General features: G+C 69.1%; 50 protein-coding genes and 1 pseudogene (2 of these 51 cut by a window edge). 23 read left to right on the top strand and 28 right to left on the bottom strand.

The genetic code is table 11. The features are described from left to right. Together ACFOES_RS19845 and lpdA are read left to right on the top strand one after the other, a co-directional pair. Window positions 1-259 carry the 3' portion of a hypothetical protein gene (locus ACFOES_RS19845; RefSeq protein ID WP_377835236.1) on the top strand. It extends 170 nt beyond the left edge of the window, so only the last 259 of its 429 coding nucleotides appear in the window; its start codon lies off the left edge, out of view; the stop codon is at window positions 257-259. Between the two features lie 58 nt (window positions 260-317). After that, on the top strand, window positions 318-1,706 hold the full coding sequence (gene lpdA / locus ACFOES_RS19840) for a dihydrolipoyl dehydrogenase (RefSeq protein WP_377835234.1): 1,389 nt from the start codon (window positions 318-320) through the stop codon (window positions 1,704-1,706). Between the two features lie 184 nt (window positions 1,707-1,890). Here lpdA and ACFOES_RS19835 read toward each other — a convergent pair whose 3' ends face one another. Genes ACFOES_RS19835 through ACFOES_RS19800 form a run of 8 tightly spaced genes read right to left on the bottom strand, consistent with a single transcriptional unit; the run spans window position 1,891 to window position 9,366 of the window. After that, window positions 1,891-2,571 (bottom strand): DUF1523 family protein, encoded by a 681-nt coding sequence (locus tag ACFOES_RS19835; protein WP_377835232.1) that lies wholly within the window; start codon window positions 2,569-2,571, stop codon window positions 1,891-1,893. Window positions 2,572-2,580: 9 nt separating this feature from the next. After that, on the bottom strand, window positions 2,581-2,856 hold the full coding sequence (locus ACFOES_RS19830; RefSeq protein ID WP_377835230.1) for a hypothetical protein: 276 nt from the start codon (window positions 2,854-2,856) through the stop codon (window positions 2,581-2,583). Continuing rightward, window positions 2,853-4,214: a DUF6638 family protein gene (locus ACFOES_RS19825; RefSeq protein ID WP_377835228.1), complete on the bottom strand. Its 1,362-nt coding sequence runs from the start codon at window positions 4,212-4,214 to the stop codon at window positions 2,853-2,855. Before ACFOES_RS19825 ends, ACFOES_RS19830 begins: the two co-directional genes overlap by 4 nt. Then, complete coding sequence (locus tag ACFOES_RS19820; RefSeq protein ID WP_377835226.1) at window positions 4,211-4,819, bottom strand: hypothetical protein; 609 nt, start codon at window positions 4,817-4,819, stop codon at window positions 4,211-4,213. Before ACFOES_RS19820 ends, ACFOES_RS19825 begins: the two co-directional genes overlap by 4 nt. Then, a complete protein-coding gene (locus ACFOES_RS19815) occupies window positions 4,819-5,166 on the bottom strand; it encodes a hypothetical protein (RefSeq protein ID WP_377835224.1) in 348 nt (115 codons plus the stop codon). Before ACFOES_RS19815 ends, ACFOES_RS19820 begins: the two co-directional genes overlap by 1 nt. Then, window positions 5,163-7,103, bottom strand: a complete 1,941-nt coding sequence (locus ACFOES_RS19810) for an AAA family ATPase (RefSeq protein ID WP_377835222.1) — start codon at window positions 7,101-7,103, stop codon at window positions 5,163-5,165. Before ACFOES_RS19810 ends, ACFOES_RS19815 begins: the two co-directional genes overlap by 4 nt. A gap of 43 nt (window positions 7,104-7,146) precedes the next feature. Next, entirely contained in the window at window positions 7,147-8,289 is a 1,143-nt protein-coding gene (locus ACFOES_RS19805; RefSeq protein WP_377835221.1) for a hypothetical protein, read from the bottom strand. Beyond that, entirely contained in the window at window positions 8,290-9,366 is a 1,077-nt protein-coding gene (locus tag ACFOES_RS19800; protein WP_377835219.1) for a hypothetical protein, read from the bottom strand. A gap of 219 nt (window positions 9,367-9,585) precedes the next feature. On the opposite strand from ACFOES_RS19800, the gene ACFOES_RS19795 reads away from it, so the two are divergent. From ACFOES_RS19795 to ACFOES_RS19775, 5 genes are all read left to right on the top strand, one after another. Continuing rightward, window positions 9,586-11,103, top strand: a complete 1,518-nt coding sequence (locus tag ACFOES_RS19795; protein WP_377835217.1) for a 4-hydroxyphenylacetate 3-hydroxylase family protein — start codon at window positions 9,586-9,588, stop codon at window positions 11,101-11,103. A 4-nt stretch (window positions 11,104-11,107) separates the two neighbouring features. Beyond that, window positions 11,108-12,244 (top strand): aromatic ring-hydroxylating oxygenase subunit alpha, encoded by a 1,137-nt coding sequence (locus ACFOES_RS19790; protein WP_377835215.1) that lies wholly within the window; start codon window positions 11,108-11,110, stop codon window positions 12,242-12,244. Window positions 12,245-12,342: 98 nt separating this feature from the next. Next, on the top strand, window positions 12,343-13,491 hold the full coding sequence (locus ACFOES_RS19785) for a flavin reductase (RefSeq protein WP_377835213.1): 1,149 nt from the start codon (window positions 12,343-12,345) through the stop codon (window positions 13,489-13,491). A 7-nt stretch (window positions 13,492-13,498) separates the two neighbouring features. Further along, window positions 13,499-13,912 carry a RidA family protein gene (locus ACFOES_RS19780; RefSeq protein ID WP_377835211.1) on the top strand — a complete coding sequence of 138 codons (414 nt, stop codon included), beginning with the start codon at window positions 13,499-13,501 and terminating at the stop codon, window positions 13,910-13,912. A 153-nt stretch (window positions 13,913-14,065) separates the two neighbouring features. Then, window positions 14,066-14,740, top strand: a complete 675-nt coding sequence (locus ACFOES_RS19775; protein ID WP_377835209.1) for a DUF1028 domain-containing protein — start codon at window positions 14,066-14,068, stop codon at window positions 14,738-14,740. A gap of 72 nt (window positions 14,741-14,812) precedes the next feature. Here ACFOES_RS19775 and ACFOES_RS19770 read toward each other — a convergent pair whose 3' ends face one another. Continuing rightward, a complete protein-coding gene (locus tag ACFOES_RS19770; RefSeq protein ID WP_377835207.1) occupies window positions 14,813-15,016 on the bottom strand; it encodes a YgaP family membrane protein in 204 nt (67 codons plus the stop codon). A 117-nt stretch (window positions 15,017-15,133) separates the two neighbouring features. Continuing rightward, window positions 15,134-16,288: an acetylornithine deacetylase gene (argE, locus tag ACFOES_RS19765; protein WP_377835206.1), complete on the bottom strand. Its 1,155-nt coding sequence runs from the start codon at window positions 16,286-16,288 to the stop codon at window positions 15,134-15,136. Window positions 16,289-16,648: 360 nt separating this feature from the next. Here argE and ACFOES_RS19760 point away from each other — a divergent pair, with 360 nt between their 5' ends. From ACFOES_RS19760 to cueR, 3 genes are all read left to right on the top strand, one after another. Continuing rightward, window positions 16,649-17,578, top strand: coding sequence for a LysR family transcriptional regulator (locus ACFOES_RS19760; protein ID WP_377835204.1), 930 nt, complete (start codon window positions 16,649-16,651; stop codon window positions 17,576-17,578). Window positions 17,579-17,681: 103 nt separating this feature from the next. Continuing rightward, on the top strand, window positions 17,682-20,135 hold the full coding sequence (locus ACFOES_RS19755) for a heavy metal translocating P-type ATPase (protein ID WP_377835202.1): 2,454 nt from the start codon (window positions 17,682-17,684) through the stop codon (window positions 20,133-20,135). Between the two features lie 13 nt (window positions 20,136-20,148). Further along, on the top strand, window positions 20,149-20,550 hold the full coding sequence (gene cueR / locus ACFOES_RS19750) for a Cu(I)-responsive transcriptional regulator (RefSeq protein ID WP_377835200.1): 402 nt from the start codon (window positions 20,149-20,151) through the stop codon (window positions 20,548-20,550). 139 nt (window positions 20,551-20,689) lie between these two features. Here cueR and selD read toward each other — a convergent pair whose 3' ends face one another. Continuing rightward, window positions 20,690-22,879, bottom strand: a complete 2,190-nt coding sequence (gene selD / locus ACFOES_RS19745; protein WP_377835198.1) for a selenide, water dikinase SelD — start codon at window positions 22,877-22,879, stop codon at window positions 20,690-20,692. Window positions 22,880-23,214: 335 nt separating this feature from the next. Beyond that, window positions 23,215-24,267, bottom strand: coding sequence for a tRNA 2-selenouridine(34) synthase MnmH (mnmH, locus tag ACFOES_RS19740; RefSeq protein ID WP_377835196.1), 1,053 nt, complete (start codon window positions 24,265-24,267; stop codon window positions 23,215-23,217). A 175-nt stretch (window positions 24,268-24,442) separates the two neighbouring features. Here mnmH and ACFOES_RS19735 point away from each other — a divergent pair, with 175 nt between their 5' ends. From ACFOES_RS19735 to ACFOES_RS19715, 5 genes are read left to right on the top strand one after another with little or no spacing between them, the layout of a single operon-like run. After that, window positions 24,443-25,693: a polysaccharide pyruvyl transferase family protein gene (locus ACFOES_RS19735; RefSeq protein ID WP_377835194.1), complete on the top strand. Its 1,251-nt coding sequence runs from the start codon at window positions 24,443-24,445 to the stop codon at window positions 25,691-25,693. Further along, window positions 25,690-26,859, top strand: coding sequence for an AGE family epimerase/isomerase (locus ACFOES_RS19730; protein ID WP_377835193.1), 1,170 nt, complete (start codon window positions 25,690-25,692; stop codon window positions 26,857-26,859). Before ACFOES_RS19735 ends, ACFOES_RS19730 begins: the two co-directional genes overlap by 4 nt. Beyond that, window positions 26,856-28,298: a D-glycero-beta-D-manno-heptose 1-phosphate adenylyltransferase gene (gene rfaE2, locus ACFOES_RS19725; RefSeq protein WP_377835191.1), complete on the top strand. Its 1,443-nt coding sequence runs from the start codon at window positions 26,856-26,858 to the stop codon at window positions 28,296-28,298. The genes ACFOES_RS19730 and rfaE2 overlap by 4 nt, the downstream gene beginning before the upstream one ends. Before the next feature lies 1 nt (window position 28,299). Then, on the top strand, window positions 28,300-29,403 hold the full coding sequence (locus ACFOES_RS19720) for a glycosyltransferase family 9 protein (RefSeq protein WP_377835189.1): 1,104 nt from the start codon (window positions 28,300-28,302) through the stop codon (window positions 29,401-29,403). Next, window positions 29,400-29,912 (top strand): D-glycero-alpha-D-manno-heptose-1,7-bisphosphate 7-phosphatase, encoded by a 513-nt coding sequence (locus ACFOES_RS19715; RefSeq protein ID WP_377835187.1) that lies wholly within the window; start codon window positions 29,400-29,402, stop codon window positions 29,910-29,912. The genes ACFOES_RS19720 and ACFOES_RS19715 overlap by 4 nt, the downstream gene beginning before the upstream one ends. Here ACFOES_RS19715 and rfaD read toward each other — a convergent pair whose 3' ends face one another. Together rfaD and ACFOES_RS19705 are read right to left on the bottom strand one after the other, a co-directional pair. Beyond that, window positions 29,913-30,908, bottom strand: a complete 996-nt coding sequence (gene rfaD, locus ACFOES_RS19710; RefSeq protein ID WP_377835185.1) for an ADP-glyceromanno-heptose 6-epimerase — start codon at window positions 30,906-30,908, stop codon at window positions 29,913-29,915. A gap of 107 nt (window positions 30,909-31,015) precedes the next feature. Continuing rightward, a complete protein-coding gene (locus ACFOES_RS19705) occupies window positions 31,016-31,564 on the bottom strand; it encodes a Crp/Fnr family transcriptional regulator (protein ID WP_377835183.1) in 549 nt (182 codons plus the stop codon). A gap of 54 nt (window positions 31,565-31,618) precedes the next feature. Here ACFOES_RS19705 and ACFOES_RS19700 point away from each other — a divergent pair, with 54 nt between their 5' ends. Next, window positions 31,619-32,245 (top strand): hypothetical protein, encoded by a 627-nt coding sequence (locus ACFOES_RS19700; RefSeq protein WP_377835182.1) that lies wholly within the window; start codon window positions 31,619-31,621, stop codon window positions 32,243-32,245. Between the two features lie 7 nt (window positions 32,246-32,252). After that, complete coding sequence (locus ACFOES_RS19695) at window positions 32,253-33,176, top strand: MBL fold metallo-hydrolase (RefSeq protein WP_377835180.1); 924 nt, start codon at window positions 32,253-32,255, stop codon at window positions 33,174-33,176. 302 nt (window positions 33,177-33,478) lie between these two features. On the opposite strand, the gene rlmN is transcribed toward ACFOES_RS19695, so the two are convergent. The 3 genes from rlmN to ACFOES_RS19680 all read right to left on the bottom strand — a co-directional run bounded on the left by rlmN (window position 33,479) and on the right by ACFOES_RS19680 (window position 35,756). Continuing rightward, complete coding sequence (gene rlmN / locus ACFOES_RS19690) at window positions 33,479-34,657, bottom strand: 23S rRNA (adenine(2503)-C(2))-methyltransferase RlmN (protein ID WP_377835178.1); 1,179 nt, start codon at window positions 34,655-34,657, stop codon at window positions 33,479-33,481. 404 nt (window positions 34,658-35,061) lie between these two features. Then, window positions 35,062-35,598 (bottom strand): invasion associated locus B family protein, encoded by a 537-nt coding sequence (locus ACFOES_RS19685; protein WP_377835176.1) that lies wholly within the window; start codon window positions 35,596-35,598, stop codon window positions 35,062-35,064. Further along, window positions 35,595-35,756 (bottom strand): hypothetical protein, encoded by a 162-nt coding sequence (locus ACFOES_RS19680; protein WP_377835174.1) that lies wholly within the window; start codon window positions 35,754-35,756, stop codon window positions 35,595-35,597. Before ACFOES_RS19680 ends, ACFOES_RS19685 begins: the two co-directional genes overlap by 4 nt. Before the next feature lie 18 nt (window positions 35,757-35,774). Here ACFOES_RS19680 and ACFOES_RS19675 point away from each other — a divergent pair, with 18 nt between their 5' ends. Further along, window positions 35,775-36,770, top strand: coding sequence for an asparaginase (locus tag ACFOES_RS19675; RefSeq protein ID WP_377835173.1), 996 nt, complete (start codon window positions 35,775-35,777; stop codon window positions 36,768-36,770). Between the two features lie 17 nt (window positions 36,771-36,787). Here ACFOES_RS19675 and serB read toward each other — a convergent pair whose 3' ends face one another. After that, window positions 36,788-37,669, bottom strand: coding sequence for a phosphoserine phosphatase SerB (gene serB, locus ACFOES_RS19670; RefSeq protein ID WP_377835171.1), 882 nt, complete (start codon window positions 37,667-37,669; stop codon window positions 36,788-36,790). Window positions 37,670-37,846: 177 nt separating this feature from the next. On the opposite strand from serB, the gene ACFOES_RS19665 reads away from it, so the two are divergent. From ACFOES_RS19665 to ACFOES_RS19655, 3 genes are all read left to right on the top strand, one after another. Continuing rightward, window positions 37,847-39,004: a phosphoserine transaminase gene (locus ACFOES_RS19665; protein WP_377835169.1), complete on the top strand. Its 1,158-nt coding sequence runs from the start codon at window positions 37,847-37,849 to the stop codon at window positions 39,002-39,004. A 109-nt stretch (window positions 39,005-39,113) separates the two neighbouring features. Continuing rightward, on the top strand, window positions 39,114-40,709 hold the full coding sequence (gene serA, locus ACFOES_RS19660) for a phosphoglycerate dehydrogenase (RefSeq protein ID WP_377835167.1): 1,596 nt from the start codon (window positions 39,114-39,116) through the stop codon (window positions 40,707-40,709). A gap of 106 nt (window positions 40,710-40,815) precedes the next feature. Further along, complete coding sequence (locus ACFOES_RS19655; protein WP_377835165.1) at window positions 40,816-41,550, top strand: metallophosphoesterase family protein; 735 nt, start codon at window positions 40,816-40,818, stop codon at window positions 41,548-41,550. 58 nt (window positions 41,551-41,608) lie between these two features. On the opposite strand, the gene ACFOES_RS19650 is transcribed toward ACFOES_RS19655, so the two are convergent. The 7 genes and pseudogenes from ACFOES_RS19650 to ACFOES_RS19620 all read right to left on the bottom strand — a co-directional run bounded on the left by ACFOES_RS19650 (window position 41,609) and on the right by ACFOES_RS19620 (window position 48,822). Further along, window positions 41,609-42,025 carry a Na+/H+ antiporter subunit G gene (locus ACFOES_RS19650; RefSeq protein ID WP_377835163.1) on the bottom strand — a complete coding sequence of 139 codons (417 nt, stop codon included), beginning with the start codon at window positions 42,023-42,025 and terminating at the stop codon, window positions 41,609-41,611. A 10-nt stretch (window positions 42,026-42,035) separates the two neighbouring features. After that, the gene (locus tag ACFOES_RS19645) at window positions 42,036-42,305 is read right to left on the bottom strand and encodes a K+/H+ antiporter subunit F (protein WP_377835161.1); all 270 of its coding nucleotides are present in this window, start codon (window positions 42,303-42,305) and stop codon (window positions 42,036-42,038) included. After that, window positions 42,302-42,793 (bottom strand): Na+/H+ antiporter subunit E, encoded by a 492-nt coding sequence (locus ACFOES_RS19640; protein WP_377835159.1) that lies wholly within the window; start codon window positions 42,791-42,793, stop codon window positions 42,302-42,304. The genes ACFOES_RS19645 and ACFOES_RS19640 overlap by 4 nt, the downstream gene beginning before the upstream one ends. Before the next feature lie 10 nt (window positions 42,794-42,803). Then, window positions 42,804-44,320, bottom strand: a pseudogene (locus tag ACFOES_RS19635) (monovalent cation/H+ antiporter subunit D). After that, window positions 44,317-44,685 carry a Na+/H+ antiporter subunit C gene (locus tag ACFOES_RS19630; RefSeq protein ID WP_377835157.1) on the bottom strand — a complete coding sequence of 123 codons (369 nt, stop codon included), beginning with the start codon at window positions 44,683-44,685 and terminating at the stop codon, window positions 44,317-44,319. Before ACFOES_RS19630 ends, ACFOES_RS19635 begins: the two are co-directional and overlap by 4 nt. Then, window positions 44,685-47,561, bottom strand: coding sequence for a monovalent cation/H+ antiporter subunit A (locus ACFOES_RS19625; RefSeq protein WP_377835155.1), 2,877 nt, complete (start codon window positions 47,559-47,561; stop codon window positions 44,685-44,687). The genes ACFOES_RS19630 and ACFOES_RS19625 overlap by 1 nt, the downstream gene beginning before the upstream one ends. A 337-nt stretch (window positions 47,562-47,898) precedes the next feature. Continuing rightward, complete coding sequence (locus ACFOES_RS19620) at window positions 47,899-48,822, bottom strand: DMT family transporter (protein WP_377835153.1); 924 nt, start codon at window positions 48,820-48,822, stop codon at window positions 47,899-47,901. A 143-nt stretch (window positions 48,823-48,965) separates the two neighbouring features. On the opposite strand from ACFOES_RS19620, the gene ade reads away from it, so the two are divergent. Further along, the gene (ade, locus tag ACFOES_RS19615; protein ID WP_377835151.1) at window positions 48,966-50,666 is read left to right on the top strand and encodes an adenine deaminase; all 1,701 of its coding nucleotides are present in this window, start codon (window positions 48,966-48,968) and stop codon (window positions 50,664-50,666) included. A 147-nt stretch (window positions 50,667-50,813) separates the two neighbouring features. Here ade and ACFOES_RS19610 read toward each other — a convergent pair whose 3' ends face one another. Both ACFOES_RS19610 and ACFOES_RS19605 read right to left on the bottom strand, forming a co-directional pair. Next, window positions 50,814-51,833, bottom strand: a complete 1,020-nt coding sequence (locus tag ACFOES_RS19610) for a hypothetical protein (RefSeq protein ID WP_377835150.1) — start codon at window positions 51,831-51,833, stop codon at window positions 50,814-50,816. Between the two features lie 223 nt (window positions 51,834-52,056). Further along, entirely contained in the window at window positions 52,057-53,682 is a 1,626-nt protein-coding gene (locus ACFOES_RS19605; RefSeq protein ID WP_377835148.1) for an AMP-binding protein, read from the bottom strand. A 164-nt stretch (window positions 53,683-53,846) separates the two neighbouring features. Between ACFOES_RS19605 and ACFOES_RS19600 the strand changes: the two genes are divergently transcribed. Beyond that, window positions 53,847-54,500 (top strand): sulfotransferase family 2 domain-containing protein, encoded by a 654-nt coding sequence (locus ACFOES_RS19600; protein WP_377835146.1) that lies wholly within the window; start codon window positions 53,847-53,849, stop codon window positions 54,498-54,500. A 202-nt stretch (window positions 54,501-54,702) separates the two neighbouring features. Here ACFOES_RS19600 and ACFOES_RS19595 read toward each other — a convergent pair whose 3' ends face one another. Next, window positions 54,703-56,209: the 3' portion of a 3-hydroxyacyl-CoA dehydrogenase NAD-binding domain-containing protein gene (locus ACFOES_RS19595; protein ID WP_377835144.1), read on the bottom strand. 692 nt of this gene lie beyond the right edge of the window; the window shows 1,507 of its 2,199 coding nt (coding positions 693-2,199); its start codon lies off the right edge, out of view — the gene reads right to left on this strand; it ends in the stop codon at window positions 54,703-54,705.

Raw genomic sequence — 56,209 nt, 5'->3', positions numbered from 1 at the left:
CCGGCTGGCCGCCAAGCGCCGCTTCCGCCTGCCCGAGTTCGAGGGCGCGCTGGCCCGCACCGTGGTGATGGGCGTGATCTTCCTCTCGGCGGTCTATCACCTGTCGGGGATGATCCGCCTCTTCGCCCCGGTCCGGGTGGCGCTGGACGCGCTGCTGCCGGCCTGGGCCGACACCTTGCTCGCGCTTGCGCCCGGCCTGCTGCTGCTGGTGCTGGCCGAGCTGATCCTGCGCCGCCCGCCGGGCGAGGCGCTGCAATGACCGCAATTTCCCGCGCCCGGCCGCGGCGCGCTGAACCCGAATTCCAAAGGAGGCCATGATGGCAAGCTATGATGTGATCGTGATCGGCGGCGGCCCGGGGGGCTATGTCTGCGCCATCCGCTGCGCCCAGCTCGGGCTCAAGACCGCCTGTGTCGAGGCGCGCGAGACCCTGGGCGGCACCTGCCTGAATGTCGGCTGCATCCCGTCCAAGGCGCTGCTGCATGCCAGCCACATGCTGCACGAGGCCGAGCACAACTTCGCTACCATGGGCCTCAAGGGCAAGTCGCCCTCCGTCGACTGGGCGCAGATGCAGGCCTACAAGGACGACACCGTCGCCCAGAACACCAAGGGCATCGAGTTCCTGTTCAAGAAGAACAAGATCGACTGGCTCAAGGGCTGGGGCTCGATCCCCGCGGCCGGCAAGGTCAAGGTCGGCGACGAGGTCCACGAGGCGAAGAACATCGTCATCGCCACCGGGTCCGAGCCCGCCTCGCTGCCCGGCGTCGAGATCGACGAGAAGGTCGTCGTCACCTCGACCGGCGCGCTCAGCCTGCCGAAGGTGCCGAAAACGATGGTGGTGATCGGCGGCGGCGTGATCGGGCTCGAACTGGGCTCGGTCTATGCCCGGCTCGGCAGCTCGGTCACCGTGGTCGAGTTCCTCGACGCGCTGATCCCCGGTGCCGATGCCGAGGTCGCCCGCACCTTCCAGCGCACGCTCAAGAAGCAGGGGCTGAACATCGTCACCGGCGCCGCAGTCCAGGGCACCAGCGTGTCGCGCAACAAGGCCAAGGTGAGCTACAAGCTGCGCAAGGATGACAGCGAGCACGTGCTCGACGCCGATTGCGTCCTGCTCGCCACTGGCCGCAAGCCCTATACCGACGGGCTCGGCCTCGACGCGCTGGGCGTCAAGACCACCCAGCGCGGCCAGATCGAGGTCGATGCCCGCTGGCGGACCACGGTCGACGGCATCTACGCCATCGGCGACGCGGTGCCCGGCCCGATGCTGGCCCACAAGGCCGAGGACGAGGGCATGGCGGTGGCCGAGGTGATCGCCGGCCAGCACGGCCACGTCAATTACGGCGTCATCCCCGGTGTGATCTACACCGCGCCGGAAGTCGCCAGCGTCGGCGAGACCGAGGACAGCCTCAAGGCCGCCGGCCGCGCCTACAAGGTCGGCAAGTTCAGCTTCATGGGCAACGCCCGCGCCAAGGCCATGTTCGCCGGCGAGGGCTTCGTCAAGATCCTCGCCGACAAGGAGACCGACCGGGTGCTGGGCGCCCATATCATCGGCCCCGGCGCCGGCGAGATGATCCACGAGATCTGCGTCGCGATGGAATTCGGCGCCGCCGCCGAGGACATCGCCCGCACCTGCCACGCCCACCCGACCTGCTCGGAAGCCGTGCGCGAAGCCGCGCTGGCCTGCGGCGACGGCCCGATCCACGCCTGAGCCGGGGAATAGGAAAACAATGCAGGGGGCGCGCTGATCGCGCCCCTTTTTCCATTGCCCGCCCAGAGGTCCGGAAGCCCCTCTTTTCTTCTTTGCGAAAATACTCTCGGGGAGCGCGAGGGGCAGACAGCCCCTCGCTCCCGCCCCGGGGCCAGGCGATGCCGCGGGGACGGATCGCGCCGGCCTATTTCCGCGGCTTGCCGCGCCAGGTGTCGAGCCAGGCCTTGAACCGGCCCCAGATCCCCCTGGCGTCCCGCCGCGCCATGTCGGCGCGGCTGTCGACCCGGTCCCAGGCCTCCTCGACATCGACGATCAGCGGCTCGATGGTGCGCTCGCGGAACTGGGCCCACATCCGCCACAGCAGGAACAGCAGCCCGGCGAGCACCAGCAGCACCAGGATATTGACCCAGGGGACGATCCGCACATCGGGCGAGGCCACCTGCTTCACCGCGATCGCGTTGGGAAAGATCGTCAGGAAGGGGATGCGCCAGCCATAGCGCGTCACCACCACCCATTTGGGCGCCTCCGCGCTCGACTTCAGCGCCGAGGCCTCGGCCTGCAGGTTCGAGCTGTCGTATTTGAAATAGGGCGGCCAGACCCAGCCGGTATCCTCGTTGCGGTAGACCACGACCTTGCCGTTCGGGCGCACCGCCTCGATGAAGCGGATGTCTCGGGTTGTGGTGCCTTCGTTGGTGCCGACATCGGGCGAGGCATAGAACAGCCGGTTGATCGAGCCCAGCGTGGTGATCCGGTTGTAGGTGTTGGTGATGCGCACCACGTCATGCGAGAGCAGCGTGTATTGCAGGAACACGCCGACGACCAGCACGACCAGGGCGATCAGCCCCCATTTGATATAGCGTCCCATCAGCCGCCCCTATTGCGTGTTTACGACATAGGCGATCACCGCCACCACCACGATCGGCACGACATAGACCAGCAGGATCAGCTTGCGCCGCAGGCTGTGCTCGTAGTCGCGCATCCCCGCCTCGATATAGGCCTCGCGCTCGTCCTCGCCCGCCCCTTCCGGCGGGTCCTCGTCCCAGCGATTCTCGAGCTTCTCGCGTCTCAGCGACCGGGAATAGACCGAGATCAGCCAATAGAAAACCGTCATCGCCAGGAAGCCGACGACGATCAGGCGCAGAAAGGTCATGGCGCGTTCCTCCGCACCGCGCCCCAGGGCCCGACCAGGGTGACCAGGTCGCGGCTGGCGCGCGGGGCCGGGCGCTCGGCCTCGTCCATGCCGGGTTCGGGGCCAAACAGCGCCGCCCGCGCCCCGGCCTTGTCGACCTGGTATTCGCGGCTCAGGAAATCGACGACATAGCCGCGCTTGGCCTCGGACCAGCCGGAATAGAGCCGGTAGAACAGGGCCTTGTGGCAGATGAACAGTTGCCGGACATCCATCGGCGCCAGCTCGGCCAGAGCCATGTTGACCAGGTCGCGGTCGGCATGGTTGCGGGCGCGCAGGGTGTAGAAATAGGCCGGGTGGGCCGAGGTGATGCGCGGCCAGTCGCCGCCACCCTCGACCCAGCGCAACAGTGCCGCCAGCCCCTTGAATTCCTCGGGCAGGGCGGGGCCGAGCTGGCGGGCCAGCTGGTGCAGGTCGCGCCTTGTCATCGCGCCGAGGTCGACCTGAAGTTTCTCGGCCGCCTCGACCAGAACGAAATCCATCTTCTGGCGCAGGATTGCCGCCGCGTCGGCGCCGCGCGCCCGGACGATCGGCTCGACCAGCCCGTTGCGGTCGAGCCAGTCGGCGATGGCGTTGCGTTCGCTCAGCCCCAGCACCGGCGCCACCGGTAGCTCCCCCAGCGCCGCCTTGTCGCCGACGGCGATGACGCCCGGCACTTGCGTGTCGCGGAAGATGTAGAGCCCGCCGAAATGCGAGGTCCAGAAATTGCCCTGCTCGAAGGACATGTGGGCCAGGCTGACCGGCGACCGGGTCACGTCGCCGGTCTTCTTGGCCAGCCCGATCATCTGCGCGATCAGCACGTCGTCGCGCCAGCCGTCCGGCTCGGTCCGGAACCGCTCGATCCTCTCGGCCAGCCGGGCCGCGTCCTTGACCGTGCCGCCCAGCGTGTCGGCCTCGACCGTCACCCGGCGGATGTCGAACAGCCGCGCCGGGGTCGAGACCTCGTAGACCGAGTTTTGCAGCTCGCCCGCCACCGCGTCGCGGGCGGTGAGGGCGAAGAGCTGGGCCTCGTTCTCCTCGATGAACCTGCGCAGGATGGTGCGGGCGGTCGAGAACTTGACGTTGAGCAGCGGCGCCGATTTCTGCGCCGTGGTCAGCAGGATGAACTGGCGGTTGCAGCCGTTCGGGTTGAGGTAGAGATCGTCGCCCAGCTCGTCGCCGATCTCGGGCGAATAGCCGGAGATGTCGATATGGAAATCGGGCAGGGCGGTGCGCTTGCCGGTCAACATTTCCAGCGCCCGGTTGTAGCGCTCGACCAGCGCCGGGGCCGAGACCTCGACCAGATTGCCGAACATCAGCCCGCTTTCGATCAGGCGTTTCATCTCTGCCGCCCCATCTTGGTTCTTAAGTAGTCTTCGAGCGGCGCTAGTTTCTTATTGAAATCAATTCGATACTCATCCTCTTCGTCCATAGTATCGTAGAGTATGTCTCTCTTGCTCGCGAGTATCTTCTGAAACTGTGCTCTTAGCTCGGGGGCTCCCCTGAAGTGAGCGTCGAGATATAGCCAGATGTACGCATAAAGCTCATGCTCAAGGAGCTTGAGCGGCTCAGCCATTTCTGAAAGCTTCTTCCCCCAAACTGCATCAGCCTCTATCAGAAGCGCATCAAGTTCATTGCGTTGAGGGAGGTGACGCTCCCATCTGCGAGAATACGCCAAGATGACCCCTCGGGACCGCTTCTTATCCTCCGGCAAGTCAGGTGGATCGCCAACATCAAGCTCCATCTCAGAGACGGCCATCGCGGGATGACGAACGGAGTAGATTGAATCGCGATACTGGTAGAGCGCGATCAGAAGCCGTCTGGCCAGATTGTTGTCTTCTTGCCAGACATTTTGTTCTCGCCAGATCGTCAGTCCCTTCCACGCAGTGAACGAACCGAAGACTGCTGCCAAGGCGATAGCAATGTCGGTCAGTGTCTTCACTGTCATCATCGCCCCCCTTGTTGCGGCAGGGCGGTGAGCGACAGCAACATCACCGGTCCCCAGACCAGCCCCGCCATCAGCCCGAGCCAGCCGAAATGCGCCAGCGCCGAGACCGGCCGAGCGCCGAGAGCGCCCAGCACGCGCGGGTCGCGCAGCAGGTAATCGACGGCGAAGTAGCCGCCCGAGACCACGGTCAGCAGCAGCGCCGAAAGCGTCAGGTTGACCGCCGCCGCCCGGGCGCCGCGGCCGACGACCCGGGCCAGCAGCCGCGGCGTGGCGACGGCGAGCAGCACCAGCACGATCACCGGCACCAGCACCGCGCCGCTGATGCCGAGGGCCTGCAACCCGCTCATGCCCCGCCCCCCTGGTAGCGCCGCTTGGCCTCTTCCATCCGCTCCATCTCGCGCACCATCGCCGCGATCGCCGCCTCGTCCGAGGTATCGGCATAACGGAACTCGCTATCGGCGTAGCGGTTGATCTCCTGCACCACCATCTCGGCGGTGATCGGCCGGGCCATGTCGCGCAGCAGGGTCAGCTTGTCCTCGTAGGGCTTGAACAGGAACAGCTCGGGCCGCTCCATCCACTCGTCCGGCAGCTCGAAATCCAGCGCCCGCAGCTTGACCGCATCGGTGATGTTCTTGATCGCCCGGCCGGTGAAGCGGTCGTCGACCTGCTGGATCGCCTTGAGGTAGGTCCCCAGTTTCGCCAGCGTGTCGAGCCGCCCGATCCGGGCCTCGACCTCCTGCCAGACCTTCAGCAGCCCGGCCTCCTGCGGCCGTCCATGGGCTTTGAGGCTGCGCGATACCGCCCGTTGCAGCGCCTGCGCGGCGTAGAGGTCATGCTCGCCCAGCGGGATGTCGTGGCCCTTGCCCAAGAGCAGGGCGAGGATGTCGATGTAATCCTCGCGGCTCTGCGGCCCGTCAACGAGGAACCGGGCGCCGGCGCGCTGGCGCAGGGCGTCGTCGACATTCTCGGGGTAGTTCGAGAACATGCCGAAGGAGCAGTTGCCGCGCACCACGGTATTGGCACCGGCGAAGGCCTCCATGAACACGGCGGTGACTTCCTGCTGGCCGGCCGAGCTCTGCCGGTCGCCGCGCTTGCCGGCGATCTGGTCGATATCGTCGATGGTGCCGAAGCCGATCACCGTCGGGTCGAGGATGTCCTGGACGAAGGCCTTGGCGTTCTGGCCCGACTTGCCCTGGTAGCTGTCGATCTGGTCGATCGAGAAATTGCGGTAGCGGAAGGGATAGCCCGCCGCCTGGCAGTAGTCGTTCAGCAGCCCGGCCATCATCTGGATCAGCGTCGTCTTGCCGGTGCCCGGCGCGCCGTCGCCCATGAAGGTGAAGATGAAGCCGCCCAGCTCGGCGAAGGGATTGAGCCGGCGCTCGAAATCATAGGCCATCAGCATCTTGGCCAGCTTCATCGCCTGGTACTTGGCGATGTGGTTGCCGACCACCTGCTCGGGCTTCTTGAAGGCCATCGACAGGGCCGGGCCGCGGGCCTTGCGGGCGGGCTGGAAGCCGGCGATGGCGAAATCGTCGGCCTCGACCCGGTAATGCGCCCCGGTGAAGGCCCCCAGCCGCGGCGCGGTCCGGGCCCGCAGCGCGACCTTCTCCATCAGCTGCTCGGCAAAGGCGGCGACCGTCGCCACCAGTCGCGCGGCGTCGCCATCGAAGGCGGCGATGTCCTGGTCGAGCTCCCACAGCACGCCGCGCAGCGCCAATTGCGCGTTGTCGGTCAGCACCTCCTCGACCTCACCCACTTCGACGCTCAACCCGCCGAGATGCGGCGCCAGCAGAAAGGCGGTGGCGTTGCCGAAGACATGCAGGCAGGCCAGCGCCTCGGCCGCCAGCAGCTCGGTGAACGCGGCCCGGCGGGCGTCGGGCAAGCGGCCTTCCAGATTGGCGCGCTTGAGCTCGGTCAGGCCGGTGGCGTCGGAAAACTGCTCGCCCATCGCCATCGAAATCGCCAGCCCGCGGCGCAGCGCCTGCAACACCGCCGCCTGCAAGGGCGCGATCAGCCCGTCCTCGGCGGTGGCCTCGATCCGGTCGAGCAGCCGCACCCCCTCGGGCCGCGCCGTCGAACGCGTCACCAGCCCCGGCGTGGTCGAGCGGAACCGCCGCCGGGTGCCGATCCCGGGCGAACGCTCCTCCAGCTTCGCGGCTGTCGTCGCCCTTGCGGCGGCCAGCCGCGGCGCATGGTCCAGCCCTTCGAGCAGCGACAGCGCCTCGCCGTAATGCTTGCGGATGTCGGCCTCGCGCAGCTCCATCTGGTCGCTCGGACGGCTCATGCGCGGTTCCTCGTCATCTTCTGTCTGAATACGGCCATCGGCATCACCTGTAGCTCAGCACCTTGCCGCCGGCGCCGACGACGAACTTGCGCACCGCGTGGAAGCCCTCGGGGTTCTTTTCGGCCAGCACCTGGAACGGGCGCTCGGGCAGGATGATGGCGCGGTCGGTGCGGGTGGCGCCGGTCTCGGCGCCGCGGCCGGAGAACGGGTCGAGGGCGAAGACCTCGCGCTCGACCGAGGAGAACCAGCCGGATTTCTCCTCTTCCACCCTTGCGCTTTCGAGGTCCTCGACGGTCCAGGCCAGGGCCCAGTCCTCGCCCTCGGCGCCCGCCGCCTGCTCCAGCACCTCGCGGATCGGACCGGATTGCAGGGTGAAGGCGTGGGAATACATCGGGCCGAGATGGATCCGGCGCAGGTGCTTGGGGTGGAGGTCGTCGAAATCGCGGTCGAACCCCTGCGCGATGGTCACCAGCTTGAGCCCGTCGAGCGATTGCGCCATCAGCGCGCTTTGCGCCCGGGGCCAGCGGCGGCGGTCCCTGGGCAGGGCGTCGCGGCCGCTATCCTCGACCTCCATCAGGTAGATCACCGGCAGGTTGACCTGGGCGTCGTAGACCGCCCAGTGCAGCAGGTAGCGGCGCCGGTCGGGGCCGACATCGGCCAGCCACAGATAATCGGGATCGTTGCGGGCCCAGAACAGCCCGCCGGCGTCCAGCGCCTCGTAATAGAGCCGCTGCGACAGGACGTATTGCAGCTGGGTCGGGATCGTCAGCTGGCCGACGATCTGGCGGATCATGTCGTCCTTGAGCTCGGCCTCCGAGGGCAGGGCGGCAAGGTGGCGGCCCGCCTGCTGGGCGTCGTTCGCCATCACCAGCAGTTCCTGGAACACCGGGAAGCCGCTTTCGTGCCGGTCGATGGTCAGCTGGCCCGGCGCCGCGCCCTCGATCCGGCCGGTCATCAGGTACTTGTGGCCGAGCGCGGCGAAGCTGCGGGCCAGCGCGGTGACGTAGTCGCCGACGATGCGCAGCTCGGCCCGGCCAAGCCGGCCCTCGGCCTCCATCTCGGCCGCGACCTGGGCGAGATGGCCGGTGATGCGCTCGAACTTGGCGAAATAGCGCCGCGCCACCAGCGTGTCGTAAAGCGCGGCGTGGTCGGCGGTCAGCGCCTTGGTGACATCGGTCTGGGCCACTTATTCGCCGTAGAGATTCTTGTCGTGCTTCTCGACGATGGCGGCGAAGCGGCGGGCGAAGCGTTCGTCCGCCTTGGCCTTCTGCGCCAGCACCTTGCGGGCGAAGACCATGTGGTCCTCATGTGCCTCCATCATCTCGGCCATGCGGTCGTTGGTGGCGGTGCCGATCGCCGCCATCGCCGCCTGCGCTTCCTGATCGGTCTGGACGCCGATCTCGTTGATGCGGTGGGCGACGTCCTGCTGCTGCGCGGTCTTGAGCGACTTGGTCAGCGCGTCGTAGAGCACCACCCGCTGGTTGGTGTCGGTCTGCAGCTTGTTGATCAGCACCATCTGGGTCGCCGCCTGGTTCTGCAAGCTGTCGACCCAGGTCTTGCCCTTCTCGATATAGCGTTCCAGCGTCTGCGACTTGGCCAGCTTGACCTGTTCGTCCTGGGCCAGGGCGTTGTAGCGGGTGTTGAGTTCGGCCAGCTCGGTCTCGAGCCGCGTCCGCTCGGCCGCGTCCTGCTCGACGGCGATGCGGTTCTCGAGCTCGATGATCTTCGGGTCGAGCGCGACGATCTCGGCCCGCACCGCTTCCAGGTCGCCGACCGTGGTCTCGCGGTCGGTCAGGGTGTCGGTCAGGTTGGCCTCGACCTTGTCCTTCTGCTGGTTGAGCATGTCGAGCTGGCTTTGCAGCAGCTTGACGATGACGTCGGACTTGGAGATCAGGTCTTGCAGCTTGTCGTCGATGCTGGCCGCGCGCAGCCGTTCCTGGCGCATCGCCTCGGACTTGTGGCGGGCGAAGAGGCCGACGAAGCTTTCCCAGCCGGTCTTCGAGCGCATCTCGTCGAAATCGCGCGAGAATCCGGCGGTGACGTCGTCCAGGCCCATGATCAGCTCGGCGATATTGGCGTTCATCGCCTCGGTATGGCGGTGGACGTCATCCAGCGTCGCGGTCTCGATGTCGATCGAGATGTCGCCGCCCGCTTCCAGCTTGCTGCGCGCCGCCTCGATCCGGCCGGTCAGTTCGGCGATCTGCGTCTGCGTCTTGGCCACCTGATCCTGACTTTCCCGGATCTGCGCCTCGAAATCGGCCATCGGAACCCTCCCACGGGGAAATGCACGTCAATCTATCTGGGAAATGTTACGGCAGATTACATCCTCTGTGCCATCGCTTTTGCGTCAGTCGTTGTCGATTAGGCAAAATCTTGTCCGGTCAGAGGCAATGTTTTCTTTTTCCGAATAGCGTTTCGCGGCAGGATGGCGCCGTGGCGCGCGCGAACCGTCACACCCCCGGAAGACCAGAAGGAGAGGCCGATGATCCGCACCGGCGAAGAATACCGTGCTTCGATCCGTGACGGGCGCGAAGTCCATGTCAACGGCGAGCGCGTGACGGACGTCACCAGCCACCCGATGTTCAAGCCGCTGGTCGATATCCGGGCGCGGATCTACGACATGCAGTACGATCCCGAGACGGCGCCGGTGATGACGGTGCGCGACGGAGACGAGGTCAACGCCATCGGCAATGCGCTGCCCTTCAGCCAGGACGACTGGTGGGCCAAGCGCCGGGCCACCGACACGATGATGGAGACCATCGGCGGCGTCGTCACCCGGGTCGGCGACGAGACGGTGGGCGAGATGTGGTCGCTCTATGACGGCGCCGACGTGCTGGCCGAGATCGACCCGCAATTCGCGCGTAACATCGAGACCCACATCCACAAGGTGCTGCACGCCGACCCGTTCCACGTCTCGGCCAATACCGACCCCAAGGGCGACCGTTCGAAACCGCCGCAGGAGCAGGACCCGGACATGCTGCTGCACGTGGTCAGGGAGACCGATGCCGGCATCGTCGTCCGCGGCGCCAAGTACGAGACCGCCGCCGCCTATGCCAACCAGGCCTTCACCAAGCCGACCATCGCCAACTGGGGCAATGACGCGCTGTCGGATTACGCCGTCGGCTTCATCTGCGATCTCGGCTCGCCGGGGCTGAAGTTCATCTGCCGCACCGGTTTCGCCGGCCGCGCCCCGGCCGAGGACTATCCGCTGGCGAACCGGTTCGACGAGGTCGACACGCTGGTGATCTTCGACGACGTGCTGATCCCGTGGGAGAACGTGCTGTTCTACCGCCACACCAAGGCGGCGATGTTCATCCGCGCCACCCTGCACCGCTACTCCGCCTTCGCCTTCGTCCAGCGCAACCTCAAGCTGGCCGACATGCTGATCGGCGCGGCGCTGTTCAACGCCCGCCAGACCGGGCTCGACAAGCAGCAGGCGGTGCAGGAGAAGCTGGCCCAGCTCGCCGTCTACCGCGAGGGGATCAACGCCCACCTGACCGCCTCGATCGCCCTGGCCGAGAAAAGCCCGGCCGGGCTGCTGATGCCGAACCAGTCGCTGCTCTATACCGGCCGGGTGCTGGCCTGCAGCCAGCTGCACGAGATGATCCACATCGCGCGCGAGCTTTGCGGCGGCCAGGTCTGCGTCACCCCCGACGCCGCCGCCTTCCGCGCCCCCGAGACCGCGCCGTGGCTGGAGAAATTCTACACCGTCAACGAGGACTGGGTCGCCGACGATCGCCGCAAGCTGCTGGCCTTCGCCCGCGACCTGCTCAATTCCGACTATGCCGGCCACCGGCTGACCTTCCAGCTTTTCGCCCAGTCGCCGCCCTTCGCCCACCTTGCCGCGGTCTACCGCAATTTCGACTGGGACGGCCCGCTCGACTTCGTCCGCAAGGCGGCGGACCTGTCCGACAACGTCATGGGCCCGACGACACGGACCCCCGGCGACTCGGCGGTGTCGAAATGGTTCGACACCGGCAAGCCCAAGGCGGCGGAGTAGTGCCATGATCCGCCCCGAACCCGGCCTGCGCCCGATCGACGAGTTGCGCGCCAATGTCGCCGCCCCCTTCGAGCGGGCGCGGGCGATGCCGAAATCGGTCTATACCTCGCCCGAGTTCCTCGCCCAGGAGCAGGAGCACATCTTCGCCAGGGAATGGCTCTGCGCCGGCCGGGCCGACACGCTGCCCGATCCCGGCGACTACCTGACGATGGAGATCGCCGGCGAGCCGATCATCGTCCTGCGCGACCGCGACGGGCAGTTGCGGGCGCTGTCGAATGTCTGCCGCCACCGGATGTCGACCCTGCTGGACGGCCGCGGCAATACCCGCGCCATCGTCTGCCCCTACCATGCCTGGACCTACAACCTCGATGGCAGCCTGCGCGGCGCCCCGGCGATGACCCTCAACGAGGGCTTCTGCAAGCAGGACACCGCGCTGCCACAGGTGCGCTGCACCGACTGGCTGGGCTGGATCATGGTGACGCTGAACCCCGACGCGCCGCCGCCGCAGCAGACGCTGGCGCGCCTCGATCAGCTGGTCGGCGACTTCCACATGGAGAATTACCACGAGGCCTTCCGCCAGGACTTCCACTGGGCGACCAACTGGAAGGTGCTGGCCGAGAACTTCATGGAAAGCTACCACCTGCCGGTCTGCCATGCCGGCACCATCGGCCACACCGTCGATCTCGAGAAGATGACCTGTCCCGAGGGCGAGCCCGGCTTCAACTACCACTACATCCTCAAGAACGACGCCCTCGACCTGACCCTGGCGCATCCGACCAACACCACCCTGCAGGGCGATGCCCGCCGCACCACCTGGCTGATCTCGGTCTACCCCTCGCTGATGATCACGCTCAGCCCGGGCTATTTCTGGTATCTCAGCCTGACGCCCGACGGGCCGGGCCATGTCAACGTCACCTATGGCGGCGGCCTGGCGCCGGAATTCGTTTCCGACCCGAAGGCGCAGGAGCATTTCGTCCGGCTGCAGGAGCTGCTCGATGCCGTCAACCAGGAGGACAAGGGCTGCGTCGAGAAGGTCTATCGCGGCCTCTGCGCCGATCTTTCCGCCCCGGGCCCCCTTTCCCATCTCGAACGACCGAATTACGACTTCGCCCGCTACATCGCATCCCGAATCCCGGAATGAAGCCGCTTCTGTCTTCTTCTGGGCACAAGTATCCTCGGGGGGGCCGCGCGGGCAGACCGCCCGCCGCCGCCGCCCGCATCAAGGCTGGGACAGAGACCATGACCGCCCCGCTCCGCGACCGCTTCCTCCAGGGCATGGCCCGCGCCGCCGCCACCGTCAACGTGGTGACGACCGACGGCCCGGCCGGCCGCGCCGGGGTGACCGTCTCCGCCATGTCCTCGATCTCGGCCGACGGCGCCGCGCCGACGATGCTGGTCTGCGTCCACCACCAGTCGGCCAGCGCCGCCGCGATCCTCGAGAACGGCTGCTTCTGCGTCAACGTGCTGCGCGACGACCAGAGTTCGGTCGCCGACACCTTCGCCCGCCGCCGCCCGGCCGAGGGCGGCGACAAGTTCGCCTGCACCACGCCGGTGCCGATGGTCACCGGCGCTCCCCGCCTCGAGGGCGCGCTGGTCGCCTTCGACTGCCGGGTGAAATCGTCGGACCGGGTCGGCACCCACCACATCTTCATCGGCGAGGTTGCCGATATCCACCTCGCCGAAAGCGGCACGCCGCTGGTCTATGCCGCCCGCGCCTACAGCGCCCCGGTGCGGCTGCTGTCGCCGGACCGCGACGCCGAGGGGCACCCGCTGCGCCTCGGCACGCTCGCCAGCTTCGGCCCGGCCGTGCTGCCCGAGCTGCTGCGCAAGCTGGAGGATGGCGGCGCGCCGGTGGCGCTCGACCTGCACGAGGGCGACCAGCGCCAACTGCTGGAACTGCTGCGCGACGGCACGATCGAGCTCGCCTTCCTCTACGATCTCGGCCTGCCGCCCGACGTCACCCGGGTCACGCTGGCCGAACTGGCGCCCTACGTCCTGCTGGCCGCGGACGATCCGCTGGCGCAGGCCGAGGAGATCGCGCTCGAAGACCTCGCCCCGCGCCGGATGGTGCTGCTCGACGTGCCGCCCTCGCGCGACTATTTCCTGTCGCTCTTCGAGGGCCACGGCACACCGCAGGTCGCCTATCGCGCCCGCAGCCTGGAAATGCTGCGCGGCATGGTCGCCCAGGGGCTCGGCTACGCCCTGCTCGCCACCCGGCCCGCCGGCGATATCAGCCATGACGGCCGCCGCCTCGTCACCCGGCCGCTGGCCGGCAGGCACGCCAGCAGCCGGCTGGTGCTCTGCGGCCGCGCCGGCCAGGCCGCCAGCCCCGAGGCCGAATCCTTCCTGCTCCATTGCGCCGCCGCCTTCGGCCTCGATCTCGACTGAGGAAACCATGGCCCATACCCGCATCCGCCCGTTCAACACCCGCGACACATATCCTGAGCAGAAGCTCGACAACGATCTCGCCCAGGCCGTGGTCGCCCGCGGCACGATGGTCTTCCTGCGCGGCCAGTGCCCGCAGGACCTCGACAGCTCCGAGGACATCGTCAGCGCCGATCCGGCCGAACAGACCCACAAGGTGATGCAGAACATCCGCCAGCTGATCGAGGAGGCGGGCGGCAGGATGGAGCACCTGTGCAAGGTGGTCGTCTACCTGACCGACATCCGCCACCGCGAGGCGGTCTACCGGGTGATGGGCGAATACATCAAAGGGGTGCACCCGGTCTCGACCGGCGTCACCGTCACCGCCCTGGCCCGGCCGAACTGGCTGGTCGAGATCGACGCCACCGCGGTGATCCCCGACTGACCGAGACCCGTTTGACCAAGGCCGGGGGCGCTGCCCCCGGACCCCCGGAGTATTTTCGCAAAGAAGAAATGCAGCCTGTCTTCTTCTTTGTCCAAATACTCCACGGGGGTCCGGGGGTGTGAAACCCCCGGCGCCTGCCGCAGGAGACCGCCCATGACCTTTTCCCTCGTTGCCCGTTGTCCCGAGACTGGCCGTTTCGGCCTGGTGATTTCCTCCTCCAGCCCCGCCGTGGCGGCGCGCTGCGCCCATGCAAGGGCGGGCGTCGGGGCGGTGGCGAGCCAGAACGTCACCGATCCGCGGCTCGGGCCGCTGGCGCTCGACCTGATGGAGAAGGGGGCGCGGGCGCAGGAGGCGGTGGCGATCCTGGCGCGCGAGATGGCGCATCCGGACTATCGCCAGGTGCTGGTGGTCGACCGCCATGGCGGCGTCGCGATCCATTCCGGGGCGCGGGCGCTGGGGGTCTGGGCCGAGGCGACGGGCGTCGATTGCGCGGCGGGCGGCAACCTGCTGGCCGATGCCGGCGTGCCGCGGGCGATGGTGGCGGGATTCGAGGCCGCCGGGGGCGCGCTGGGCGACCGGCTGATGGCGGCGCTGCGGGCGGGGCTGGTGGCGGGCGGCGAGGCCGGGCCGGTGCATTCGGCCGGGCTGCTGGTGGTCGGCGAACAGGACTGGCCGCTGGCCGAGCTGCGCATCGACTGGGCCGAGGAGGACCCGATCGGCGCGCTGGGGGCCGCCTGGGCGGTCTACGCCCCGCAGATGGAGGATTACGTCACCCGCGCGCTCGACCCGACGGCGGCGCCGAGCTACGGCGTGCCGGGGGACGAATAGACCCGGCGGCGGACAAAAAAACGCCCGCCGGAGGGAGGGCCGGCGGGCGCTGATCAGGGAGGGCAGGGGGCCTTACTTGAAGGCACAGCCTTCCTTGATGCCGAAAAGCTTGAAGATCATCGCGGCCGGGCAGAAGCCGGTGAAGGCCGACTGCATCAGGTTGGCGGCGATGAAGGCGGTGAACCACATCCAGTAGGGCGACACCCACAGGGTGAGCGCAAGGCTGACGAAGATCATCAGGCCGGCAAAGGCCAGAACGGCGCGATCGAGGGACATTGTGCTCTCCAGAACTCCGGGGTGCGGCGCGGTCTGCGCCGCCGCTTCACGACCGAGATAACGGGTCGCGAAGTTAAATTCAAGATATTGAATGTGACTTCCGCGCGGTTTTTTGCGTCACAGCCCGGATTCGAGGCGGTCGAGCAGCGCAGCCATCATCGCCTGGCAGCGGTCGAGCTGTTCGAGGCTGACGAACTCGTCGGGCTTGTGGCCCTGGGCCATGCTGCCCGGGCCGCAGACCACGGTCGGGATGCCGAGCCGGTCCGAGAACAGCCCGCCCTCGGTGCCGAAGGCGACCTTGATCGTGCCGTTGGCGCCGGTCAGCCCCTTGACGAAATTCACCACCCGCGCCTCGGAGGGCGTGCCGAGGCCGGGATAGCTCCACAGCTCCTCGATCTCGATCGCCGCCTCGGGGAAGTCCTCGCGCAGCGGGGCGACGATCTCCTCGGCGGCGGCGCGCAGCTGGGCGATCAGGTCCTGCGGGTCGTCCTCGGCCAGCGCCCGGATCTCGAAATCCAGCACGCATTGGTTGGGGACGATGTTGACCTGCACCCCGCCCGACATCTTGCCGACATGGATCGTGGTGTAGGGCACGTCGTAATCGCCGTCGCGCCGGCCGCTCTCGGCCACCCTGGCCTGCAGGGCGCGGACGGCGTTCAGGAAGTCGGCGCCGAGATGGAGCGCGTTCAGCGCCAGCGGGGCGAGCGCGGAATGGCCCTCGCGCCCGGTGCAGGTGGCGCGCAGGGCGGTCTTGCCCTTGTGGCCGGTCGCCACCTGCATCGCCGTCGGTTCGCCGACGATGCACATCGCCGGCCGCACCGGCGCGCCGTCCAGCATGTCGATCAGCGAGCGGACGCCGAGGCAGCCCACTTCCTCGTCATGGCTGAAGGCGAGGTGCAGCGGCGTCGTCAGTTCGCGCCTGGCGGCATCGAGCGCGGCGGCGATGGCGCAGGCGACGAAGCCCTTCATGTCGGTGGTGCCGCGACCGTAGAGCTTGCCGTCGGCCTCGGTCATCTCGAAGGGCGGCCGGGTCCAGGCCTGGCCCTCGACCGGGACGACGTCGGTATGGCCCGAGAGCATGACGCCGGGGCGGTCCTGCGGGCCGACGGTGGCGTAGAGGTTGGCCTTCTTGCCCGAGGCGTCGGGGATCAGCACCGAGTCTATGCCCGCCGTGGCCAGCGTGTCGCGGATGAACTCCATCAGCGCCATGTTGGATTGGGGGCTGACGGTCTCGAAGCCGATCAGGCGGTCGAGGATGGCGCGCATCTCCATTGGGGGTCTCCGGTGGTTTGGCCGTACCAAACCGCAAATCGGCGGCGGGGGAAACCCCCGGTGGCGGCGTGGCGCGGGGGGCTGGGCGTCGGCGCTCCCGGCCTGGGCCGTTCGTCGCCGGGCGCTGTTGGGGGCCTCTTGCGGAGATCGGGCGCGGTGCCCGGGCGGCGCGGACTCAAGGCGAAGCCGCCGCGCAGCGCCTGCCCGTCTCGCGTCCCACCTGGCGACTGCCTTCGCTCCTTCGCGCGCCGCGGCGGCCGGCCCCGCCCAGGCGGCCCATTCCTGAACAAGGGCCGGCAACTTGACACGCCCGCGCCCGCTGCGTGAAATCGCCCGACGCCGCGATCCAGGACCTTCACCTTGCCCCTTCGTTTCACCCTGCGCCAGCTGGAGTATTTCATCGCCGTGGGCGAGGCCGGCTCAGTCGCCCGGGCGGCGCGCCGGGCCAATGTCTCCTCGCCCTCGATCTCGGCCGCCATCGCCCAGCTCGAGGCCGCCTTCGGCGTCCAGCTCTTCATCCGCCGCCACGCCCACGCCCTGACGCTGACCCCGGCGGGGCGCGAATTGCTGGCCGAGGCGCGGCGGGTGCTGGCCGGGGCCGAGGGGCTGGGGGCGCTGGCCGCCGATATCGGTGGCGAGGTCTCCGGCCCGCTGGCCATCGCCTGCCTCAAGACCTTCGCGCCGCTGCTGCTGCCCGACCTGCGCCGCGCCTTCGAGGCCGCCCACCCTGCGGTGCGGGCGACGCAATACGAGCTCGACCATGCCGACATCCTCGAAGGTCTGCTGCGCGGCGCGCTCGACATCGGCCTGACCTACGACCTGCCGCTGCCCGAGGGCATCGCCTTCCAGCCGCTGGCCACGCTCGACCCCTGGGTGATCGTCGCGCCGTCGCATCCGCTGGCGGGCAAGCCCGAGATCGTGCCCGAGGACCTGCGCGGCCAGCCGATGGTGCTGCTCGACCTGCCCTATTCGGCCGACTACTTCCTGACCCTGTTCGACCAGATCGGCACCCCGCCGCTGATCGCCGAGCGGACCCGTGACATGGCGGTGTTGCGCAGCCTGGTCGCCAACGGCTACGGCTATTCGCTGATCAACACCCGGACCCGGGCCGAGCAGGCCCCGGACGGCAAGCGGCTGGCCTTCGTGCCCCTGCGCGGCGGGCTGCGGCCGCTGCAACTGGGGCTGGTGACGACCGCGGCCCCGCATGCGCGCCGCACTGTCGCCGCATTCGCCGAACATTGTCGCAGCAGTATCGCCCGCGACGGCCTGCCGGGCTGCCTGCCGGGCTAGGCGTTGGCAAAGGGGCGCGATGCCCCTTGACCTTCCAGCGACTGGAATGAGTATCTCGAGTCCAATCCGGTCCTCCGGGGCCATGAAACATTGGACGAATCGCATGAGCCAGAGCACCACTCTCCAGGTCGGCGGCATGAGCTGCGCCTCCTGCGCCGGCCGCGTCGAACGCGCCGTCTGCGCCCTGCCGGGCGTCGAGGCGGCCAACGTCAACCTCGCCATGAAGACCCTGCGCGCCGATCTTGGCGACGGCACCGATGCCGCCGCCGTCGCCGAGGCGGTCGCCAAGGCGGGATACGAGGTCGAGACCGCCGATACCCGGCTCAAGGTCGAGGGCATAAGCTGCGCCTCTTGTGTCGGCCGGGTCGAGAAGGCGCTGAAGGCCTATCCCGGCGTTACCGGGGCCGAGGTCAACCTCGCCACCGGCAGCGCCGTCGTCCATCACTATGCCGGTGCCGTCACCCCGTCGGAACTGGCGCAGGTGGTGACCAAGGCGGGCTACGCGGCCACGCCCGAGAGCTCCGGCGCGCCGGACACCGGCGCCGCCCGGCGCGAGGAGGAGATCGAGGAGCTGCGCAAGGCGCTCTGGCTGTCGGTGGACCTGACCGCCCCGGTCTTCGTGCTGGCGATGGGCGCCCATTTCGTGCCCGGCATCCGCAGCCTGATCGAGGACACGATCGGCATGCAGGTCAGCTGGATGATCCAGTTCGTCTTCACCACGGTGCTGCTGATGGGCCCCGGCCGCCGCTTCCTGTCGCACGGCTTCCCGATGCTCTTCCGCGGCGCGCCCGACATGAACTCCCTGGTCGCGCTCGGGGCCAGTGCCGCCTGGGCCTATTCGACGGTGGCGACCTTCGCCCCCGGCCTGCTGCCCGAAGGCGCGGCCGCGGTCTATTTCGAAGCGGCGGCGGTGATCTGCACCCTGATCCTGCTCGGCCGGATGCTCGAGGCCAAGGCCAAGGGCCGGGCCGGCGAGGCCATCGCCCGGCTGGTCGGGTTGCAGCCCGACACCGCCCGGGTGATCCGCCAGGGCCAGACCATCGACCTGCCGATCGCCGAGCTGCGGACCGGCGACGTCATCGAGCTGCGCCCCGGCGAACGGGTGGCGGCCGATGGCGAGGTGGTCGAGGGCCGGTCGTGGATCGACCGCTCGATGCTGACCGGCGAGCCCGAGCCGGTCGAGGCGGGTCCCGGCGACGAGGTCATCGGCGGCACGGTCAACGGCGCCGGGGCGCTGTCGTTCCGGGTCACGCGGCTGGGCGAGGACGCGACGCTGGCGCGGATCATCCGCATGGTTTCGGACGCGCAGGGCGGCAAGCTGCCGATCCAGGCGCTGGTCGACAAGGTGACGATGTGGTTCGTCCCCGCGGTGATGACGGTGGCCGCACTGACGGTTCTCATCTGGCTGATCTTCGGCCCGTCGCCGGCGCTGAGCCACGCGCTGGTCGCCGGCGTCTCGGTGCTGATCATCGCCTGCCCCTGCGCCATGGGCCTTGCCACCCCGACCTCGATCATGGTCGGGACGGGGCGCGGCGCCGAGCTCGGGCTCTTGTTCCGCAAGGGCGAGGCGCTGCAGCGGCTGGAAGGGGCGCAGGTCATCGCCTTCGACAAGACCGGGACGCTGACCGAGGGCCATCCGCGCCTGACCGACCTCGAACTGGCCGAGGGCTTCGGCCACGCCGACGTGCTGGGGGCCGTCGCCGCCGTCGAGGCGAAATCCGAACACCCGGTGGCGCGCGCCCTGCTGGCGGCGGCCGAGGAGGAGGGCATTGAACCGGCGCCGGTCGAGGAGTTCACCGTCACCGCCGGCCATGGTGTCGCCGGCATCGTCGGTGGCCGCAAGGTCGTGGTTGGCGCCGCCCGGCTGATGGCGAAGGAGGGCATCGAACTGGGCGCTCTGGCCGGCGCCGCGGCGGGGCTGGCGGAAGATGGCAAGACCCCGCTCTTCGCCGCCATCGACGGCCGCATCGCCGCCGCCATCGCCGTGGCCGACCCGATCAAGGCGGGCGCGAAGGAAACCATCGCCGCGCTGCACCGGCTCGGGCTGAAGACGGCGATGGTGACCGGCGACAACAAGGCCACCGCCGCGCATATCGGCACCGCGCTGGGCATCGACACGGTGGTGGCCGAGGTGCTGCCCGAGGGCAAGGTTGCCGCCGTCGAAGAGCTGATGCGCGACCATGGCGCCACCGCCTTCGTCGGCGACGGCATCAACGACGCCCCGGCGCTGGCCACCGCCGATACCGGCATTGCCATCGGCACCGGCACCGACGTCGCGATCGAGACCGCCGACCTGGTGCTGATGTCGGGCGACCCCGCCGGCGTCGTCCAGGCGGTCGAACTGTCGCGCAGGACAATGCGCAACATCCGCCAGAACCTCGGCTGGGCCTTCGGCTACAATATCGCGCTGATCCCGGTCGCCGCCGGCATCCTCGCCCCGTTCGGCGGGCCGATGCTGTCGCCGATGCTGGCGGCGGGGGCGATGGCGGCCTCCTCGGTGCTGGTCGTCACCAACGCCCTGCGGCTGCGCAAGGCCGGCCCGTGGCAAAGCGCGTGACGGGGAGGGCCGCATGAACATCGCCGAAGTCGCCCGCCGCACGGGCCTGCCCGCCAAGACGATCCGCTACTACGAGGAGATCGGCCTGATCCACCCCGACCGCCGTGCCAACGGCTACCGGGATTTCTCGGACAGCCACCTGCACAAGCTCGCCTTCCTCGGCCGGGCCCGCGGCCTGGGCTTCTCGATCGAGGAATGCCGGGCGCTGCTGGCGCTCTACGAGGACCGCGCCCGGGCCTCGGCCGACGTCAAGGCGATCGCCCAGCAGCATCTGGAGGCGATCGACGCCAAGCTCGACGAGCTGCAGCAGATGCGGGCGACGCTGGCCGATCTCGTCGATCATTGCGCCGGTGACCACCGCCCGGATTGCCCGATCCTCGCCGATCTGGCGGGGAGCGGGGGGCGCTGTCACTGAGGCCTGGGGGGCCATTGGCTCGGTTCCGAGACGCGCGTGCTGCAGTCAGAAGGAACCGCCCGGCGTTTGCGCCGGGCACGCGTCCGCCCGCCTGTGGGGCGGCCGCGCGCCCTCAGGCAATATTGCGGCCGGCAAGTTCCTAGCCCACCTCGATCCACGCCGGTCCGGGCTCGATGCTGCCGATCACGGCGGCGTCCGCGCCCTGCGCCTTCAACGCGTCCAGAACCTCCCCGACATGCTCGCCGGGCACCGCCGCCAGCAGCCCGCCGGCGGTCTGCGGATCGAACAGCAGGTCGGCGGCGGGGCCCTCGGGCAGGCTCATCCGCGCCGCCACGCTGCGATTGGCCGGGAACAGGGTCGAGCGGTGGCCCTGCGCCGCCAGCGCCTCGGCACCGGGCAGCAGCGGGATTTCGGCCAGCGTCAGCCGGGCCGAGAGGCCGGCGGCGTCGAGCATCTCCATCAGGTGACCGGCGAGGCCGAAGCCGGTGACGTCGGTCATCGCGTGGGCGACCGGCGCCAGCAGGGCGGCGGCGGGGCCGAGCGGCCGGGTCATCGAGGCGAAGCAGGCGGCGACGGCGCGGCCTGGCGCCTTGCGCTGCATCTCGGCCGCCAGCACGGTGCCGGTGCCGATCGGCTTGGTCAGGATCAGGGCATCGCCCGGCTGCGCCCCGCCCTTGGGCGTGGCCCGGTCGGCCAGCCCGGTGACGGTGAAGCCCAGCGTCAGCTCCGAGCCGACCGAGGTATGGCCGCCGACCAGATCGGCCCCGGCCGGGCCGAAGACCTCGGCCGCGCCCGCCATGATCTCGGCCAGTGTCCGGGCCTGCAGCTCGGGCGACATCCGCGGCAGGGTGATCTGCGCCAGCGCCGCCTGCGGCGCCGCCCCCATCGCCCAGATGTCGCCCATCGCGTGAGTGGCGGTGATCCTGGCCATCAGCCACGGATCCTCGGTGAAGGCGCGCAAGTGGTCGGTGGTGATCACCTGCACCCCGTCGCCATGGCGCAGCACGGCGGCATCGTCGCCCGGCCCCGACAGGGTGTCGGGCCGGCTGGGCGGCGCCAGCCCGGCCAGCGCCCGGCGCAGCGCGTCGCCGCCGACCTTGGCGCCGCAGCCGCCGCAGAGCGGCTTGCCGCCGGCCAGTTCCTCGCGCACGCCGTCGGCCAGTTGCGCCGGCAGCTTCGGCGGCGGCATCTCGGGCAATTCGTGGAACTTCTCCATGAACTTGCGGTCGATACGGTCCTTCCAGCGCCACAGCAGCGCGCCGTCGAGCCGCAGGCCGAACTTGTCGGCCACCGCCCCCTTGCCGCCGGTCGAGACCAGCTTGAGGTAGTCGCGCTGGGGCCGGTAGCGGCGCAGCCGCCCGCCGGTCAGGGCGGCACGCAGGTTGTCGTAGAGCACCGGCGCCTCGCGCACCGCGTAGACCCCGGCCTTGGGCCGCGGCGCGTGGGACAGGTGGGCACAGTCGCCGGCGGCGAAGATCGCCGGGTCGGTGAGGCTTTGCAGCGTCGGGCCGACGCTGACGTAGCCCTCGGTCAGGTCGAGCCCGGTCCCGGCCAGCCAGCCCTGCGGCCGCGCCCCGGCGGCGCCGAGGGTGAAGCTGGCCGGTAACGCGCGCCCGTCGGCCAGCCGCACCGTCTCGGGCGTGACGGCGACGGCCTCGGCCCCGGTCAGCAGGGCGATGCCGGCGCGGTCAAGATGGGCGAACAGCGCCCGCCGCGCCCCGGCACCGATATGGGGCAGGGCCTCGGCCGCCTGTTCCAGCACCGTGACCTGCGGCTGCGCCACCCCGGCCTTGCGCAACCGGTGGGCCGAGGCCAGCGCCAGCTCGATCCCGGCGATGCCGCTGCCCAGCACCACGACCTGCGGCGCCACCTCGCCGGCGGCGGTGCGGGCGACATAGGCGTCCCAGCGGGCGGCGTAATCGTCCATCGGCTTGGCCGGGGCTCCGGCTTCGGCGAAACCCTCCAGCTCGGGCATCTCGGTGGTGATGCCGATATCGATCGAGGCGAGGTCATAGGCGATCGGCGGCCGGCCGGGCACGGTCACGGTCTTCGCCGCCCGGTCGATGCCCTCGGCCCGGCCGAGGATCACCCGCGCCCCGGCATGGCGGGCAAGCTGGACCAGGTCGATCTCGAGCGCGGCGCGGTCGTAATGGCCGGCGATATGGCCGGGCAGCATGCCGGAATAGGGCGCTGTCGGGTGCGGGTTGATGACGGTCAGCCGGACCCCGGGCAGCGGTTTCATCCCCCAGCGCCGCAGCAGCAGCGCATGGGTATGGCCGCCGCCGATCAGGACGACGTCGCGGGTGAGCGGAAGGGGCGCGGTCTGCATGGTATCCTCGGAGCGGAGTCGTCCTTGGCTAGCGCGTTGCGGGCGGGAAGGCGAGAGGGGGCGGTGTCGCGGTGGCGGCCATGGGCAATGTGGGAAGAGGACCACGCGCGGGGGGGGGGCGGGAGACGACCTCCCGGCCCGGAGCGGAGGCGTAGCCCGCCGAGCCGCGCCCTCCCTCCCCCATGGGAGGGCGCCGTGGCGATGTGGCTCGCCGTAAAGAAGTCGTTCGGGGCTTTGAGATAAACCGCAGACCACGAGCCACGCGGGCGCCCACTCGAGGGAGGGCGCGGCCCTGTGTCGTGCTGGCTGCGACCGTGTGGCGACGAGACGCCGCCTCAGCCCTTTTCCACCATTTCCGTGATCCGGTCGGCAAGGCCGGGCAGGGCCTCGGGGCTGAGGTCCGGCGCCTCGATCACGCGGGCGCCCTCGGCGGCGGTCCGGGCGCGCTGCTTCTCGTAGCGCGGGTCGTAATGGCGGGCCATCAGGTCGCCGGCCAGCTCCTCGAAGGCGCCCTCGGCGGCCAGCTTGTGCCAATGCTCGATTGTCTCGGCCGCGTGCAGCCGGCGCAGCTTGTCGATCACGGCGGCCAGTTCGGCGCGGTCTGCGGTGAGGTCGGCATAGGCGCGGGCGAGATAGGCGGCGCGCGCCGCCAGCGGCGCCGCGACGGCGATGCGCGGGGCGGCGCAGATCGCCTTCCACAGCTCGGACGGCAGGCGGATGTCGCCGACCCGGCTCGATTCGGCTTCGATCACCACCGGCCGGGCCGGATCGAGCGTGTCCAGCGCCATCGCCAGCCGGCCCTCGAAGGCCTTCTGCGACGGCTGGCCGCCGGCCATGTGGCCGAAGAGAGAGCCGCGATGATTGGCCAGCCCCTCGAGATCGACGATCTGGACGCCACGCGCCGCCATCAGTTGCAAGAGCTCGGTCTTGGCGGTGCCGGTATTGCCGTCCAGCACCACGACCGGCGCCTTGACCGGCGTGTTGTAGAGCGCCTCGACCACCAGCTTGCGCCAGGCCTTGTAACCGCCCTGGACCAGCTCGACGCGCCAGCCGATCTGGCTCAGGATCGTCGCGAAGGAGCCCGACCGCTGGCCGCCGCGCCAGCAATAGACCAGCGGCCGCCAGCCGCCGTCGCGGTCGATCAGGGTTTCCTCGATATGGCGGGCGGAGTTGCGCGCCACCAGCGCGGCACCGATCTTGCGCGCCTTGAACGGGCTTTCCTGCTTGTAGATCGTGCCGACCCTGGCCCGTTCCTCGTTGTCCAGCACCGGCAGGTTGATGGCGCCGGGCAGGTGGTCTTCGGCATATTCGGCGGGCGAGCGGACGTCGATGATCTCGTCGAAGCCGAGGGCGGAGAGGTCGGAAAGCGCGGTCAGGGTGATGGCCATGGTCTCCCATAGCGCAGGCCGGATGCGGCGGGAAGGGGCACGTGGCCTCGCGACACCACACGGCGGCGGAGGCAGGGCGCATTACGGGCGAAAATTGAAGTGATTGGCGGTTTGTGCATAGGGTGGAGGCAACGTGGCGGCCGTCTCGGCAATCACCTCGGAGGCCCATTCGCCAGTGACCCAGCTTTCCCCCTCGCACCCGGGTGCGGCCGCCTCTGCCGTCGCGGTCGCCGGTCCCAGCATCCGCTGCTACAACGTCAAGTTCAGCCCCAACCTGGGCGACGGGCTGCTGTCGGAATGCCTCGAGGCGGCGCTGATCGATTGCGGCGCGGCCTCCGACACCCGTTCCATCGACCTGGCGGCGCGCACCGCCTACGGCGACGCGATGCTCGGCCGCGACACGATCATGAAGGCGCTGGACGCGATGCCGGGGCCCTTGCGACGGCTGGCGGTGCGGGTGCCGCTGGCGTTGCAGGCGGCGCGGAAATGGCGGCCGCATTACGCGCGCGAGATGGCGGGGGCCGAGGCGGTGGTGATCGGCGGCGGCAACCTGATCTCGGATCTCGATCTCAATTTCCCGACCAAGCTGGGGCTGGCGCTGGCCGAATGCGCCCGGCGCAAGGTGCCGGCGGTGATCTATGCCTGCGGCACCGCGACGGGGTGGAGCGCGACCGGGCTGCGCCTGTGCCGGGCCCATTTCTCGCGTCCCGAGCTGAAGGCGGTCTTCGTCCGCGACGCCGACAGCAAGCGGCTGTTCGACGAGATGTTCTCGGCCGCGACCGGCCATGTCGCCCAGGTGGTGCGCGATCCCGGCCTGATGGCGTCCGAGCTCTACCCGTTCGACCGCCCCGCCGACCGTCCCCGCCCGGTGGCGGGCCTCGGCATCATGAGCCATATCGCCATCCGCTACCATGCCGAGAGCGCCCCCGAGGCGGGCTATCTCGACCGCTGGTATCTCGACGTCGCGCGCGGGCTGATCGACGCGGGCTACCGCGTGCAGGTCTTCACCAATGGCAGCCCCGAGGACAAGGCCTATGCCGCGCAGCTCGAACCCGGGTTGCGGGCGCTGGGCGGGGACGAGGTGATCTCCTTCGCCAGCCAGCGCACCCCGCAGGAGCTCTGCGGCCACATCTCGCAATGCGACCTGCTGATCGCCTACCGGATGCACGCCATCATTGCCGCCTATTCCTACGGCGTGCCCGCCATCGGCCTGGCCTGGGACCGCAAGCTGGCGGCCTTCATGCAGTCGGTCGGGCGCGGGGACTGGCTGCTCGACGTCGCCAGCACCTCAGCCGCCGATTGCGTCGCCAGGGCGATCGAGACCCGCGAGGCCGGCATCCCCGAGGCCGAGCGCCAGCAGGTGATCGCCGAGGCGCGGGTCGATGTCGCCAAGGCCTATGCCGTGCTGCGGGAGGCGCTGGGATGAGCGACGCCCGCGCGGCCCTGACCCGCTACGCCCGCTGGATGCTGGACGAGGCGCTGCCGTTCTGGGCCTCGACCGGGGTCGATGGCGCGCAGGGCTTCGTCGAGGCGCTGGAACTGGACGGCTCCCCGCGCCGCACCGGTTTCAAGCGGGTCCGGGTCCATGCCCGCCAGGTCTACGTCTTCTCCCATGCCCATCTGCTGGGTGTGCCCGGTGCATTGGCGGCGGCCAACAACGGGGCCGAGTTCCTGCTGCGCCACGGCTGGGGGCCGCAGGGCGGTTGGGTCGTCAAGATGGGAGAGAGTGGTGGCCACGTGGATACCGAGCTCGATCTCTACGACCAGGCCTTCGTCCTTCTCGCCATGGCCTGGTGGCACCGCGCGTCGGGCGATCCCCGGGCGCTGGAGGCGGCGCAGCGGACGCTGGACAAGATCGACGCCGATTTCGCCCGCCCCGACGGCCGCGGCTACCTGTCGCGCCTGCCCGACCGCGGCGAGGCGCTGCAGAACCCGCATATGCACCTGCTCGAGGCGCTGCTGGCCCATTACCCGCTGGCCTCCACGCCCGCGAATGCCCGGCGGATCGAGGCGCTGCGGCGGCATTTCTCGGCCCACCTGCTCGACGCCGAGACCGGCACGCTGGGCGAGTATTTCGCCATGGACTGGACGCCGGAGCCCGGCCCGCGCGGCGATACCGTCGAGCCCGGCCACCATTACGAATGGGTCTGGCTGCTGGGGTTGGCCGAGCGGCTGGGCTTCGGCGCCGCCGCGCCCGAGGCCGAGCGGCTGTTCGCCTTCGCCGAGGCCCATGGGCTGACGGAAACCGGCCTGATCCATGACGAACTGGCCCGCGACGGCACGCAGCGCAGCGCCCGCCACCGCTCCTGGCCGCAGACCGAGCGGCTCAAGGCCCTCGCCCTGCGTGGCGAGGAGAGCGGCGCTCCGGACCTCGACGCCATCGCCACCGCGCTGACCGCGCTGATGGACCATTACCTCGCCCCGGCGCCGCCGGGTACCTGGATCGACCATGTCGACGCAACCGGCGCGCCCTGCGTTGACAAGATCCCGGCCAGCACGCTCTATCACCTTTTCCTCGCCTATGCCGAGCTGACCCGGGTGGCGCCCGCACTGTTCGGCGACGATTTCAAGCCAGTGGACCTCGTGCCATGATCGTTGATGATTTCCAGGGTAAACGCATTCTCGTGGTCGGCGATGTCATGCTCGACCATTTCGTCCGCGGCGCCGTCGACCGCGTCTCGCCCGAGGCGCCGACGCTGGTGCTGCGGATCAGGGAGGACAGCTGGAACCCCGGCGGCGCCGGCAACGTCGCCAAGAACATCGCCAGCCTCGGCGGCGTCGCGCTGCTGGTCGGGTTGGTGGGCGAGGACGACGCGGCGCGGCGGCTGGGCGAGATCCTGGGCGAGAGCGGCCGGATCGAGAACCTGCTGATCGCCGATCCCGGCTACCCGACGATCGAGAAGAACCGCTTCATCGCCGGCGACCAGCACCTGCTGCGCGCCGACCGCGAGAGCCTCGATATTCCCGACGGCGTCGAGGCCCGCATCACCGCCGCCATCGAGGCGGCGGCGGCGAGCTGCGACGCGATGGTGATTTCCGACTATTCCAAGGGCATCGTCACCCCGGGGCTGATCGCGGCGGTGGTGGCGGCGGCGCAAAAGGTCGGTATCCCGGTCGTCGCCGATCCCAAGAGGCCCAATTTCGCCGATTACCGCGGCTGCACCGTGCTGACGCCGAACCGCAAGGAGTTTTCCGGCGCGACGGGGATGCCGGCCGACAGCGACGCCCATATCGAGGCGGCGATGCCCCGCGCGCTGGAGCAGTTCGGCGGGCCGATCGTGCTGACCCGGTCCGAGCAGGGCATCTCCCTGGTTTCGCCCGACGGCAGCCACTACCACGAACCGCCGCGCAACCGCGAGCTGCGCGACGTCTCGGGCGCCGGCGACACGGTGGCGGCGACGATGGCGCTGGCCCTGGCCGGCGGGGCGGAGCTGCGGCTGGCGACCACCGCCGCCAACGCCGCCGCCGGGATTGTCGTCGGCAAGAGCGGCACCGCCTCGGTCGAGGCGACCGAACTGATCTCGGCCATGCTCCACAACGCCGACAGCATGGTGCTGGAGAACAAGCTGGCGACGCTGAGCGCGGCGCAGCAGATCCGCACGGACTGGCGCCACCAGGGGCTGCGGGTCGGCTTCACCAACGGCTGCTTCGATATCATCCATCGCGGCCATGTCACCCTGCTGAAGAAGGCCCGCGAACGCTGCGACAAGCTGATCGTGGCGCTGAACACCGACGCCTCGGTCGCCCGGCTCAAGGGCCCCGAGCGGCCGATCCAGCCCGAGGGCGCGCGGGCCGACGTGATCGCGGCGATCGGCGATGTCGACATGGTGCTGCTGTTCGACGACGATACGCCGCTGAAGCTGATGGAGGCGCTGAAGCCCGACGTCATCTTCAAGGGCTCGGACTACACCGTCGAGACGGTGGTCGGCCACGAGCTGGTGCAGGGCTATGGCGGCGATGTCGAGCTGCTCGACCTGGTCGAGGGCTATTCGACAACCAATATCGTCAACAAGTCGCGGGGCATGGGCTGAGATGGCGCGGTCCAGCGATCTGACCCGCACGCTCGACCAGTCCATCGGCAGCGTCATCGCCCGCGCCGCCGGGCTGGTCCGCCGCTCCCGGCCGATGCCCGGCGATCCGCACCGCATCGCCCTGATCCAGCCCACCGCCATCGGCGACACGCTGATCGGCTCGGGCTGCATTGCTGCCCTGCACGAGAAATTCCCGAAGGCCCGGCTGATCGTCTGCCACGGCCCGTCGAACGGGGCCGCCGTCAAGATGCTGGCGACGCCGGTCGAGCCGGTTCAGATCGGCTTCGCCAACCCGGCCAAGGCGGTGGCGGCGCTGCGGGCGCTGAAGGCCGACATGATCGTCGACCTGACGCCCTGGCCCTATTCCACCGCGTTGTGCGCCCGGCTTTCGGCGCCGTGGAGCGCCGGCTTCAACCCGGCCGGCAGCGCCCGGGGCAAGCTGTTCGACCTTGCCGTGCCGCACAGCGCCCGGCGGCACGAGATCGAGAATCTCGACGCGCTGGCCAAGGCGCTGGGCACCGGCGGCGAGACCGGCATGGCGATCAAGCGCGACCCGGCGCAACTGCCGGCCGACTGGCCGCTCGACCGGCTGGTCCTGTGCCATGTCTCGGCCGGCGGCGCCCGGGCGGCGGCCAAGGCCTGGCCCGACGATCACTGGGTAAGGCTGGCCAACGGGCTGGCGGCGGCGGGCTATACCGTCGGCTTCACCGGCGTGCCGAATGACGAGCCGGCGGTGCAACGGGTGATGGAGCGGCTGGACGATCCGGCCGCGGCGGTGTCGCTCTGCGGCAAGGTCTCGCTGGCCGGGCTGGCCGAGATGCTGGCGGCGGTGCCGCTGCTGGTGACGGTCGATACCGGCGTGCTGCACCTGTCGGCGGCGGTGCAGGGCTGCTCGATCGGGCTGCACGGCCCGACCCGGGCGGCGCGCTGGGGCTCGGTCTCGCCGCGCGCCACCGGCATGGACGCACCGCACCCGGCCGGCGGCTACATCTCCTACGGCTTCGAGAGCCATCCGCAGGAAATGGAGATCATGGCGACGCTGACGCCCGAGGCGGTGCTGGAGCGGGCGCTGGCGCTGCTGGCCGACCCGAAGGAGCGCGCATGACCCGTCCGGCCCTGTTCCTCGACCGCGACGGCGTGATCAATGTCGACCACGGCTATGTCCATCGCTGGGAGGATTTCGAATACGTCCCCGGCATCGTCGAGTTGATCCGCCATTTCAACGGCTTGGACTGGCCCGTGGTGGTCGTCACCAACCAGTCCGGGATCGCCCGCGGCTACTACAGCGAGGAGCAGATGCACGCCCTGCACGCGGCCCTGCAGGCCGATCTGGCGCAGCAGGGCGCCCGGCTCGACGCGGTCTATTTCTGTCCCTACCTCAAGGGCGCCCCCGTTGCCGCCTACGACCGCAACAGCCCCGACCGCAAGCCCAAGCCGGGGATGCTGCTGCGGGCGGCGCGGGAGATGGGGCTCGACCTCGCCGCCTCGATCCTGATCGGCGACGGCGAGCGCGACATCATCGCCGCCCAGGTTGCCGGCGCGCGTGGCTTCCTGTTCAAGGGTGTCAACGTCTGGGATTTCGCCCGCGCGCGGGTATTGCCGGAACTCACCTGATCAGAACTCGGGATTGGCCCGCAGCCAGTCGACGTAGTCCTTCACCCCGTCCTCGAGCGAGCGGTAGTTGGGCGCCAGCCCCAGCGCCTTGCCACGCTCGGTCCTGGCCTCGGTGAAATACTGGTACTTGCCGCGCAGGGTTTCGGGCATGTCGATATAGTCGATCTTCGGCTCTTGGCCGACGGCGGCGAAGGTCGCCTTGGCCAGCGCCTTGAAGCTGCGTGCCTGGCCGGTGCCGACGTTGAAGAGGCCGCCCAGGCTGTCCTGCGCCAGCGCCCGGCGGATGAAGGTGACGCAATCGTCGACATGGATGAAGTCGCGCAATTGGCCGCCATCGGCGTAATCCGGGTGGTCCGACTTGAACAGCTGCACCGCCTCGCCCCGCGCCGCCCTGGGCCAGATCTGGTGGATCACCGACCGCATCGAGCCCTTGTGGCTCTCGCGCGGGCCGTAGACGTTGAAGAACTTGAGCCCGGCCCAGACCGAGGGCGCCGGCCGGCCTTCGGCGACGTCGCGCAGCAGGCGGCGGTCGGTGAAATGCTTGCTCCAGCCATAGGCGTTCAGCGGCTTGAGCCGGGCCAGCGCCGCCTCGGTCGAGACATCGTCGAAGCCCGCGGAGCCGTCGCCATAGGTCGCGGCCGAGGAGGCGTAGACGAAGGGCACGTCGTGGCGGGCGCAGACCTGCCACAGGTCGAGCGTGCAGCGGATGTTGCGGGCGACGATCAGGTCGACATCGCTCTCGGTCGTGGCCGAGATCGCGCCCATATGGACGACGCCGGCCAGCCGCTCGCCGTTGCGTGCGGCCCAGCCGGGCAGGTCGGCGATGGTGACGATATCCTCGAAGCTGCCGTCGCGGACGTTGAGCCAGCGCGCGTCATGGCCGAAATCGTCGCACAGCACCACCCGGTGAGCGTCCGCCGCCAGCGACAGTGCCGCGTTCGAGCCGATGAAACCGCCGGCCCCGGTGACGAGATAAACCTTGTCGCTCTGGCCCATGCCTGCCGTCCTCCACACTTGTCCCGCGTCCCGCTTAGCCGTCATGGCGTCGCGTTTCACGCCTTATCTCGCGCCGCGCGCCACTTCGCCGTGCCCTGTTGCATCGGTCATCCCGCCGGCCCGCCCCGCCGCCGCGCCAACTCGCGATACAGCGCCTCGCGCGTGACGCCGAGCTCCGTCGCCAGTTCCTGCCAGCGGCCCTTGTCGGGCAGGGCGCCGCGCGTGGCCAGCCAGACGTCAAGCCGCTCGGCGACGGTGCGCAGGCTGCGGATCTCGGCCCGCATCCGCGCCGCCTGCACCGCGCGGGTCAGCCGTCTTGCCCAGGCCTCGGCCAGTTCGGGGCTCTCACGCAGGGCGGCGCGGAGGGTGTCGCGCGGCAGGCACTCGACCACGCTCGGCTCCAGCGCGACGGCGTCGCAATGGTAGGCCTCGGAGTAGGCCGAGGCTTCGGCGGCAACCTCTCCCGGCCCGGCGATCTGCAGCGTCAGCTCGGTGCCGTCCGGGGTGTTCCGCCGCAGCGCGACGCGACCCGACCGCACCCGGTAGACGCGGGTCACCGGATCGCCGGTGTGGAACAGCAGTTCGCCCGGGGCGCAGTTGCGGGGGTCGGCGGCGTGGAACAGGGTGTCGAAGGGATCGGACATGATCACGATCATATGAGCCCGGGCGCGATCATGCCACAGGGCAGGAGGACAGACCGGGAGGAACCGATGAAGAAAACAGCCGCGATCGCCGTCCTCTGCCTCGGCCTTGCCGGGCCCGCGCTGGCGGACCAGGCCCAGACGACGGGGGGCCACGCCATGATGCAGCATGGCCAGCACATGGCCCAGGGCATGACGATGACCCATTCCGGCAGCATGGCCGGAACGATGGACCGCATGCCGCCGGGCGTGACCCAGGGCGGGCAGGCGGCCTTCGCCGCGATCCAGGAGATCGTGGGCGTGCTGCTGGCCGATCCGGAGACCGACTGGAGCCGGGTGAATATCGAGGCGCTGCGCCAGCACCTGATCGACATGGACAACGTCACCATGCGCGCCCGTGTCGCGGCGCAGCCCATCGACGGCGGTGTGCGCTTCACCGTAACCTCGGACGACCCGGCGGTGGCCGGCTCGATCCAGCGGATGACGCTGGCCCATGCCGGGGTGATGGACGGGGTGCGCGGCTGGCATCTGGTGGCCGAGAAGCGCGACGGTGGCGCGGTGCTGACGGCGACCGGCGCGGGCGATGCCGCGCAGGTGATCCGCGGGCTGGGCTATATCGGGCTGATGACCGTGGGGATGCATCACCAGGCCCATCACCTGGCGCTGGCGACCGGCCGCAACCCGCATGGCAATTGAGGGGCGAATGAAGAGACTGTTCCTGATCCTGGCGGCGCTCCTGCTGCCTCTGGCGGCGGCAGCGGCGGTGGCGGCCGAGGGGCTGGTGCCGCAGCAGGTGGCGCCGGGCGTCTGGGCGATCGAGGGGCCGATGGTCCAGCGCGACGCGCAGAACCTGGGCAACAACGCCACCTTCGGACTGATCGAGACTTCCGACGGCGCCGTGCTGGTCGATCCCGGCGGCAGCTACGCCGGGGCGAAGGCCTTGGCCGAGGTGGTCAGGGGGCTGACCGACCAGCCGGTGAAATACGTCATCGACACCGGCGGGCAGGATCACCGCTGGCTCGGCAACGGCTACTGGAAGGCGCAGGGGGCGACGATCATCGCCTCGGCCGATGCGGTGGCCGACCAGAAGGAACGCGGTTCGATGCAGCTGACTATGCTGGCGCAGCTGATCGGCGACGGGCTGAAGGGCACCGATCCGACCTATGCCGATGTCACCTTCGACGACAGCTACACGCTGACGCTCGGCGGCCGGGAGATCGAGATCCGCCATCCCGCCCCGGCCCATACGCCGGGCGACAGCTTCGTCTGGCTGCCCAAGGAACGGGTGGTGTTCACCGGCGATATCGTCTTCGTCCACCGCATCCTGGGCGTGATGGATTTCTCCGACAGCGCCGGCTGGCTCGACGCTTTCGATGCCGTCGCGGCGCTGAACCCGGCCCATCTGGTGCCCGGCCACGGCCCGGCGACCGACCTGGCGACGGCGCGGGCCGATACCCGCGACTACCTGGCGAACCTGCGCGAGAAGATGCGGGCCCATATCGATGCCGGCGGCGACATCATCGGCGCGGTCGACGTCGACCAGTCCGCCTACAGCCACCTCGACCAGTTCGACGCCCTCGCCAAGCGCAACGCGCAGGCGGTGTTCGAGCAGATGGAATGGGAGTGAGCGGGGGGAGGGTTGTGGTGGATTGCTGGTGCCTGGCCGCCTTTGTGAATTGACCGTCCGGCACAACGTGAGCAGGGCGAGCGTCTGCCCGTAGGATGGCGCTCGCACCAGTTGAACGGTGCGCTTTATGGCAGCCATACCCCTCCTGAGTTCGAGCGTTTCGCGCGGGTGGCCAAAGCGCCAGCCCGCCGGGACGGGCAGGCGCTCGCCCTGCGCGTTTCACGCGCGTACCGGGCGGAGTTGTGCCTAGCTCCTGTGTCCGCTTCGTCCCGCAAAGCAGGTCAGACGGACAACCACCCGCGTTACAGACCGGCCTCGGCGGCGATCTGGGCGCGGCTCTTGCGGGCGCGTTCGGTCGCCGATTTCAGCTGGCCGCAGGCGGCCATGATGTCCTCGCCGCGCGGGGTGCGGATCGGCGAGGCGTAACCGGCCTTGTGAACGATGTCGGCGAAGGCCTCGATCCGCTCCCAGTCCGAACGCTGATAGGGGGCGCCGGGCCATTCGTTGAACGGAATCAGGTTGATCTTGGCCGGGATGCCGCGGATCAGCTTGACCAGCCGGCGGGCATCCTCGTCGCTGTCGTTGACGTCCTTGAGCATGACGTATTCGAAGGTGATGCGCTCGGAATTCGACAGCCGCGGGTATTCGCGCAGCGCGTTCAGCAGCGTCTCGATGTTCCAGCGCTTGTTGATCGGCACCAGCTTGTCTCGGACCTCGTCGGTGGTGGCGTGGAAGCTGACCGCCAGCAGGCAGCCGATCTCTTCCGCCGCCCGGGCGATCTCGGGCACGACGCCCGAGGTCGACAGCGTGATGCGGCGGCGCGACAGGCTCAGCCCCTCGCCATCCATCACCACCTTCATCGCGTCGCGGACGTTGTCGAAATTGTAGAGCGGCTCGCCCATGCCCATCAGCACGACGTTCGAGACCAACCGGGTCTCGTTCTTGGGCTCGCCCTGTTGCGGCCACTCGCCAAGGTCGTCGCGCGCGAGCATCACCTGGCCGACGATCTCGCCCGCCGTCAGGTTGCGCACCAGCTTCTGGGTGCCGGTATGGCAGAAGCTGCAGGTCAGGGTGCAGCCGACCTGGGACGAGATGCACAGGGTGCCGCGCCCCTCCTCGGGGATGTAGACCGTTTCGACCTCGTGGCCGCCGGCGATGCGGACGAGGTACTTGCGGGTGCCGTCGGCGCTGACCTGGCGGCTGACCAGCTCGGGCAGGGCGATCTCGAACCGTTCGGCCAGCATTGCCCGGTAATCCTTGGCCAGGTTGGTCATGGCGGCGAAGTCGCGCACGCCCCAGTGGTAGACCCACTGCCAGATCTGGCCGACCCGCATCTTGGCCTGCTTCTCGGGCGTGCCGGCCTCGATCAGCACCTCGCGCAGCTGCGGCCGGGTCAGGCCGACCAGGTTGAGCCGCCCGCTCTCGGGCAGCTTGCGGGGGACGGTGACGACGTCCTGGGTGATGGGCGCGGTGGCGGTCATGCGGTCTCTCCGGCGGTCTCCGGCACAGGGAAGCGTCTCATATAGGGCATGCGGAAGGCAAACGGAACAGGGGAGGGTGGAGAAGGGGCGTTGCGGTCTGGGCAGGGGGCGATGCGGATCGGCGCGCGGTCGAGGGGGGCGCAGGCCGGGCGCTGAGGGCACCTTGTTCGGTTGCGAGACATTGCCAGACGTTCGGCAAGGGAGGCCATGGCCCGGAATCAAGGCGCTCTGCGCCGCCGGGCCCCGCCCTCCCTCCCGCAGGGGAGGGCGGGGCCCTCTGTTGCGTTATGTCCCGCGGTCGGCAGGTCTTGCCAAGCGCGCAATATCCGCCTCGGGCGCCCCGAAAAACAAGACGCCCCGCGGGCCCGGGGCCGCGGGACGCGAGAACCGCACCTTTTGCGGGTTCAGTTGCAGCGTTTGGCTGCGTCGTCCATCGCCGCGGTGAAGCCCAGCAGCGAGAAGGTGTCCTTGGTCGTCTTGCCGCGGCTCGAATGCCCGGTCAGCACCGCCGACGCGCCGGCCTTCATTGCCGCGATGACCTTGCCGTCATCCTCGGGTTTGGTCGGCCAGGCCCATTCGCCCTCGGTGATCATGTCGAACTTCGTGTCGCCGATCTCCAGCGTCACGGTCGACCCCTTGGCAAAGGGATAGCCGCCGGTGAAGGAGACCTCGCCCTTGTCGCCTTGGCCGGGACGGAAGGTGACGAACAGCAGGATATCGCCGCGTTGCGCCGCCACCGGCTTGCCGTTCTGCGTGATCACCGTCTTCTTCGGTGCCGACACGCCCCAGCATTCCTTGGGATTGCCTTCGGTGAACACGCTCCAGTCGGTCTTGGTCGCCACCCGGTTCGTCGATTCCTGGGCGTGAACGCTCGTCACCGCCCCCGTCGCCGCCAGTGCCACCGCCGCGCCGCACAGGCTGCGCTTCATCCATGAAGTCATTTTGCCCACTGTCTTAAGTTGCCTTTGCCTCTCATGCCCGCCACCCGGCGCATATGCTGCGCACCTTTTCCTGTAGCAGGAGCCGTTTCAACTCGATATCCAATTGATAGCTTGAAATGGCCGATTTTTGAAAGCCCCGTGGGCAGAAAATCGCGCATGCGTGAGAGGGGAAAACGATGGCGGACGCGCATCCGATGGTCGAATTGTGGCGCGGCGGGCGGCTGGAAAGCGCCCATGCCGGCCATGCGGTGATCTGTGACGCGGGCGGAAGGGTGGTCGAGGCCTGGGGCGATCCGGAGGCGGTGATCTTCCCGCGCTCGTCCTGCAAGATGCTCCAGGCGCTGCCGCTGGTGGAAAGCGGCGCCGCCGAGGCGGCGGGGCTGACCGACGCCCAGCTGGCGCTGGCCTGCGCCAGCCACAACGGCGGCCATATCCATACCGACCGGGTGACGGACTGGCTGGCCGATCTCGGCTTGGGCGAGCCCGACCTGCGCTGCGGCGCGCATATGCCGCGCGACCCGGAAGCGCACAAGGAGCTGCTGTGCTCCGACACCGCGCCCTGCCAGATCCACAACAACTGCTCGGGCAAGCATGCCGGTTTCCTGACCCTGACCCGGCACCTCAAGGCCGGGCCGGAATATGTCGAGATCGACCACCCGGTGCAGAAGGCGGTCCGCGCCGCCTTCGAGGAGGTGACGGGCGAGGCCAGCCCGGGCTACGGCATCGACGGCTGCTCGGCGCCCAATTTCGCCACCTCGGTGCATGGGCTGGCGCGGGCGATGGCGTTTTTCGCCGCAGCCGATGGCGGCTCGGACGCCCGCTCGCGTGCCGCGGTGCGGTTGCGCAACGCGATGGCGGCGTATCCCGAGCTGGTCGCCGGCGAGGGCCGCGCCTGCACCGAACTGATGCGGGCGATGGATGGCAAGGTCTCGATCAAGACCGGGGCCGAGGCGGTCTTCGTCGCCATGGTGCCCGAGAAGAAGCTGGGCATCGCGCTGAAGATCGTCGATGGCGGCACCCGCGCTTCCGAGGCGGTGATCGCGGCGCTGCTGGTGAAGCTGGGCATGCTCGACCCCGAGCACCCGGCGACGCGCAGGCGGCTCAATGCCGTCCAGACCAACTGGCGCGGCATCGAGACCGGCATTCTGCGCGCGGCGGAAGGCTTCGCCTGAGCCGGCGCCGGTCCGGCCTAGGGAACCGAAACGAACTCGTCGACGCTGTAGCCCTGCAGGTAGAGCAGGGCCGTGAGGTCGCCGTGGTTGACGCGCAGCTCGCATTGGGCGGCGACCGAGGGCTTGGCGTGCAGCGCGACGCCGGAGCCGGCCCGGTGCAGCATGCCCAGGTCGTTGGCGCCGTCGCCGACCGCCAGCACCTCTGATTCGGCGATCCCCAGCCGGGCGCAGGTCTCGGCCAGCGCCGCCACCTTGGCCTCGCGGCCCAGGATCGGGCGGGCGACGTCGCCCGACAGCTTGCCCTGCTCGACCAGCAGGGTGTTGGCCCGGTTCTCGTCGAAGCCGAGATAGGTGGCGACCGGCTCGGAAAAGGCGGTGAAGCCGCCCGAGACCAGCACGGCGTGGCCGGAATGCGCCTTCATCGTCGCCACCAGCTTGCGCCCGCCCAGGGCGAAGGTGATGCGCTCGTCCAGCACCTTGCCGATCACCTCGGCCGGCAGGCCCTTGAGCAGCGCCACCCGCTCCAGCAGCGCGCCCTCGAAATCGAGCTCGCCATTCATCGCCCGCGCGGTGATGTCGGCGACATGTTCGCCGACGCCGGCCTCGGCGGCCAGCTCGTCGATGCATTCCTGGTTGATCATTGTGCTGTCCATGTCGGCCAGCAGGATGCGCTTGCGCCGGCCCTCCGCCGGCTGGACCACGAGGTCGACCCCCAGTGCCTGCAGCCCTTCCCAGGCCTCCCAGCGATTCTCCGGCAGGGTCTCGACCGCGAACTCCGCGGCGACGCCGGGATTGAGCCAGATCGCCTCGCCGCCGCCCCAGGCATTGCGCAGCGACTCGACCGTCGTGGCCGTCAGATCGGCCCTTTCGGGATGGACGATGAGGGTGGCGATATACATGGGATTCCTCAGCTAAGCCCCGATGCGAAGTTTCCGATAGTGGAGCGCGGTGTCGCTTTTCCGCCCTCAAGCGGCGCAATACTGCACATTTCCCGCTTGCGCCAGAGGGGGCGGGAGGAGTATGCCCGGCAGCGGGACACCCCTCCCCAACGAGGGGCGTATATCTGGAAGGATACCATGACCAAGACCCCGACCCCGGCTACGCGGCCGGCCAATCCGCGTTTTTCCTCTGGCCCCTGCGCCAAGATCCCCACCTTCAAACTCGACCTGCTGTCCGATGCCGCGCTGGGCCGTTCCCACCGCGCCGCCGTCGGCAAGGCCAAGCTGAAAGCGGCGATCGAAACCACCCGCGAAATCCTGGGCGTGCCGGCCGAGTACAAGATCGGCATCGTGCCCGCCTCCGATACCGGCGCCGTCGAGATGGCGCTGTGGTCGCTGCTCGGCGCCCGCAAGGCGACCATGCTGGCCTGGGAAAGCTTCGGCTCGGGCTGGGTCACCGACGTGGTCAAGCAGCTCAAGATCGACGCCGAGGTCAAGACCGCCGACTATGGCGAGATCGTCGACCTCGCGACGGTCGATTTCGACACCGATGTCGTCTTCACCTGGAACGGCACCACCTCGGGCGTGCGCGTGCCCAATGGCGACGCGATCCCGGCCGACCGCGAAGGCCTGACCATCTGCGACGCGACTTCGGCCGCCTTCGCGATGGAGCTGCCCTGGGACAAGCTCGACGTCACCACCTTCTCCTGGCAGAAGGTGCTGGGCGGCGAGGCGGCGCATGGCATGCTGATCCTCTCCCCGCGCGCGGTCGAGCGGCTGGAAAACTACACCCCGGCCTGGCCGCTGCCCAAGATTTTCCGCATGACCAAGGGCGGCAAGCTGGTCGAGGGCATCTTCGAGGGCGCCACGATCAACACGCCGTCGATGCTGGCGGTCGAGGATTACCTCGTCGCGCTGGACTGGGCGAAGTCGATCGGCGGATTGCCGGCGTTGGTCAAGCGCGCCGCCGACAACGCCGCCGTCGTTGCCGATTTCGTCGCCAAGCATGACTGGATCGCCAACCTCGCCAAAGACCCGGCGACCGCCTCGACTACCAGCGTCTGCCTGAAGTTCACCGACGCCCGCATCGCCGACGGCGCCGCCTTCGCCAAGGCCGTGGCCAAGCGGCTCGAGAAGGAAGGCGTGGCGCTGGATGTCGGCGCCTATCGCGACGCCCCTCCCGGCCTGCGCATCTGGTGCGGCTCGACGGTCGAGACCGCCGACGTCGAGGCGCTGATGCCGTGGCTCGAATGGGCCTTCGAGGCCGAGATCGCCGCGCTCACGGAAGCTGCCTGATCCGCTCATCGGCCCCGGTCCGGGCCTCTTCGCCATGACGTCGCGTCGCGAGGAGCCCCGAGGGGGGGCCGACGAGCCATCCCCGATATTCAAGATAAAGGAGCCTGACATGGCGCCCAAGGTTCTCGTCTCCGACAAGCTGTCGGAAACCGCCGTCCAGATCTTCCGCGACCGTGGCATCGAAGTGGATTTCGAGCCCAGCCTCGGCAAGGACAAGGAAAAGCTCGCCGAGGTCATCGGCCAGTATGACGGCCTCGCCATCCGCTCGGCCACCAAGGCCACGGAGAAGCTGCTCGAGAAGGCCGACAACCTCAAGGTGATCGGCCGCGCCGGCATCGGCGTCGACAATGTCGACATCCCGGCCGCGTCGAAGAAGGGCATCATCGTGATGAACACGCCCTTCGGCAACTCGATCACCACCGCCGAACATGCCATCGCGATGATGTTCGCCACCGCCCGCCAGATCCCCGAGGCCAACGCCTCGACCCAGGCCGGCAAGTGGGAGAAGTCGAAATTCATGGGGGTCGAGCTCTACAACAAGACCCTCGGCGTGATCGGCGCCGGCAATATCGGCAGCATCGTCTGCGACCGGGCCCTGGGCCTGAGCATGAAGGTCGTGGCCTACGATCCCTTCCTGTCGGAAGAGCGGGCGCAGAAAATGGGCGTGTACAAGGTCGAGCTTGACGAGCTGCTGGCGCGGGCCGACTTCATCACCCTGCACGTGCCGCTGACCGACAAGACCCGCAACATCCTGTCGAAAGAGGCCATCGCCAAGACCAAGAAGGGCGTGCGGATCATCAACTGCGCCCGCGGTGGCCTGGTCGACGAGGCGGCGCTGGCCGAGGCGATCAAGGCCGGTCATGTCGCCGGCGCGGCCTTCGACGTGTTCGAGATCGAGCCCGCCACCGACAGCCCGCTCTTCGGCCTGCCCGACGTGGTCTGCACCCCGCATCTGGGCGCCTCGACCACCGAGGCGCAGGAGAACGTCGCCATCCAGGTGGCCGAGCAGATGTCGGACTACCTGCTGACCGGCGCGGTGCAGAACGCGCTCAACATGCCCTCGGTGACCGCCGAGGAAGCCGCCGTCATGGGCCCGTGGCTCAAGCTCGCCGATCACCTCGGCGCCTTCGTCGGCCAGATGACCGACGAGCCGATCAAGGCGATCAACGTCCTCTATGACGGCGCGGTGGCCGAGATGAACCTGGCGGCGCTGAACTGCGCGGCGATCGCCGGGCTGATGAAGCCGACCAATCCCGAGCTCAACATGGTCTCGGCCCCGATCGTCGCCAAGGAGCGCGGCATCCAGGTCTCGACCACCCGGCAGGAGAAGTCGGGCGCCTTCGACGCCTATATCAAGCTGACCGTGGTCACCGACAAGCGCGAGCGGTCGATCGCCGGCACCTGCTTCTCGGACGGCAAGCCGCGCTTTATCCAGATCAAGGGCATCAACATCGACGCCGAGGTCGGCAGCCACATGCTCTACACCACCAACGAGGACGTGCCGGGCATCATCGGCACCCTGGGCCGGACCATGGGCGAGGGTGGCGTCAACATCGCCAACTTCACGCTGGGCCGCGCCGGCGTCGGCAAGAACGCCATCGCGCTGCTCTATCTCGACCAGCCGGCCCCGGCGCCGGTGCTCGAGGCGCTGAAGGAGACCGGGTTGTTCACCCAGGTCCGGCCGCTGGAATTCGACGCCGACTGATCCGGCCGATGACATGATTTTCAGGGGCTCCGCCTGCCGGGGCCCCTGTTCCTTTTGCGGCGCCCGCGATAGGGTCCGCCGCGCAACCGAGCCCTGGGAGCCCCCCGTGCGAACCTATGCCATCGGCGACATTCACGGCCATCTCGACCTGCTCAAGGCGGCCCATGCCCGCATCGCCGCCGACCGCGAACGGGTGGGCGACAGCGATGCCCCGGTCGTCCATCTCGGCGACCTCGTCGATCGCGGGCCCGACAGCGCCGGGGTGATCGACTATCTTTCGCAGGGGATCGCCCGAGGCGAGAACTGGCTGGTGCTGCGCGGCAATCACGACCGCATGTTCGCCGGCTTCCTCGGGGACGCGACCTACCACGATCCCCGGCTGCGGCCCGATTACGACTGGACCCACCCGCGGGTCGGCGGCATCGAGACGCTCGAATCCTACGGCATCGTCGATCCCGGCGGGCGGCCGCCGGCGCAGGTCCAGGCCGAGACGGTCGCCGCCGTGCCGGCCTCTCACCGCGCGTTGCTGCAGGGGATGCTCAACAGCTACCGGCGCGGCGAGGTGCTGTTCGTTCACGCCGGCATCCGTCCCGGCGTGGCGCTGGAGGAGCAGACCGAGGACGACCTGATCTGGATCCGGGGCGAGTTCCACCAGGATACCCGCGATCACGGTGTGCTGGTGATCCACGGCCATACCCCGGTCGAGAAGCCGACCCATTTCGGCAACCGCGTCGATATCGACAGCGGCGCCGCCTATGGCGGGCCGCTGACCGCCATCGTCGTCGAGGATCGCGAGGTCTTCGTGCTGACGGATGCGGGCCGGGCGCCGCTGCTGCCCTGAGGCCTGTCCTGAGCAGAGGCCAGCCCTTGCGCGGGTCGCTCTGCGGCTCGAACGCCCCTTACAAAGCGTCGCCGATGCCTTCTTCCGGCAGGATCGCGGGCTCGTCCACCACCTCGTCCTTGGGCTCCAGGTAGCCGGCCCAGACCGTGCCGTCGCCCGGATCGGGCAGGGCCTCGGCCCGGACGTTGCGGTGCAGATGCGCCTTGGCGATGAAATTCGCCGTCAGCGGCGCGGTCAGGAACAGGAACAGCGAGATCATCAGCTCGTGAAAGCTGACATGGCCGTCGCGGAAGGCGAACCACAGCATCGAGGCGATCAGCACCGAACCGACGGCCAGCGTCGTCGTCTTGGTCGGCGCGTGCAGCCGGGTCATCAGGTCGGGCAGCTTGATCAGCCCGTAGGAGCCGACGAAGCCGAGGATGCCGCCGATCACCAGCAGCGCCGAGATGACGAGTTCGAGCAGGTCGATGGTCATGGCAGCCTCCCTATTCGATGATGTCGCCGCGCAGCATGAACTTGGCATAGGCGACGGTCGAGACGAAGCCGACCATGGCGAACAGCATCGAGGCCTCGAAGAACACGCCGGTGCCCTCGATGATGCCCAGCAGCGTCAGCACGGCGATGGTGTTGATCACCATCGTGTCCAGCGCCAGCACCCGGTCGGGCACGCCGGGGGCGCGGAAGATGCGGTAGACGTTCATCAGCAGGGCGAGGCCGAAGCAGACGAGGCTGAAATTCAGGGCCCAGGTGATCATTCGAATATCTCCATCAGGCGGCGTTCGTAGCGGTCCTTGATCTCTTCGCGCACGCTGTCGGGGTCGGGGGCGTGCAGGCAATGGACCAAGAGGGCGTGGCCGTTCGAGGACAGCTCGGCGGTCAGGGTGCCGGGCGTCAGGGTGATCGAGCCGGCCAGCACGGTGATCGCCTCGGGCGTGCGCAGCTCGAGCGGGATCGCGATCCAGGCGGGCTGGAGCCGGCTCTTGGGCATGAACAGCACGATCTTGGCGACGGTGAAGTTGGCGACCACGATATCCCACAGCACGACGCGGATATAGTCCGCGATCATCAGCGGGTTGCGCAGCTTCGGCCGGTCGGGCCAGTAGTTGCGGGTGATGAGGGGGATCACGATCCCCAGCAGCAGCCCGAAAGCCGCGGCCCCGGCCGAGACGTGGTTCTGCAGCATCATCCAGACCACGGTCAGCAGCGCGGTCAGCAGCGGGTGGGGGAACAGGCGTCGCAGCATCCGATCCTCCTCAGTTCGGGCCGAGCACGGCGGCGATGTAGGCCGTCGGGTCGGTCAGCTGGGCGGCGGCGAGATTGAGCCAGCCGGTGATCGGGCCGGCCAGCAGGCTCAGCACCACGAGGCCCCCGAGCAGGCCGAAGACGGCGACGAAGGGCAGGGCAGGGCCCTTTTCCGGCTCGGTCAGCCGGCCGCCGGGCGGCACCGCGCTGGATTTCCAGAACAGTGACGAACCGGCGCGCGAGAAGCCGAGGATGGCGATCAGCGAGGTTGCCAGCATCACCGACCAGATCAGCACCATGTCGGGCGCGTTCCAGGTCGCCTGCAGGATCATCAGCTTGCCCAGGAAGCCAGACAGCGGCGGCATCCCGGCCATGGCGATGGCCCCGGCGAAGAAAAGCGAGGCGATCAGTCCGTTCTGGGCAATGGGCGGCGCGGCGCGCAGCGCCCCCCGGCCTCGCCCCGGCGCGAGATCGTCAGGTCGGCGATCAGGAACATCGCCGCCGTCGCCAGCGTCGAGTGGATCAGGTAGTAGAGCGCCGCGCCGGTCGCCTGCTCGGTGAATTGCGAGATGGCGATGAACAGGGTGCCCATCGAGCCGATGGCGGCGAAGCTGACCATCCGCGCCATCTGCCGCGCGCCCATGATGCCGATCATCCCGATCGCCAGCGTCAGCAGCGCGGCGGGCAGCAGCAGGTCGGCGAACAGCGTCCCGGTGGCGGCGGTGCCGGGCGGGAAGACCATGACATACATCCGCAGGATGGCATAGGCGCCGACCTTGGTCATCACCGCGAACAGCGCCGCGACCGGTCCCGGCGCATGCGAATAGGTGTTGGGCAGCCAGAACTGCAGCGGCACCAGCGCCCCCTTCACCGCGAAGACGATGAGCAGCATCACCGCGCCGACGCGGACCAGGCCGGCATCGCCCGGCGGCAGCTCGGCCACCTTCTGGGCCAGGTCGGCCATGTTCAGCGTGCCGGTGGTCGAATAGATCGTCCCCAGCGCGAACAGGAACAGGGTCGAACCGGCGAGGTTGTAGATGACGTATTGCACCCCGGCCTTGAGCCGCTCGGCCCCGCCGCCATGGATCATCAGCCCGTAGGAGGCGATCAGCAGCACCTCGAAGAAGACGAACAGGTTGAAGGCGTCGCCGGTCAGGAAGGCGCCGTTCAGCCCCATCAGCTGGAACAGGAACAGCGGGTGGAAATGGCGCCCGCGCGTGTCCCAGCCGCTGCCGATGGCGTAGAGCACCACCGCCAGCGCCAGCAGCGCCGTCAGCATCAGCATCATCGCCGACAGCCGGTCGAGCACCAGCACGATGCCGAACGGCGCCGGCCAGTTGCCGAGCTGGTAGCTCTCGATCGTGCCGGTCGAGGCCTGGGCCAGCAGCGCCGCGGCCAGCGCCAGCAGCGCCACCGTGCCGGCGACCGAGAACACCCGTTGCAGCAGCAGGTCGCGGCGCATCAGCAGCACCATGATCGGGGCGAGCATCGCCGGCAGAACCACCGGCGCGACGATCCAGCTGCTCATTTCGCCTCCTCCGATGCCGGGGCAGGGGAAGGCGTTTCGTCGTCGTCGATCATGTCGATCCTGTCATTGCCGGTCTCGAGAAAGGCGCCGAGCGACAGCATCACCACCAGCGCCGTCATCCCGAAGGAGATCACGATCGCGGTCAGCACCAGCGCCTGCGGCAGCGGGTCGGTATAGCCGGCTGCCGTTTTCGACAGGATCGGCGGCATGTCGATGGCGATCCGGCCGGTGGCGAACAGGAACAGGTTCACCGCGTAGGACAGCATTGCCATGCCGACGATCACCGGGAAGGTGCGCAGCCGCAGCACCAGGTAGATCCCGGCCGCCGTCATCAGCCCGACCGCGCTTGCCACGAGGATTTCCATTACAGCGCCTCCCCCGCATCGCCGGCATCCGTCTCCGCCCGGCCGTCCTTGCCGGAGGGGTCGATGTCCATCGGCATCTTGTTCACCGTCTCGCCGGCGCGGCGGGCGATCAGCGACAGGCTGGCCAGCGCCAGCATCACCGCCCCGACCACGGTCAGGAAGACGCCGGTGTCGAAGCCCATCGCCGTGGCCAGTTCGAGCTCGCCCAGGAAGGGGATGTGGAAATAGCCGAAATCCGAGGTCAGGAACGGCCGCCCGGCAAGGAAGGCGCCGGTGCCGGTGATCCCGGCCACCAGCACGCCCAGACCGATCAGGGCGTGGTAATTGACCTGCTGGCGCTGATGCGCCCAGGCGAAGCCCGAGGCCATGTACTGGATCACCAGCGCCACCGCGACGATCAACCCGGCGATGAAGCCGCCGCCGGGCTCGTTATGGCCGCGCAGGAAGATGTAGATGCCCACCATCAGCGTGATCGGCATCATCACCCGCGTGGCGACGACCAGCATCAGCGGGTGGCGGTCGCCGGCGCGCTTGAGGTCATGGACCCAGTTGCGCAGCCGCCGGTTGGCCGGGCCGCGCAGCAGGGTGTCGGTCAGCGCGTAGATCGCCATCGCGGCGATGCCGAGCACGGTGATCTCGCCATAGGTATCATAGCCACGGAAGTCGACCAGGATGACGTTGACGACGTTGGTGCCGCCGCCCTCGAGCTTGGACTTGGCGAGGTGGAAGGCCGAGATCGTGTCGAAGGCGAAGTCGCGCGTCATCAGCGCGTAGATCAGCCCGCCGATGCCCAGCCCGGCGGCGATGGCGATGACGGCATCGCGGCTCTTGCGGCCGCCGCCGCTCTCGTGCGGGGTCTGCTTGGGCAGGAAGTTCAGCGCCAGCAGCAGCAGGATCACGGTGACGACCTCGACCGAGATCTGGGTCAGCGCGAGGTCGGGGGCCGAGAGGTAGACGAAGGCGATCGAGACCATCAGGCCGACGACCCCGACCAGCACCAGCGACAGCAGCCGGTTGTGATGGAACATCACCACCGCGACCGTCGCCGACATCAGCAGGAACCAGGCAATCAGCGGGATCGGCTCGACCGGGGTCAGCGCCCGGGTGCCGGCGCTGTGGCTGGCGCCGAGGAAGGCAATGAGGCCGGCGGCGACCGAAGCGACCGAGAACACGGCGAGGTAGCGCGACATCGAGCCGTTGTGCAGCCCCCGGGTGATCGCGCGCGAGGTGACCGTCGCGGCCTCGATCAGCGCGTCGAAGATGCGCTTGGCCTCGGGTTTCGGCGTGGCGTGCCACAGCCGCTCCAGCGGCCGGTGTGCCGCCAGCAGCAGCGCGCCGCCGGCGATGGCGGCGATCGACATCCACAGCGCCGGCGTCACCCCGTGCCACAGCGCGATGTGGACATGGGGATGGGCGCCGGTCACGGCCCCGGCGGCGGCGGTGACGATCCAGCCGACCATCGGCATCGGGAACAGCCCGATCAGGATCACCAGCACGGCGAGGAAGGCGGGCGAGGCCCACATGCCGAAGGCCGGGTCATGCGGCTTGGCCGGGTAGTCGTCGCGCACCGGGCCGAGGAAGACATGGGCGATGTAGCGCAGCGAATAGGCGACCGAGAACAGCGCCCCCAGCGTCGCCAGCGCGCCCAGGAGCCACGGGTTGGCGGCCCAGGCGGTGTGGGCCGACTGTTCCAGCATCATCTCCTTGGACAGGAAGCCGTTGAAGGGCGGGATGCCGGCCATCGACAGGCCGGCGACGGTGGCGATGGTGAAGGTGATCGGCATCAGCGTCATCAGCCCGCCCAGCCGCTTGGCGTCGCGGGTGTGGGTCTCGTGATCGACGATGCCGGCGGTCATGAACAGCGCCGCCTTGAAGCTGGCATGGTTGATGATGTGCAGTACCGCCGCCACCGCGCCCGCCTCGGTGCCGAAGCCCAAGAGCAGGGTGATCAGCCCCAGATGCGACACGGTCGAGAAGGCCAGCAGCGCCTTGAGGTCGTCCTTGAACAGGGCGATCTTGGCCGCCATCACCATGGTGACGAGGCCGGTGGTGGCGACGATGTAGAACCATTCGGGCCGCCCGGCCAGCACCGGCCACAGCCGCGCCATCAGGAACAGTCCGGCCTTCACCATGGTGGCGGAGTGCAGGTAGGCCGAAACCGGCGTCGGCGCCGCCATCGCGTGCGGCAGCCAGAAATGGAACGGGAACTGCGCCGATTTGGCGAAGGCGCCGATCAGGATCAGGATCAGCGCCGGCAGATACATCGGCGAGGCCTGGATCAGGTCCTTGTGCTGCAGGATCACGCTCAGGTCGTAGCTGCCGGCGATCTGGCCCAGGATCAGCATCCCGGCGATCATCGAGAGACCGCCCATGCCGGTCACCGCCAGCGCCATCCGCGCGCCCTGCCGGCCTTCGGGCAGGTGCTTCCAATAGCCGATCAGCAGGAAGGAGGACAGCGAGGTCAGCTCCCAGAACACCAGCAGAAGCAGGATGTTGTCCGACAGCACGATGCCCACCATCGCGCCCTGGAACAGCAGCAGGTAGGTGTAGAACTGGCCCATCGGATCGGTCTTCGACAGGTAGAAGCGGGCGTAGAGGATGATCAGGAGGCCGATGCCGAGGATCAGCGTCGCGAACAAGAGCCCGAGCCCGTCGAGGAAGAAATTGGCGTTCAGCCCCAGCCCCGGCACCCAGGAGATGCGGTCGTGGATCACCTCGCCGCGCAGCACCGCGGGGGCGTGCAGCAGCAGCCCGAGCAGGGCGAGCGCGGTCGCCGCTCCGGTGACGATGGCGCTGGCATTGCGGCCGGCGCGGATCATCAGGCCGGGCAACAGCGCACCGAGGAAGGGAAGCGCGACGATCAGGGCAAGGGGCATACCGGGGCGTTCCGTTCTTTCTTTGATCTTGTCTGGCGGGTTACGGCCGGTTCGGCCCGTGCCCTAGATGTTGCAAAGCCCCGCCCCAAGTCAAGGCGAAGGGCCCGATGTCGCAGCCGGCTGTCGCAGGCGGGACCGGGGCCCGCCCGTCGTCATTGCCTCTCGGACCACTGGCGCGACGTTGGCGCCCCTCTGGATTTTGGGCCCGGAGAAGGGGGGAAGACCCGCCCTTGCTTTCACCTGAGCGCAAATATCCCGGGGGAGCCGTCCGCGGCGGCGGCAGCGCCCCCTGCAACGGCAGGACCGGGCGCGGCGGCCGGCTGCACCACCGGAGGGCTCAGCCCTGCGGCGTCATCGCCTTGCGCTGGCGGGCGCGTTCGAGGCCGAGGCGGCTCTCGCGCCAGATGATCAGGATGCCGGCCGCCACCACCAGGCTGGCGCCGCCCAGCATCACCAGCGTCGGCACCTCGCCGAAGACGAAATAGCCGATCCCCAGCGCCAGCAGCATCGAGGTATAGTCGAAGGGCGCGACGACCGAGGCATCGGCCTCGCGATAGCTCGAGGTCAGCAGGACCTGGCCGAACCCGCCCAGTATTCCGGAAAGGACCAGCAGCGCCGTCTCGCGCATCGTCGGCATCACCCAGCCGAAGGGCAGGGTGGTCAGCGACAGCACCGTCGCGGTCAGCGAGAAGTAGAAGACGATGGCGGGGGTCTTCTCGGTCGTCACCAGCTTGCGCACGAAGACCTGGGCGAGGGCGGCGAAGACGGCGCTGCCGAGCACGACGATGGCCCCCAGAGCCTCGGCCTGGCCCAGCCCGCCGCCGGAGAAGGCGGTCATCCGCGGCGACAGCACGATCAGGACGCCGGTCATCCCCAGGGCGACGGCCGACACCCGCACCAGCCCGACCTGCTCGCCCAGGAACATTGCCGCGAAGATCACGGTCAGCAGCGGCGCGGCATAGCCGATGGCGGTGACTTCGGGCAGCGGCAGCAGGCCGAGCCCGGCAAAGCTCAGCCCCATCGCCGTGGTGCCGACCAGCCCGCGCCACAGGTGGCCCAGCGGCGCCCGCGTCCTCAGCCCGGTGCGCAGCTCGCCCCGGCTGACCAGCCAGCCGACGATCACCGGCATGGCGAAGAACGAGCGGAAGAACACCGCCTCGCCCGGCGGGACATGGTCGCGGACGGACTTGATCAGCGAGGCCATCGTGATCAGCACGACGACCGAGGATATCTTTAACAGGATGCCGCGCAGGGGGCGCATGGAAATGCCTCTGGCCGGCGGGACTGCCGGCCGGTTCGGTCAATCACGCCTGCGTGTGCTCCGCAACCGCTATTCTCGGCGCCGGGGCTGGACCTTGGCCCGGCTCTGCGGTCATGTGGGCGCGACAGCGAATGGAGGCGGACATGCGGGCGGAACTGGCGACGATCATCGAGCAGGGGCGCGGCGAGGCGCCGGCCGACCTGGTGCTGAAGGGCGGGCGGGTCTTCGACCTGGTCACCGGCGAGCTGGTCGAGAGCGACGTGGCGATCTGCGGCGACACCATCGTCGGCGTCTTCGAGCCGGGCTACGAGGGCCGGCGGGAGATCGACTGCAGCGGCAGGGTCCTCGTCCCCGGCTTCATCGACACCCACCTGCATATCGAAAGCTCGGCCGTCACGCCGTTCGAGTTCGACCGCTGCGTCGGTCCGCGCGGCATCACCACCGCGATCTGCGACCCGCACGAGATCGCCAATGTCGCCGGCCTGACCGGCATCCGCTACTTCCTCGACGCCTCGGCCCGGACGGTGATGGACATCCGGGTCCAGCTCTCCTCCTGCGTGCCCTCGACCCATATGGAGACCGCCGGCGCCCGGCTCGAGGCCGAGGACCTGGCGCCGCTGATGGATCATCCGCGGGTGATCGGGCTGGCGGAGTTCATGAACTTCCCCGGCGTCATCCACCGCGATCCCGGCGTCATGGCCAAGCTCGAGGCCTTCCGCGGCCGCCATGTCGACGGCCATTGCCCGCTGCTGACCGGCCGCGACCTGAACGCCTATATCGCCGCCGGTATCCGCACCGAGCACGAGGCGACGACGGCCGGGGAGGCGTTGGAGAAGCTGCGCAAGGGGATGCGGGTCCTGATCCGCGAGGGCTCGGTCTCGAAGGACCTGCACGCGCTGGCGCCGCTGCTCACCGAGCGGCATTCGCCCTATCTCTGCCTCTGCACCGACGACCGCAACCCGCTCGACATCGCCGAGCACGGCCATCTCGACTACATGATCCGCACCGCGATCGAGCTGGGGGCGCCGGCGCTGGCGGTCTACCGCGCCGCCTCGCTGTCGGCGGCCGAGGCCTTCGGGCTCAAGGATCGCGGGTTGATCGCGCCGGGCAAGCGGGCCGACATCGCGGTGATCGACACGCTCGAGGGCTGCCATGCCGAAACGGTGATCTGCGGCGGCGTGGTGGTGGACGACGCCGCCTTCGCCGCGCGCGAGCTGATCGCGCCGGTGGCGCGCCACTCGGTCAAGGCGCGCAGGGTTTCGGCCAGCGATTTCCGCACCGCCGGCAACCGGGCCGAGACGCCCGTGATCGGCATCCTGCCGGGCAAGATCATCACCGAACACCTGACCGAGGAGATCGCGCCGGTCGATGGCGACAAGCGCCCCGACCTCGACCGCGACCTGGTCAAGATCGCGGTGATCGAGCGTCACGGCAAGAACGGCAACATGGCGACCGGCTTCGTCCGCGGCTTCGGGCTCAAGGCCGGGGCGATCGCCTCGACCGTCTGCCACGACCACCACAACATCGCCGTCGTCGGCGCCGATTACGCCGATATGGCGCTGGCCGCCAACCGGCTGGGCGAGATCGAGGGCGGCTTCGTCGTCGTGCGCGACGGCGAGGTGCTGGCCGAGGTGGCGCTGCCGGTCGCCGGGCTGATGAGCCTCGAACCCTTCGAGGTGGTGCGCGACGCGCTGGTCGAGCTGCGGGCGGCGGCGGCCAGCCTCGGGGTGGTGCTGGAAGAGCCCTTCCTGCAGCTTGCCTTCCTCGCCCTGCCGGTGATCCCGCATCTCAAGATCACCGATCACGGCATGGTCGATGTCGACCGCTTCGAGGTGATGAGCTGAGCCGGACGTTTGCGTGAAACGGGGCAGGACCGGGGCGCTGCCCCGGACCCCGGGATATTTTCATTCAGGTGAAATGCAGGGTGGACCCGGTATCGGGGCGGGGGCGGGCATGGCTGTCCCGGCGCGGCAGAGGGCGGTGAAAAGGCGTCAGTCCGTGCAGATGCCCTGCAGGCTGACCCAGCTGTCGTCGGGGATCAGCGGCGGCGGCGTCTTGCCGGCGAAGGGGTCGTTCGCGATCAGCCCGGCGGCGGCCGGATCGGGACCCAGGGCGCGGGCATAGGCGGCGCTGTCGACCCCGGCGGCACGGAAGCGGGCCAGCAGCGATGCCTCGGGCAGCGGCGCGGGATGCTCGGCCCGCGCCAGCAGCACCGCGCCGTAGCCATGCAGCGCCTTGGCCGGGAAACTGCCGGTGGTCAGCAGCCGGAAGGTCGCCCGCAGCCCGGCCCATTTCAGCAGTGCGACCAGCGGGTCGGCGGCCTCGGCCCGCGCCCGCTCGGCCAGCAGGTAGCCGGCGGCGATCTCGGGGCCGTCGTAATTCTCGACCAGGTCGTGACGCAGCAGCAGCAGCCCGCCCGGCAGATGGGCCGTCGCGACCGGCGCGTCGCGCAGCACGGCGATCCGCACCCGGGCCCGGCCGAACAGCCGCGCCGTCAGCCGGCCCAGGGCCATCTGGCCCTGCGGGTCGGCGCAGGGCGTGCCGGTGACCCGGCCCATATCGGCCAGCACCATGCGGCCGATCTCCTGCCGCTTCGAAAACGGCACCACCTGGGCGGTATGGCGGATCAGGGCGCCGGGCATCCAGGCGCCGACCGCGATCACCGCCGCCAGCCCGGCGCCGAGCAGCCCGTAGCGCAGCCGGCCGGGCCGCGGCCGCCGGCCCTCGACGGCGCGATGCACCGTCTCGATCGCCTCGATCATGGTCGCGTCGTCCAGCTCCAGCGTCTCGCTCGCCGCCTCGCCGGGGGCGTAGAGCGCCGGCGTCTCGCCGGGATTGAGCCGGATCACGGCGGGCAGCGACCAATGGGTCAGCGGTGTGTCGCTGCGGCTGTCGGACAGCACCAGGGAGGCATCGCCGAAGGAGACGATGACGTCGCGCCGCTGGGCTGCGGGCGTTTCGCGCCACAGGCCGGAGCTTTCCAGGCGTTGATATTGCTTGAGCGCCGTCATTTGCGCGGCACGGGTCCTGCTCTTGTTCTGACGCGCCGAATCTAGCGCAGGGGACGGGCCGCTACAATTGAAAGCGACCGTGGCGGGTGCGTCGGCGGTGCAGGATCGGGGCTCTGCCCCAAACCCCGGGATATTGGGACTGAGAGGAAGGGACGGGCGCGTTCCCCTCTTCCTCTCAGCGAAAATATCCCGGGGGGCCGGGGGGCTGGCCCCCCGGCTTGCGTCACAGCAGCTTGGCGACCGCGCGCAGCTCGAACTTCTGGATCTTGCCGGTCGAGGTCTTGGGCAGATCCGAGAAGACGATCTTCTTCGGCGTCTTGAAGCCGGCGAGGCGGGCGCGGGCGAAGGCGATCAGTTCCTCCTCGGTCGCCTCGGCCTCGGGCTTGAGTTCGACGAAGGCGCAGGGCACCTCGCCCCATTTCTCGTCCGGCTTGGCGACCACGGCGCAGAGGCTGACCGCCGGGTGGCGGGCCAGCACGTCCTCGACCTCGACCGAGGAGACGTTCTCGCCGCCGGAGATGATGATGTCCTTGGCTCGGTCGGTGATCTTGATGTAGCCGTCGGGATGCTGGAAGGCGATGTCGCCCGAGCGGAAATAGCCGCCCTTGAAGGCCGCGCGCGTGGCTTCCGGGTTCTTGTAATAGCCCTTCATCACCGCGTTGCCGCGCATCGCGATCTCGCCCAGATGGGCGCCGTCGCGGGCGACCGGCTCGCCATGGCTGTCATGCACGACGGCCTCTTCCATCATCGGCATCAGCACCCCGGTCCGGGCCTTGAGCGCGGCGCGCTCGTCGCCCTGGATGTCGTCCCACTCGGGCTTCCAGGTGCATTCGGTGGCCGGGCCGTAGACCTCGGTCAACCCGTAGACCTGGGTGACGTTGAAGCCCAGGGGCTCGATCGCGGCCAGCGTGGCGGCGGGCGGCGGGGCGCCGGCGGTGAAGACCTCGACGATGTGGTCGAAGCTGCGGCGGTCGGATTCGGGCGCGTTGATCAGGCTGTTGAGCACGATCGGGGCGCCGCCGAAATGGGTCACGCCCTCGTCGGCGATGGCGTCGTAGATGTTCCTAGCGGTGATGTCGCGGCAGCAGACCAGCGTGCCGCCCATCATCGGCACCATCCAGGTGTGGCACCAGCCGTTGCAGTGGAACAGCGGCACGATGGTCAGGTAGACCGGATACAGCACCATCCGCCACGAGATCGCGTTGCCCATGGTGGCGAGATAGGCGCCGCGATGGTGGTAGACGACGCCCTTGGGCCGGCCGGTGGTGCCCGAGGTGTAGTTGAGCGCGATGCTCTCCCATTCGTCCTCGGGCATCACCCAGTCGGCCGCCGGGTCGCCCTGTTCCAACAGGGCCTCGTAGGTGAGGTAGTGGCCGGAGGCTTCGATCCCGGCCTCTTCGTCCGCGATCTCGACGATCTGCGGCGCCGGGCCCTGCATCGCCTTGATCGCGTCTTCCGCGAGGCCGATGCAGGCGCTGTCGCAGAGCACGACCCTGGCGCTGCCATGTTCGAAGATATAGGCGACGGTGTCGGTATCGAGGCGGGTGTTGATCGTGTTCAGGATCGCGCCGCAGGCCGGCACGCCGAAATGCGCCTCGGCCTGGGCCGGGACGTTGGGCAACAGCGTCGCCACCACGTCGCCGGGCTTGATCCCGTGCGCCGCCAGACCCGAGGCGAGGCGGCTGACGCGGCCGTAATAGTCGAGATAGCTGCGCCTTGTCTGGCCGTAGACGACGGCGGTGCGCTCGGCGAAGATATCGGCGGCGCGGCGCAGATGCGACAGCGGGGTCAAGGCGACATGGTTCGCCGCGCAGCGATCGAGTCCAGTTTCGTCCGGTAGCCAGCCCATCTGCTTCTCCTCCCGCGCCGTCGCGCATAGTCTCCCATTCGGGCCGGATTATTGACCGGCCGGGGACGGTAAGGAAAGAGCGTAGAAACACCGGGTCTTGCACGATGGCCACAAGTCTTGCCGCCCCGCTTTACCCCGGGCGCGCGAGACGCCAGAGTGGCGCCATGATCCTCTCGCGCGGGCGCCGCTACATCTTCGTTCACATCCCCAAGACCGGCGGCACGGCGCTGAGCCTGGCGCTGGAGGCGCGGGCGATGAAGGACGATATCCTGATCGGCGACACGCCCAAGGCGCGGGCGCGGCGACGGCGGCTGAAGGGGGTCAAGACCGCCGGGCGGCTGTGGAAGCATTCGACGCTGGCCGACGTGGTCGGGCTGGTGACGCCCGAGGAGATCGAGACGTTCTTCACCTTCACCCTGGTGCGCAATCCCTGGGACCGGATGGTGAGCTATTACCACTGGCTGCGGGCCCAGAGCTTCGCCCATCCGGCGGTGGCGCTGGCCCGGCGGCTGGAATTTGCCGATTTCCTCGCCCATCCCCAGACCCGCGAGAGTTTCTCGGCCTGGCCCTACGGCGCCTACATGCACGGGCCGGACCGGCGGGAGCACTGCGATCTGTTCCTGCGGCTCGAGCATCTGGCCGAGGATATCGGGCCGCTCGAGGCGCATCTGGGTTTCCGCGTCGCCCTGCCGGGGCGGATCAACGCCTCGGAGCGGGCGCGGGACTGGCGCGGCTATTACAGCGACGACGCGGCGGAGCTGGTGGGCGAGATCTGCGCCGAGGACGTGGCGCGGTTCGGGTATTCCTTCGACGGGTAGGGGCGGGGGCGTGCGGCACAAGCGCAGAACCGAGCGGCCTGCTCGTGCCCCGCGCGCACCGGGCGGATCGAAGCGATGCACGCCCCTCCGCTTCGTCGAGGGTGCCGACCGGAACAGCCTGTAGACATCGCCAATGGAAAAGGCCGGGGGGCTGTCCCCCCCGGCCCTCCCGAGGATATTTTCGCCAGAAGGAAATGGCCGGTCAGGCCGCTTTCCGTTCCGGCGCGAAGCGGGTGTAGAAGGTCTCGCCCTTCTCGGCCATCTCGCGCAGCAGCTTCGGCGTGGTGAAGCGGGCGCCGTAGGCTTCGGTCAGCGCGTCGCAGAGTTCCACCGCCTTGGCGGCGCCGATCATGTCGAGCCAGCTCAGCGGCCCGCCCGACCACGGCGCGAAGCCCCAGCCGAGGATGGCGCCGACATCGCCTTCGCGGATGTCCATCAGCACGCCGTCCTCCAGCGCCCGCACCGCTTCCAGCACCTGGGCGAAGAGCAGCCGGTGCTGGACCTCGGTGACGTCGGGCTGGTCCTCGGCGACCGGGTATTGGGCGGCCAGGCCCTCCCACAGCCCGATGCGCTTGCCCTTCTCGTCATAGGCGTAGAAGCCGGATTTCGACTTCCGGCCCAGCCGGCCCTGGTCGTACATCCAGAACAGCACCTCGTCGACGGCATCGTCCGGGTAGGCATCGCCCATCGCCGCCTTGGTCGCCTTGGCGATCTTGACGCCGAGGTCGATCGAGGTCTCGTCGACCAGCTGCAGCGGGCCGAGCGGCATGCCGACCAGCTTGGCCGCGTTCTCGATCAGCGCCGGTTCCACCCCTTCGGCGACCATGCGGACGCCCTCGTTGATGTAGGGAATGATGCAGCGGTTGGCGTAGAAGAAGCGCGCGTCGTTGACCACGATCGGGGTCTTGCGGATCTGGCGGACATAGTCGAGCGCCTTGGCCACCGCGCGGTCGCCGGTTTCCTTGCCCTTGATGATCTCGACCAGCAGCATCTTGTCGACGGGCGAGAAGAAATGGATGCCGATGAACTGTTCGGGGCGCTTGGAGGCCTTGGCCAGTTCGCTGATCGGCAGGGTCGAGGTGTTGGTGGCGAAGATGCAGTCCGCGCCGACCACGGCCTCGGTCCTGGCCGTGACCTCGGCCTTGACCTTCGGGTCCTCGAACACCGCCTCGACGATCAGGTCGCAGCCCTCGAGCGCGGCGTAATCGGTGGTCGGCGTGATCCGGCCCAGCACCTCGGCCTTCTTCTCCTCGGTCGATTTCTTGCGGCTGATCGCCTTGTCGAGCAGGCCCTCGGAATAGGCCTTGCCGCGCTCGGCCGCGTCCTGCGCGGCGTCGATCAGTACGACCTCGATCCCGGCCATGGCGCTGACATAGGCGATGCCGGCGCCCATCATGCCGGCGCCGAGGATGCCGACCTTCTTGACGCTCTGGTCGGGCACGTCCCTGGGCCGCACCGCGCCCTTCTCCAGCGCCTCCTTGTTGAGGAAGAGCGAGCGGATCATCGCCGCCGAGGACGGGTTCATCATGATGTTGGTGAACCAGCGCGCCTCGATCTTGAGCGCGGTGTCGAAGGGCACCAGCGCGCCTTCATAGACCGCGCTCAGCAGCGCCTTGGCGGCCGGGTAGACGCCCTGGGTCTTGCCGTTGACCATGGCATTGGCGCCGAGGAAGGTCATGAAGCCAGCCGGGTGATAGGGGGCGCCGCCG

Source organism: Acidimangrovimonas pyrenivorans, assembly GCF_042643245.1.
GTDB classification, from domain to species: domain Bacteria; phylum Pseudomonadota; class Alphaproteobacteria; order Rhodobacterales; family Rhodobacteraceae; genus Acidimangrovimonas; species Acidimangrovimonas pyrenivorans.
The sequence above is the reverse complement of the archived record's forward strand: the minus strand, read 5'-3'. Positions and strand labels throughout refer to the sequence as shown.

Coding starts and splice junctions, on each gene's coding strand:
- lpdA (WP_377835234.1), top strand. CDS start 318: ATGGCAAGCTATGATGTGATCGTGATCGGCGGCGGCCCGGGGGGCTAT.
- ACFOES_RS19835 (WP_377835232.1), bottom strand. CDS start 2,571: ATGGGACGCTATATCAAATGGGGGCTGATCGCCCTGGTCGTGCTGGTC.
- ACFOES_RS19830 (WP_377835230.1), bottom strand. CDS start 2,856: ATGACCTTTCTGCGCCTGATCGTCGTCGGCTTCCTGGCGATGACGGTT.
- ACFOES_RS19825 (WP_377835228.1), bottom strand. CDS start 4,214: ATGAAACGCCTGATCGAAAGCGGGCTGATGTTCGGCAATCTGGTCGAG.
- ACFOES_RS19820 (WP_377835226.1), bottom strand. CDS start 4,819: ATGACAGTGAAGACACTGACCGACATTGCTATCGCCTTGGCAGCAGTC.
- ACFOES_RS19815 (WP_377835224.1), bottom strand. CDS start 5,166: ATGAGCGGGTTGCAGGCCCTCGGCATCAGCGGCGCGGTGCTGGTGCCG.
- ACFOES_RS19810 (WP_377835222.1), bottom strand. CDS start 7,103: ATGAGCCGTCCGAGCGACCAGATGGAGCTGCGCGAGGCCGACATCCGC.
- ACFOES_RS19800 (WP_377835219.1), bottom strand. CDS start 9,366: ATGGCCGATTTCGAGGCGCAGATCCGGGAAAGTCAGGATCAGGTGGCC.
- ACFOES_RS19795 (WP_377835217.1), top strand. CDS start 9,586: ATGATCCGCACCGGCGAAGAATACCGTGCTTCGATCCGTGACGGGCGC.
- ACFOES_RS19790 (WP_377835215.1), top strand. CDS start 11,108: ATGATCCGCCCCGAACCCGGCCTGCGCCCGATCGACGAGTTGCGCGCC.
- ACFOES_RS19785 (WP_377835213.1), top strand. CDS start 12,343: ATGACCGCCCCGCTCCGCGACCGCTTCCTCCAGGGCATGGCCCGCGCC.
- ACFOES_RS19780 (WP_377835211.1), top strand. CDS start 13,499: ATGGCCCATACCCGCATCCGCCCGTTCAACACCCGCGACACATATCCT.
- ACFOES_RS19775 (WP_377835209.1), top strand. CDS start 14,066: ATGACCTTTTCCCTCGTTGCCCGTTGTCCCGAGACTGGCCGTTTCGGC.
- ACFOES_RS19770 (WP_377835207.1), bottom strand. CDS start 15,016: ATGTCCCTCGATCGCGCCGTTCTGGCCTTTGCCGGCCTGATGATCTTC.
- argE (WP_377835206.1), bottom strand. CDS start 16,288: ATGGAGATGCGCGCCATCCTCGACCGCCTGATCGGCTTCGAGACCGTC.
- ACFOES_RS19755 (WP_377835202.1), top strand. CDS start 17,682: ATGAGCCAGAGCACCACTCTCCAGGTCGGCGGCATGAGCTGCGCCTCC.
- cueR (WP_377835200.1), top strand. CDS start 20,149: ATGAACATCGCCGAAGTCGCCCGCCGCACGGGCCTGCCCGCCAAGACG.
- selD (WP_377835198.1), bottom strand. CDS start 22,879: ATGCAGACCGCGCCCCTTCCGCTCACCCGCGACGTCGTCCTGATCGGC.
- mnmH (WP_377835196.1), bottom strand. CDS start 24,267: ATGGCCATCACCCTGACCGCGCTTTCCGACCTCTCCGCCCTCGGCTTC.
- ACFOES_RS19730 (WP_377835193.1), top strand. CDS start 25,690: ATGAGCGACGCCCGCGCGGCCCTGACCCGCTACGCCCGCTGGATGCTG.
- rfaE2 (WP_377835191.1), top strand. CDS start 26,856: ATGATCGTTGATGATTTCCAGGGTAAACGCATTCTCGTGGTCGGCGAT.
- ACFOES_RS19720 (WP_377835189.1), top strand. CDS start 28,300: ATGGCGCGGTCCAGCGATCTGACCCGCACGCTCGACCAGTCCATCGGC.
- ACFOES_RS19715 (WP_377835187.1), top strand. CDS start 29,400: ATGACCCGTCCGGCCCTGTTCCTCGACCGCGACGGCGTGATCAATGTC.
- rfaD (WP_377835185.1), bottom strand. CDS start 30,908: ATGGGCCAGAGCGACAAGGTTTATCTCGTCACCGGGGCCGGCGGTTTC.
- ACFOES_RS19705 (WP_377835183.1), bottom strand. CDS start 31,564: ATGATCGTGATCATGTCCGATCCCTTCGACACCCTGTTCCACGCCGCC.
- ACFOES_RS19700 (WP_377835182.1), top strand. CDS start 31,619: ATGAAGAAAACAGCCGCGATCGCCGTCCTCTGCCTCGGCCTTGCCGGG.
- ACFOES_RS19695 (WP_377835180.1), top strand. CDS start 32,253: ATGAAGAGACTGTTCCTGATCCTGGCGGCGCTCCTGCTGCCTCTGGCG.
- rlmN (WP_377835178.1), bottom strand. CDS start 34,657: ATGACCGCCACCGCGCCCATCACCCAGGACGTCGTCACCGTCCCCCGC.
- ACFOES_RS19685 (WP_377835176.1), bottom strand. CDS start 35,598: ATGACTTCATGGATGAAGCGCAGCCTGTGCGGCGCGGCGGTGGCACTG.
- ACFOES_RS19680 (WP_377835174.1), bottom strand. CDS start 35,756: ATGCGCGATTTTCTGCCCACGGGGCTTTCAAAAATCGGCCATTTCAAG.
- ACFOES_RS19675 (WP_377835173.1), top strand. CDS start 35,775: ATGGCGGACGCGCATCCGATGGTCGAATTGTGGCGCGGCGGGCGGCTG.
- serB (WP_377835171.1), bottom strand. CDS start 37,669: ATGTATATCGCCACCCTCATCGTCCATCCCGAAAGGGCCGATCTGACG.
- ACFOES_RS19665 (WP_377835169.1), top strand. CDS start 37,847: ATGACCAAGACCCCGACCCCGGCTACGCGGCCGGCCAATCCGCGTTTT.
- serA (WP_377835167.1), top strand. CDS start 39,114: ATGGCGCCCAAGGTTCTCGTCTCCGACAAGCTGTCGGAAACCGCCGTC.
- ACFOES_RS19650 (WP_377835163.1), bottom strand. CDS start 42,025: ATGACCATCGACCTGCTCGAACTCGTCATCTCGGCGCTGCTGGTGATC.
- ACFOES_RS19645 (WP_377835161.1), bottom strand. CDS start 42,305: ATGATCACCTGGGCCCTGAATTTCAGCCTCGTCTGCTTCGGCCTCGCC.
- ACFOES_RS19640 (WP_377835159.1), bottom strand. CDS start 42,793: ATGCTGCGACGCCTGTTCCCCCACCCGCTGCTGACCGCGCTGCTGACC.
- ACFOES_RS19630 (WP_377835157.1), bottom strand. CDS start 44,685: ATGGAAATCCTCGTGGCAAGCGCGGTCGGGCTGATGACGGCGGCCGGG.
- ACFOES_RS19625 (WP_377835155.1), bottom strand. CDS start 47,561: ATGCCCCTTGCCCTGATCGTCGCGCTTCCCTTCCTCGGTGCGCTGTTG.
- ACFOES_RS19620 (WP_377835153.1), bottom strand. CDS start 48,822: ATGCGCCCCCTGCGCGGCATCCTGTTAAAGATATCCTCGGTCGTCGTG.
- ade (WP_377835151.1), top strand. CDS start 48,966: ATGCGGGCGGAACTGGCGACGATCATCGAGCAGGGGCGCGGCGAGGCG.
- ACFOES_RS19610 (WP_377835150.1), bottom strand. CDS start 51,833: ATGACGGCGCTCAAGCAATATCAACGCCTGGAAAGCTCCGGCCTGTGG.
- ACFOES_RS19605 (WP_377835148.1), bottom strand. CDS start 53,682: ATGGGCTGGCTACCGGACGAAACTGGACTCGATCGCTGCGCGGCGAAC.
- ACFOES_RS19600 (WP_377835146.1), top strand. CDS start 53,847: ATGATCCTCTCGCGCGGGCGCCGCTACATCTTCGTTCACATCCCCAAG.